General features: G+C 70.5%; 53 protein-coding genes and 1 pseudogene (1 of these 54 only partly in view). 37 read left to right on the forward strand and 17 right to left on the reverse strand.

What is annotated here, in order from left to right:
• From EIZ44_RS20795 to rimP, 4 genes are all read right to left on the reverse strand, one after another.
• The coding region (locus EIZ44_RS20795; RefSeq protein WP_205673256.1) for a translation initiation factor IF-2 N-terminal domain-containing protein at positions 1 to 349 on the reverse strand (349 nt) is incomplete at its 3' end.
• 88 nt (positions 350 to 437) lie between these two features.
• The gene (locus EIZ44_RS20800) at positions 438 to 740 is read right to left on the reverse strand and encodes a YlxR family protein (protein ID WP_037812536.1); all 303 of its coding nucleotides are present in this window, start codon (positions 738 to 740) and stop codon (positions 438 to 440) included.
• A gap of 89 nt (positions 741 to 829) precedes the next feature.
• Complete coding sequence (gene nusA, locus EIZ44_RS20805; protein WP_037812537.1) at positions 830 to 1888, reverse strand: transcription termination factor NusA; 1059 nt, start codon at positions 1886 to 1888, stop codon at positions 830 to 832.
• Positions 1885 to 2403 carry a ribosome maturation factor RimP gene (gene rimP / locus EIZ44_RS20810; protein WP_037812539.1) on the reverse strand — a complete coding sequence of 173 codons (519 nt, stop codon included), beginning with the start codon at positions 2401 to 2403 and terminating at the stop codon, positions 1885 to 1887. Before rimP ends, nusA begins: the two co-directional genes overlap by 4 nt.
• A gap of 111 nt (positions 2404 to 2514) precedes the next feature.
• Here rimP and EIZ44_RS20815 point away from each other — a divergent pair, with 111 nt between their 5' ends.
• Positions 2515 to 3435: a ferritin-like domain-containing protein gene (locus EIZ44_RS20815; protein ID WP_167754224.1), complete on the forward strand. Its 921-nt coding sequence runs from the start codon at positions 2515 to 2517 to the stop codon at positions 3433 to 3435.
• Positions 3436 to 3486: 51 nt separating this feature from the next.
• On the opposite strand, the gene EIZ44_RS20820 is transcribed toward EIZ44_RS20815, so the two are convergent.
• Genes EIZ44_RS20820 through EIZ44_RS20840 form a run of 5 tightly spaced genes read right to left on the reverse strand, consistent with a single transcriptional unit; the run spans position 3487 to position 8096 of the window.
• Complete coding sequence (locus EIZ44_RS20820) at positions 3487 to 4152, reverse strand: hypothetical protein (RefSeq protein WP_107051038.1); 666 nt, start codon at positions 4150 to 4152, stop codon at positions 3487 to 3489.
• A 32-nt stretch (positions 4153 to 4184) separates the two neighbouring features.
• Positions 4185 to 5207 (reverse strand): aminotransferase class V-fold PLP-dependent enzyme, encoded by a 1023-nt coding sequence (locus EIZ44_RS20825; RefSeq protein ID WP_134730598.1) that lies wholly within the window; start codon positions 5205 to 5207, stop codon positions 4185 to 4187.
• 10 nt (positions 5208 to 5217) lie between these two features.
• On the reverse strand, positions 5218 to 5982 hold the full coding sequence (locus EIZ44_RS20830; RefSeq protein WP_134730600.1) for an isocitrate lyase/PEP mutase family protein: 765 nt from the start codon (positions 5980 to 5982) through the stop codon (positions 5218 to 5220).
• Between the two features lie 48 nt (positions 5983 to 6030).
• A complete protein-coding gene (locus EIZ44_RS20835) occupies positions 6031 to 6660 on the reverse strand; it encodes a GPP34 family phosphoprotein (protein ID WP_134730602.1) in 630 nt (209 codons plus the stop codon).
• Positions 6657 to 8096, reverse strand: coding sequence for an ArnT family glycosyltransferase (locus tag EIZ44_RS20840; protein WP_134730604.1), 1440 nt, complete (start codon positions 8094 to 8096; stop codon positions 6657 to 6659). Before EIZ44_RS20840 ends, EIZ44_RS20835 begins: the two co-directional genes overlap by 4 nt.
• 168 nt (positions 8097 to 8264) lie before the next feature.
• Here EIZ44_RS20840 and EIZ44_RS20845 point away from each other — a divergent pair, with 168 nt between their 5' ends.
• Entirely contained in the window at positions 8265 to 9476 is a 1212-nt protein-coding gene (locus EIZ44_RS20845; RefSeq protein WP_134730606.1) for a sensor histidine kinase, read from the forward strand.
• Positions 9473 to 10123, forward strand: coding sequence for a response regulator (locus tag EIZ44_RS20850; RefSeq protein ID WP_134666707.1), 651 nt, complete (start codon positions 9473 to 9475; stop codon positions 10121 to 10123). Before EIZ44_RS20845 ends, EIZ44_RS20850 begins: the two co-directional genes overlap by 4 nt.
• A 1-nt stretch (position 10124) precedes the next feature.
• Here EIZ44_RS20850 and EIZ44_RS20855 read toward each other — a convergent pair whose 3' ends face one another.
• The gene (locus EIZ44_RS20855; RefSeq protein ID WP_037812547.1) at positions 10125 to 10802 is read right to left on the reverse strand and encodes an IclR family transcriptional regulator; all 678 of its coding nucleotides are present in this window, start codon (positions 10800 to 10802) and stop codon (positions 10125 to 10127) included.
• Between the two features lie 117 nt (positions 10803 to 10919).
• Here EIZ44_RS20855 and EIZ44_RS20860 point away from each other — a divergent pair, with 117 nt between their 5' ends.
• From EIZ44_RS20860 to fahA, 9 genes are all read left to right on the forward strand, one after another.
• On the forward strand, positions 10920 to 11339 hold the full coding sequence (locus EIZ44_RS20860) for a nuclear transport factor 2 family protein (RefSeq protein WP_134730608.1): 420 nt from the start codon (positions 10920 to 10922) through the stop codon (positions 11337 to 11339).
• A 23-nt stretch (positions 11340 to 11362) separates the two neighbouring features.
• Entirely contained in the window at positions 11363 to 12196 is an 834-nt protein-coding gene (locus EIZ44_RS20865; RefSeq protein WP_037812551.1) for an SDR family NAD(P)-dependent oxidoreductase, read from the forward strand.
• Positions 12189 to 12983 (forward strand): SDR family NAD(P)-dependent oxidoreductase, encoded by a 795-nt coding sequence (locus tag EIZ44_RS20870; protein ID WP_037812554.1) that lies wholly within the window; start codon positions 12189 to 12191, stop codon positions 12981 to 12983. The genes EIZ44_RS20865 and EIZ44_RS20870 overlap by 8 nt, the downstream gene beginning before the upstream one ends.
• Positions 12980 to 14383 (forward strand): FAD-dependent oxidoreductase, encoded by a 1404-nt coding sequence (locus EIZ44_RS20875; protein WP_134666711.1) that lies wholly within the window; start codon positions 12980 to 12982, stop codon positions 14381 to 14383. Before EIZ44_RS20870 ends, EIZ44_RS20875 begins: the two co-directional genes overlap by 4 nt.
• Positions 14384 to 14420: 37 nt before the next feature.
• On the forward strand, positions 14421 to 15755 hold the full coding sequence (locus tag EIZ44_RS20880) for an MFS transporter (protein WP_134666713.1): 1335 nt from the start codon (positions 14421 to 14423) through the stop codon (positions 15753 to 15755).
• Between the two features lie 43 nt (positions 15756 to 15798).
• Entirely contained in the window at positions 15799 to 16338 is a 540-nt protein-coding gene (locus EIZ44_RS20885) for a MarR family winged helix-turn-helix transcriptional regulator (RefSeq protein ID WP_134730610.1), read from the forward strand.
• 83 nt (positions 16339 to 16421) lie between these two features.
• Entirely contained in the window at positions 16422 to 17621 is a 1200-nt protein-coding gene (locus tag EIZ44_RS20890) for a homogentisate 1,2-dioxygenase (protein ID WP_043830279.1), read from the forward strand.
• Positions 17588 to 18445, forward strand: a complete 858-nt coding sequence (locus EIZ44_RS20895) for a hypothetical protein (protein WP_134730772.1) — start codon at positions 17588 to 17590, stop codon at positions 18443 to 18445. Before EIZ44_RS20890 ends, EIZ44_RS20895 begins: the two co-directional genes overlap by 34 nt.
• Positions 18442 to 19611, forward strand: a complete 1170-nt coding sequence (gene fahA, locus EIZ44_RS20900) for a fumarylacetoacetase (RefSeq protein WP_134730612.1) — start codon at positions 18442 to 18444, stop codon at positions 19609 to 19611. The genes EIZ44_RS20895 and fahA overlap by 4 nt, the downstream gene beginning before the upstream one ends.
• Positions 19612 to 19859: 248 nt before the next feature.
• On the opposite strand, the gene EIZ44_RS20905 is transcribed toward fahA, so the two are convergent.
• Together EIZ44_RS20905 and EIZ44_RS20910 are read right to left on the reverse strand one after the other, a co-directional pair.
• Positions 19860 to 20489, reverse strand: coding sequence for a CoA transferase subunit B (locus tag EIZ44_RS20905; RefSeq protein ID WP_134730614.1), 630 nt, complete (start codon positions 20487 to 20489; stop codon positions 19860 to 19862).
• Positions 20486 to 21196 (reverse strand): CoA transferase subunit A, encoded by a 711-nt coding sequence (locus EIZ44_RS20910; protein ID WP_037812574.1) that lies wholly within the window; start codon positions 21194 to 21196, stop codon positions 20486 to 20488. The genes EIZ44_RS20905 and EIZ44_RS20910 overlap by 4 nt, the downstream gene beginning before the upstream one ends.
• A 157-nt stretch (positions 21197 to 21353) precedes the next feature.
• Between EIZ44_RS20910 and EIZ44_RS20915 the strand changes: the two genes are divergently transcribed.
• Entirely contained in the window at positions 21354 to 22121 is a 768-nt protein-coding gene (locus EIZ44_RS20915) for an IclR family transcriptional regulator (protein WP_240691363.1), read from the forward strand.
• Positions 22122 to 22133: 12 nt separating this feature from the next.
• On the opposite strand, the gene EIZ44_RS20920 is transcribed toward EIZ44_RS20915, so the two are convergent.
• Positions 22134 to 22505, reverse strand: a complete 372-nt coding sequence (locus EIZ44_RS20920) for a winged helix-turn-helix transcriptional regulator (RefSeq protein ID WP_037812581.1) — start codon at positions 22503 to 22505, stop codon at positions 22134 to 22136.
• Positions 22506 to 22646: 141 nt separating this feature from the next.
• On the opposite strand from EIZ44_RS20920, the gene EIZ44_RS20925 reads away from it, so the two are divergent.
• From EIZ44_RS20925 to EIZ44_RS20935, 4 genes are read left to right on the forward strand one after another with little or no spacing between them, the layout of a single operon-like run.
• A complete protein-coding gene (locus EIZ44_RS20925) occupies positions 22647 to 23042 on the forward strand; it encodes a hypothetical protein (RefSeq protein WP_134730618.1) in 396 nt (131 codons plus the stop codon).
• A complete protein-coding gene (locus EIZ44_RS44790; RefSeq protein ID WP_167754226.1) occupies positions 23039 to 23212 on the forward strand; it encodes a hypothetical protein in 174 nt (57 codons plus the stop codon). Before EIZ44_RS20925 ends, EIZ44_RS44790 begins: the two co-directional genes overlap by 4 nt.
• Positions 23213 to 23262: 50 nt before the next feature.
• Positions 23263 to 23943, forward strand: a complete 681-nt coding sequence (locus EIZ44_RS20930; RefSeq protein WP_134730620.1) for a winged helix-turn-helix domain-containing protein — start codon at positions 23263 to 23265, stop codon at positions 23941 to 23943.
• Positions 23940 to 25292: a sensor histidine kinase gene (locus EIZ44_RS20935; RefSeq protein ID WP_134730622.1), complete on the forward strand. Its 1353-nt coding sequence runs from the start codon at positions 23940 to 23942 to the stop codon at positions 25290 to 25292. The genes EIZ44_RS20930 and EIZ44_RS20935 overlap by 4 nt, the downstream gene beginning before the upstream one ends.
• A gap of 133 nt (positions 25293 to 25425) precedes the next feature.
• Here the strand turns inward: EIZ44_RS20935 and EIZ44_RS20940 are convergent, their stop codons facing one another.
• Positions 25426 to 26652, reverse strand: coding sequence for an LCP family protein (locus EIZ44_RS20940; RefSeq protein ID WP_037812591.1), 1227 nt, complete (start codon positions 26650 to 26652; stop codon positions 25426 to 25428).
• A gap of 158 nt (positions 26653 to 26810) precedes the next feature.
• Positions 26811 to 27554, reverse strand: coding sequence for a decaprenylphospho-beta-D-erythro-pentofuranosid-2-ulose 2-reductase (dprE2, locus tag EIZ44_RS20945; RefSeq protein WP_037812593.1), 744 nt, complete (start codon positions 27552 to 27554; stop codon positions 26811 to 26813).
• Positions 27555 to 27654: 100 nt separating this feature from the next.
• Here dprE2 and EIZ44_RS20950 point away from each other — a divergent pair, with 100 nt between their 5' ends.
• From EIZ44_RS20950 to EIZ44_RS20960, 3 genes are all read left to right on the forward strand, one after another.
• Positions 27655 to 28263, forward strand: a complete 609-nt coding sequence (locus EIZ44_RS20950; protein WP_037812595.1) for a TetR family transcriptional regulator — start codon at positions 27655 to 27657, stop codon at positions 28261 to 28263.
• Between the two features lie 70 nt (positions 28264 to 28333).
• Positions 28334 to 29848 (forward strand): MDR family MFS transporter, encoded by a 1515-nt coding sequence (locus EIZ44_RS20955; protein ID WP_205670139.1) that lies wholly within the window; start codon positions 28334 to 28336, stop codon positions 29846 to 29848.
• Between the two features lie 15 nt (positions 29849 to 29863).
• Positions 29864 to 30850 (forward strand): RNA polymerase subunit sigma-70, encoded by a 987-nt coding sequence (locus EIZ44_RS20960; RefSeq protein ID WP_134730624.1) that lies wholly within the window; start codon positions 29864 to 29866, stop codon positions 30848 to 30850.
• A 137-nt stretch (positions 30851 to 30987) separates the two neighbouring features.
• Here the strand turns inward: EIZ44_RS20960 and EIZ44_RS20965 are convergent, their stop codons facing one another.
• Complete coding sequence (locus EIZ44_RS20965) at positions 30988 to 31257, reverse strand: WhiB family transcriptional regulator (RefSeq protein ID WP_037812602.1); 270 nt, start codon at positions 31255 to 31257, stop codon at positions 30988 to 30990.
• A gap of 704 nt (positions 31258 to 31961) precedes the next feature.
• Between EIZ44_RS20965 and EIZ44_RS45955 the strand changes: the two are divergent.
• Positions 31962 to 32117 (forward strand): annotated as a pseudogene (locus tag EIZ44_RS45955) (sigma factor-like helix-turn-helix DNA-binding protein); the annotation flags it as partial.
• Between the two features lie 51 nt (positions 32118 to 32168).
• A complete protein-coding gene (gene shbA / locus EIZ44_RS45590; protein WP_240691368.1) occupies positions 32169 to 32849 on the forward strand; it encodes an RNA polymerase sigma factor ShbA in 681 nt (226 codons plus the stop codon).
• On the opposite strand, the gene EIZ44_RS20975 is transcribed toward shbA, so the two are convergent.
• Positions 32826 to 33689, reverse strand: a complete 864-nt coding sequence (locus EIZ44_RS20975; protein WP_037812605.1) for a LysR substrate-binding domain-containing protein — start codon at positions 33687 to 33689, stop codon at positions 32826 to 32828. The two genes, shbA and EIZ44_RS20975, sit on opposite strands and share 24 nt — an antisense overlap.
• A gap of 100 nt (positions 33690 to 33789) precedes the next feature.
• On the opposite strand from EIZ44_RS20975, the gene EIZ44_RS20980 reads away from it, so the two are divergent.
• The 15 genes from EIZ44_RS20980 to EIZ44_RS21050 all read left to right on the forward strand — a co-directional run.
• Positions 33790 to 34815: a bile acid:sodium symporter family protein gene (locus EIZ44_RS20980; RefSeq protein ID WP_199817628.1), complete on the forward strand. Its 1026-nt coding sequence runs from the start codon at positions 33790 to 33792 to the stop codon at positions 34813 to 34815.
• Positions 34816 to 34855: 40 nt separating this feature from the next.
• Positions 34856 to 35536, forward strand: coding sequence for an SAVMC3_10250 family protein (locus EIZ44_RS20985; RefSeq protein ID WP_051728916.1), 681 nt, complete (start codon positions 34856 to 34858; stop codon positions 35534 to 35536).
• Positions 35537 to 35718: 182 nt separating this feature from the next.
• The gene (locus EIZ44_RS20990; RefSeq protein WP_037812607.1) at positions 35719 to 36267 is read left to right on the forward strand and encodes a DUF1062 domain-containing protein; all 549 of its coding nucleotides are present in this window, start codon (positions 35719 to 35721) and stop codon (positions 36265 to 36267) included.
• Positions 36268 to 36822: 555 nt separating this feature from the next.
• Positions 36823 to 37161, forward strand: coding sequence for a WXG100 family type VII secretion target (locus EIZ44_RS20995; protein WP_037812610.1), 339 nt, complete (start codon positions 36823 to 36825; stop codon positions 37159 to 37161).
• 30 nt (positions 37162 to 37191) lie between these two features.
• Positions 37192 to 37491 (forward strand): WXG100 family type VII secretion target, encoded by a 300-nt coding sequence (locus tag EIZ44_RS21000; RefSeq protein WP_037812613.1) that lies wholly within the window; start codon positions 37192 to 37194, stop codon positions 37489 to 37491.
• 46 nt (positions 37492 to 37537) lie between these two features.
• Positions 37538 to 38089, forward strand: coding sequence for a WXG100 family type VII secretion target (locus EIZ44_RS21005; RefSeq protein ID WP_037812616.1), 552 nt, complete (start codon positions 37538 to 37540; stop codon positions 38087 to 38089).
• 45 nt (positions 38090 to 38134) lie between these two features.
• Positions 38135 to 42199: a hypothetical protein gene (locus tag EIZ44_RS21010; RefSeq protein ID WP_134730626.1), complete on the forward strand. Its 4065-nt coding sequence runs from the start codon at positions 38135 to 38137 to the stop codon at positions 42197 to 42199.
• Positions 42196 to 46209, forward strand: coding sequence for a type VII secretion protein EccC (locus EIZ44_RS21015; RefSeq protein WP_037812621.1), 4014 nt, complete (start codon positions 42196 to 42198; stop codon positions 46207 to 46209). Before EIZ44_RS21010 ends, EIZ44_RS21015 begins: the two co-directional genes overlap by 4 nt.
• Positions 46206 to 47591 (forward strand): type VII secretion integral membrane protein EccD, encoded by a 1386-nt coding sequence (gene eccD / locus EIZ44_RS21020; protein WP_037812623.1) that lies wholly within the window; start codon positions 46206 to 46208, stop codon positions 47589 to 47591. Before EIZ44_RS21015 ends, eccD begins: the two co-directional genes overlap by 4 nt.
• Before the next feature lie 16 nt (positions 47592 to 47607).
• Entirely contained in the window at positions 47608 to 47841 is a 234-nt protein-coding gene (locus EIZ44_RS21025; RefSeq protein WP_037812626.1) for a type VII secretion protein EccB, read from the forward strand.
• Positions 47842 to 47858: 17 nt separating this feature from the next.
• Positions 47859 to 50312: a hypothetical protein gene (locus EIZ44_RS21030; protein WP_205673248.1), complete on the forward strand. Its 2454-nt coding sequence runs from the start codon at positions 47859 to 47861 to the stop codon at positions 50310 to 50312.
• A gap of 19 nt (positions 50313 to 50331) precedes the next feature.
• Positions 50332 to 53619 carry a right-handed parallel beta-helix repeat-containing protein gene (locus EIZ44_RS21035; RefSeq protein ID WP_134730628.1) on the forward strand — a complete coding sequence of 1096 codons (3288 nt, stop codon included), beginning with the start codon at positions 50332 to 50334 and terminating at the stop codon, positions 53617 to 53619.
• Positions 53620 to 53638: 19 nt separating this feature from the next.
• A complete protein-coding gene (locus tag EIZ44_RS21040) occupies positions 53639 to 54037 on the forward strand; it encodes a YbaB/EbfC family nucleoid-associated protein (RefSeq protein ID WP_043834115.1) in 399 nt (132 codons plus the stop codon).
• Entirely contained in the window at positions 54034 to 54777 is a 744-nt protein-coding gene (locus EIZ44_RS21045; protein ID WP_134730631.1) for a hypothetical protein, read from the forward strand. Before EIZ44_RS21040 ends, EIZ44_RS21045 begins: the two co-directional genes overlap by 4 nt.
• Positions 54778 to 54807: 30 nt before the next feature.
• On the forward strand, positions 54808 to 56988 hold the beginning of the coding sequence (locus tag EIZ44_RS21050) for a WXG100-like domain-containing protein (protein ID WP_134730632.1). It continues 12903 nt past the right edge of the window; only the first 2181 of its 15084 coding nucleotides appear in the window; its start codon is at positions 54808 to 54810; its stop codon lies beyond the right edge, outside the window.

Genomic DNA, 56988 nt, shown 5'->3' on the forward strand with positions numbered 1-56988 from the left:
CGGGCTTCGGGCCCGGGGACGCCGCCGGCTTGGCGGCCTGCGGTCCCGGCTTCACGGCCGGGGCCTGCTGCGGCGCGGGGGCCGGAGCGGACGGGGCCTGCGAAGCGGCGCTCTGCTGCTGCGGAGCGGGCGGCTTCGGGGCCGGAGCGGGCCGCGGTCCCGGAGTGGGGCCGGGCTTCTTCCCGCCCTTGGCGGGGTACGCGTCGCGGAGCCGGCGGGCGACGGGCGCCTCGACGGTGGACGACGCGGACTTCACGAACTCGCCCTGCTCCTTCAGCTTGGCGAGAACTTCTTTGCTGGTGATGCCGAGCTCCTTAGCGAGCTCGTGTACACGGGCCTTGCCTGGCACAGCTCTCCTCATCTAGGGGAGGCCAGGCGGGGACCCGCTGACCTCGTCCTTATCGTCGCGCGTTCATGGCTTCAGCTTCACGGCTGACTCATGACGGGTCGACCTGCTTCCTTGTTTCCCGCGACCCCGGGAGCGTCCCGGCGTCGTTGTCCTCGGCGAACGCCGCGTGGCGGTGCAGTCCCGCGGCCTCGAGCGCGCCCTGGACCCGGAGAGCCCGGGGGAACGCCCGCTTCCGCTCGGCCTTGGCCAGGCAGCCCGGTCCCGGGTGCAGCCACGCACCCCGTCCCGGCAGCCGCCGACGTTCGTCGACGACCAGCCGCCCGTCCGCCGCGACCACGCGCAGCAGTTCGCCGGTCAAGTCCCGTTTCCGGCAGCCGACACACGTGCGCACCGGCGAGTGCCGGTGACGCGGGAGGTCGGGGGTGTCCCCAGTGGCCCTTCGCGGGACTTGAACCGTTGTCGAGTCTAGCGCCTGCACCTTCAGTCGGCCGAACCGGTCGCCGCGGCGGGCCGCGCCTGGCCGGCGTGGTCTTGCTCACCCTGCGCCGGACCGGCCGGCTCGGCGGGGGCCGCGTCGCTGCGGATGTCGATCCGCCAGCCGGTGAGCCGGGCGGCGAGGCGGGCGTTCTGGCCCTCCTTGCCGATCGCCAGCGACAGCTGGAAGTCCGGCACGACGACCCTCGCCGTCTTGGCGCGCTCGTCCACGACACGTACCGAAACAACCTTCGCCGGCGACAATGCATTCCCGACGAACCTGGCCGGGTCGTCGGACCAGTCGATGATGTCGATCTTCTCGCCGGCCAGCTCGCTCATCACGTTGCGCACGCGCGCGCCCATCGGGCCGATGCAGGCGCCCTTGGCGTTGACGCCCGGGATGGTGGAGCGCACCGCGATCTTCGACCGGTGCCCCGGTTCGCGGGCGACCGCGGCGATCTCGACGGTGCCGTCGGCGATCTCCGGGACCTCCAGCGCGAACAGCTTGCGCACCAGGTTCGGGTGCGAGCGCGACAGCATGATCTGCGGACCGCGGTTGCTGCGCGACACGCCGAACACGAACGCCTTGATCCGGGTGCCGTGCTCGTAGGACTCCCCCGCGACCTGTTCGGCCTGCGGCAGCACGCCCTCGGTGTCGCCGACCTGGATCACGACCATGCCGCGGGCGTTGGCGCGCGCGTCGCGCTGCACCACCCCGGCCACGATCTCGCCCTCCTTCGCGGAGAACTCGCCGTAGGTCTTCTCGTGCTCGGCGTCGCGCAGCCGCTGCAGGATGACCTGGCGCGCGGTGGTGGCGGCGATCCGGCCGAAGCCCTCGGGCGTGTCGTCCCATTCCTCGTCGACCTCGCCCTCGGACGTGAGGGTGTGCGCGAGGACGCGGACGAGCCCGGTCTTGCGGTCGATGTCGATGCGGGCGTGCGGCTGGTGGCCCTCGGTGTGCTTGTACGCGGTGAGCAGCGCGGTCTCGATGGCCTCGATGACCGTGTCGAAGGGGATGTCCTTGTCCCGTTCGATCGCCCGCAGCGCGGCGATGTCCACGTTCACTTCGACTCCTCCTTCTTCTCGTTCTCGTCCGCGGTCAGGGTTTTCAGGTCTTCGGCGGGCGGTTGCTTGAATTCGACTTCCACCACGGCCTTCGCGACGGACTGGTAGTGCACGTCCTTGATCCGGCCGTCGGCGAGCACGCGCACGCTCTTCTCGCCGGCGTGGCCGACGCGGCCGAGGTAGGCCGAGCCCTCGACGGGCGTGATCTTGACGAGGCGGAACCGGGCGCGCCGCCAGTGCCGGCGCTGGGTGAGCGGCCGGTCGAGGCCGGGCGAGGTGACCTCGAGCGTGTAGGCGCTCGCCAGCACGTGCTCGTTCTCGTCGAGTGCGGCCGAGACGGTGCGGCTGACCTCGGCGACCTCGTCCAGGCCGACGCCGTCGTCGGAGTCGACGACCACCTTCACCAGCTGTCGCCTTCCGGCTTGCTGCACCTCGAGCGAGTCGAGGTCGAAACCCGCGGTCGTGACGGCTTCGGCCACGATCGGCTCCAGCCGGCTGGCGAGTTCGTTGGGCACGTGGAGCACTCCTGTTCGGCCTGTTGGTCGGTGAAGGTCAAGCTTATCCTGCGCCCCCGCGAAGACGCGCGAGCGGCGGCGCACCCGGGCGGCCTGGCAGGATGGGCCGACGTGACCGCAGACCTTTCCCGGCGCGCCGTGCTGCGTCTGGGCGCGCTGAGCGCCACTGTCGCCGCGGCTGTGCCGCTCGCCGCCTGCTCCGGCGGCTACGACGACGCCCCCGATCCCCTGGCCCCGCTGCTGGCGACGGCCGAGGCGGACGCCGCCGCGGCCAGGAAGCTGCCCGCCGGCGGCGACGCGGCCGGACAGGTCGCCGACGCCAGAGCCGCGCAGGCGGCCGCGCTGAAGACCGAGGTGGACCGGCTGAACCGGCCGAAGAAGGCGGCGGACGTCCCCGCCGCGCCGGCTGATCTCGCCGGGTTCAAGGACCGGCTCGCCGCCGCGCGCAAGCAGGCGGAGGACCTGGTGCCCGCGCTGCCGGCGTACCGGGCCGGGCTGGTCGCGTCGGTGGCCGCCGGGTGCGCCGGGCTGCAGCGGGTCGCGCCGGAACTCGGGCCGGGGGCCGACGCGAAGGCCGCGACCGCGCCGTCGTCGGTGCCGAAGGAAGCGGTGGATTCGCTGCAGAAGGCGCTGGCGGCCGAGCACGCGTCGCTGTGGGTGTACGGGTTGGTGACGGCGTTCCTGCCGGGTGACTTCGGGGAAGCGGTGAAGGCCGGGCGCGCGGAACACACCGCGCGGCGGGACGTGGTCACGCAGATGATCACGTCGGTGTCGGCGACGCCGGTGGCTCCTGAAGCCGCGTACGTGCCGCCTAAGCCGGTTACCGACACTGCTTCGGCGGCTGCGCTGGTGGCGAGCGCGGAGGCGGACACGGCGGCGGCTTGGCTTGCCGTGCTTACGCATACCGACGATTCGGGGCTGCGCGGGATGGCGCTGCAGGCGGTGATCGCGGCGGCTCGGCGCGGGATGCCTTGGCGGCAGGAGGCTGGTCTGAAGCCTGCTGCCGTTGCCCTCCCCGGGCAGCCCTCGTAGCACAAGCGCGCAGGCCGGGCCGGCCCCGCGCCTGCGCGCCTCACGGGAGGCTCAGCGGAGCTTCCCGGACAGCTTCAACGCGTTCTTCGCGATCCGGTTGAGCAGCTGCTTGTCGTGGTGGCCGTAGTAGAAGTCGGTCAGCACGATCGTCACCTCGGCTCCGGTGGCCTTCGACTCGTACTCCGCCTCGTTGCCGCTCAGTTTCGGGGCGTCGGTGTCGTGGAAGGTGCCGTCGCGGACCAGGTCGCTCACGTTGCCGGTGCCGTCGCGGTCGGTGAGCTGTTTCAGCTCGGTCGCCTTCGCCGCGTCCGGCATCGTCACCAGCACCACCGACACCAGCGCCTTCGCGTCCCCGGACTGCACCGTGTACAGCGCCCGCGCCAAGGACTTGCACTGGTTGTCCTGGAAGAACTTCTTCGCGCCCGAGTACGCGTTGGCGGCGCAGTCGGTCGCCTTGACCGGGCCTTCGGCCAGTTTGTAGTCGAACGCGGGCTTCGCCGTGGTCGCCGGGGGTTCGGCGACCGGCTCGTCCGGCGTGCTGTCGTGCCGGATCAGGTACCAGACGAGCCCGGCCACGACGGCGATCGCCACGAGCCCGGCGCCGCGCAGCAGGAGGGCGCGGTTGCGCGACGGCCCGGGCGGCGGACCCGGCTGCGCGGGCACGGCCGGGATCGGGGCCGTGTCCGAGGGTCCGGGGGTGAAGTGCGGATGGGACACGCGAACACCGTAGTTCACCGCCCGTACGGCCTTCAGCCAGACGCTGCGCCCAGGGCGTCCAGCACGCGTTCGACGTCGTCAGGGCCGTTGTAGAGGTGGAAACCGACCCGTACCCGCCCGTTGCGGACGCTCGCGACGATCCCGGCTTCGGCGAGCCGCGCGGGATCGGCTTCCAGTGCCACGATCGCGCTCCCCTGCGGCTCCAGCCCGGCCGCGGTGCGCAGGGAATCGGCCAGTCCGGCGTTGTGGTCGCGTACCGCGGCGAGGTCCAGTGACGCGAAGTAGTCGAACGCTTCCGCGGCGCCGACGTGCGACAGCCACACCGGCGAAAGGTCGAATCCGCGCGCGTTTCCGGCCAGGCGCAGTGGCATTCCGTATACCGAGGACCACGGATCGTCGCCGGCGTACCAGTTCGCGGCGACCGGGCGGGTCCGTTCGTGCGCCCGCGGGTGCACCGCGAGCCAGGCGCAGCCGCGCGGCGAGAACAGCCATTTGTAGCCCGCGCAGACGATCCAGTCCGCCCACGCGACGTCCAGCGGCAGCCAGCCCGCGGCTTGCGTGACGTCGATCATGACCGGCACGCCCGCGGCTTCGGAGGCGGCCCGCAGCGCGGCGGTGTCGAGGAGCGCGCCGTCGGCGGACTGCGCGAGGCTGACCGCGACGAGGTCGTGGCCTTCGACGTGCTGCGCCAGCTTCGCGAGCGGCGCTTCGGTGACGTTCGCCCGCTGCGCGAACGGGAACGTCACGCTGGTGAACTCGCCCTCGGCGACCAGGACGCGGGCGTCCGGGGCCAGTCCGCCCGCGACGTTCGCCGCCAGCTGCGACACCGACGCGCCGATCGCGACCCGGTCCGCCGGGACCCCGGCGAGCCGCGCGAATCCGGCGCGGGAGCGGGAGACCGCCTCGTCGAAGTCCGACGGGGTGTCCTTGCCGGTGCGCCACCGGCTGACCGCGGCCTCGACCGCGTCGGCGACCGGGGTCGGCGGGATTCCGATGCTGGGCGTGTTGAGGTATCCGGCGGGGACAGCGAAGTCGGTGTTTCCTCCGAAGATCATGTCCCCCAGATTACGGGAGCAATGCGGTGATTTCGCCGTACGAAGGCGGCTTCATCGGCAGTTCGGTCCCTTCCCGCGCTGCGTCTACTGTGGACAGTGCGGCGGAAAGTGCTACCCGGTAGGGAGTTGAGCCGAGACTGACCCGCGCCACGCCGAGGGAGGCCAATTCGGAGAAAGTGGCTTTCCCGGGCAGGTGCAGGAGGTTCACCGGCACCTCGACCGCTTCGACGAGCTCCGCCACGTCCGCTGGCTCGTGCAGGCCGGGGACGAAGACGCAGTCCGCACCGGCGTCGGCGTACGCGCGGACCCGGGTGACGGCGTCCGCGACCGGGCCGACGCCGAGCCAGTGCGTGTCGGTGCGAGCGTTGAGGAACATGCCCGGGACGCGTTCGCGCACCTTGGCCAGCAGCGCGGCCTGGACGACGATCGGAGCGAGGGCGTCGGCTCGGCCGTCTTCCAGGTTGATGCCGACTACTCCCGCGTCGGCGAGTTCCGCGACGAGGTCCGCTACTTCCTCGGGGTCGGCGCTGAAGCCGTCGGCGAGGTCGACGCTGACCAGGATGTCCAGCGGTGCCAGCGATTTCGCCAGCGCGACGGCCGCTGCGCGGGATTCCGGGGCCCCGTCGGCGAGCCCGGCGGCGGCCGAGACGCCGAGGCTGGTGGTGCCGACCGCCGGGTGTCCCGCGGCGGCGAGGGCGGCAGCGAAGCCGAACTCCCAGACGTTCGGCAGCAACAGCGGACGGCCCGGGACGTGCAACGCGGCGAAGGAGGTCATGTCCGCCACGGTACGACGTCCACGCTTCGGCGGCGGCCGAACTGTCGGTCAGCCGCCGGAACCGCCGGAGAACGCCGCGATCCGCGCTGCCCGTCGGCCCGCTACGGCTTTGCGCAGTGCCGGAAGCACTGGTCCCGCCAGCTTCTCCAACTCCTTCAGCCGGTCCGCGTGGCGACGCGCGTCCGAGCGGGACATCCCGGCTCCGGACGCCGCGGCGAGGGACGCCAGCGCCGCAGCGGAAGCGTCCACTTCGGACAGCAGGGCGGTCAAAGCATGGTCGAGCTGTGCGTGCGCGTCGCGTACCCGCGCCGGGTCGGCGGGCACCAAGACCTTGCGATGCAGGATCGAACTGCTGCTCTCTTCGAGCAGACCCGCCGCGGAGAGTTGCGTTTCCAGCGACTGCAACGTGTCGTTCCTGCCGCGGCGGAGCAATGCGCGCCACGACGCGGGGCTGTGCGTGCGGAGGTCGGCGAGCAGGTCGTCGAGCAGGAGGTCGCCGGTCGGGGCGGCGGCGGTCGGTTCGGCGTGGCCGCGCTGGTCGCGGAGGTTGCCGCGCAGCACCAGGTCGGTCACCGCGGCCGCGCGGACCAGCAGGGCCGCGTTGGAGCGGCGGGAGACCGGGCCGCCGTCCGGGTCGCAGGCGAGGAAATACGCTCGCGCGGGCAAGGAGTCGCTCATTGTTTCTTCACCTCTGGCCAGATCGTTTCCCAGGATTGCTTTCGCCCGGTGTACAGCCACATCAGCCCGGGCACCACTTCAGTCACCGAAGAGAAGTACGGCCGCAGCAGCGCAGGATCGAAGCCCGCGAAAAGCACGTTGCGCGCGGAATCCGGCGGCCGGTCGAAGTACCAGTAGCCTCGGTGTCCACTGTAGACATTGTTGATTCCGTATCGCGGGCCGTAGTACTCCACGGCCGCGGCGAACGGGTAGATTTCCCCGTATACGGCGGTTTCCCGGCGCACCGGCTCCGGCAGGGATCGATACGTCTGCCCGACCCCGTCCGCCAACTGCTGTTGCGCGGTCTCCCCGGCCGCGAATACGGTGCCGAGCGGAAAGGGGCCAAACGACGTGGCTTTCATCGAAGCTGGCCATACCGGCAGCCCGGCAATGGTGACCGCCGCCGAAAGCGTGAACACGATTCCGACCGGGATCTTCCACCAGCGCACCAGCTTTCGCCGCGAAAGCTCCGTCGCGGCCGCGGCGAACGGCAGCGAATACAGGCTCATCAAGTAATACGAGCGGCCGTGCGTCCCGATGATCACCGCCACGACCAGCAGCAACGCCACCGCGAGGTACCGGTACGGCACCAGGTCCGGCGAACGGAACAGCCGCCACATCCCGTACAGCAGCGCCAGCGCGCCGATTCCCATTCCGGCACCGAGCAAGCCGTCGCGCGCGAAGGTGAGGTAGCCGGGGAATTCGGCCGCGACGACCTCGCCCATCCGGGTGTAGGCCCAGCCGTGCGTGGCTTGCCAGAGGAACGTCGGCAGGGTCGCCACGACGGCGATCAGCGCGCCCAGCCACAGTTTCGGCCGGGACACCAGGTTGCGCGGCCCGAAGACGAGCGCGGACACCAGCACCGCGCCCCACAGCGCGGGGATCAGGAATTTCGTCTGCAGCGACACCGCGGTGACCACTCCGGCCCACACCAGCAAGCCGTCGCGCCGGGTCCGGGTCCAGCGCACGAGGAGGAACACCACGAGCGTCCAGAAGAACGGGTCCAAAGCGTAGGTGGCGACCCAGTGGCTGATGATGATCAGCCCCGAAGTCGCGTACGCCCCGGCCGCCATCGCCTGTGCTCCGCGACCGCCGCCGAGTTCGCGAGCAGTCAGCGCGGTCACGATCACCCCGGCGCCGGCCGCGAGCGCCATCGGCAGCCGCAGCGCGACCAGCGAACCGGGGAACCACTGGTCGAGCGTGCCGGCCAGCAGCGGGACGAGCGGCGGCTGGTCGAAATACCCCCAGGCCAGATGATCTCGACCGGCCACGAGGAAGTACAGCTCGTCGAAGCCGTGCGCGTACCGGGTGCTCGTCGCCGCCAGCAGCGCGACGGCGCCCGCCGCGACCGCCAGCACCGGCAGCCGGGCGAACCGCGGGATTCCTTCGCTCGTCATGGCGTCGAGTCCACCGCGCCGGGCGGGTGCGGCGTAAGCGTGCTCGGTAGCTGCCCGCAGCGACGAAAGTGGATCTCTTCCGATCGAGCCGCAACTTTCGGCGGTAACCCGCCACCCGGGCGATGCGGATCCGGCGCGGCCGGGCAGGCGACCGGATACCGTGGCCGGGTGACCAGCACGTGCCGTCCCTGGCCGCGGTCGACCGACTGGTTCTGGCTGGCCGGCACCGCGCTGGTGTTCGCCTGCCTCGACTTCGGCCTTTTCCTCGCCGCCGGGCCTGCCACCGGCTTTCTCGGCCCGTACGCGACGCTCGTGCTGGAACTCGTCTGCGACGCGTCCCTGCTGCTCCTGGCGCGCTTCCCGAACGGCGTCGCCGGCCTGCTGATCATGGCCTCGCTGGCGATGCTGGCGTCCGACCTCTTCTCCCCCGGCCTGCTCGTGCCCGTCCGCCAGCCGACGCTGATGACCGTCCCCACGATCACGCCGATCGTGCTGGCGCAGCTCGTCCGGCAGCTGGACCGGCGGCGGCTGCTGTGGATCGCCGGGTTCCTGGCCCTGCTGGCGACGCGACCGTGGAATCCGGCTTGGAACACCACGCCGTTCGGACTGCTGAGCACCGCGCTGCCGGTGGCGATCTCGCTGTATTTCGAGGCGCGGCGGCAGCTGCTGAGTTCCTTGCGCGACCGGGCTGAGCGTGCGGAACGCGAGCAGCACCTGCTCGCCGAACAGGCGCTGGCGGCGGAGCGGCGACGGCTGGCGAGCGAGATGCACGACGTCGTCACGCACCGGTTGAGCCTGATGGTGCTGCACGCGGGCGCGCTCGGCGTGACGTCGCCGGATCCGTCGGTGAAGTCGGCCGCCGAGGACATCCGGCGCGAGGGTGCGCACGCGCTCGACGAACTACGCGACTTGGTCGGCGTGCTGCGCAACGGCACCGGAATCGAACCGCCGGTGCCGAATCCGCCATTGCCGGGCGAGGTGGCGGACCTGGTCGCCGAATCGGTGGCGGTCGGGATCGCGACCGAGCTTTCCGTGACCGGCGACCGGACCTCGGTGTCGCCGACCGTCGCGCGCACCGCGTACCGGGTGGTGCAGGAGGCGCTGACCAACATCCGCAAGCACGCGCCGGGCTGCTCGGCGACGGTTTCGCTGCGCTATCACCCGGGCGGACTGGACGTGGCCGTCGCCAACACCCGCGCGACCCGGCCGCCGGACGCGGCGCTCGCGGGGAGCGGCTCCGGCGCGGGGCTGAGCGGGCTGCGCCAGCGCGTCGAACTCGTCGGCGGGACCTTCGAGGCGGGCCCGGTGCCCGGGGGCGGGTTCAAGATCGGTGCGATACTGCCCGCCTACGTCCCGACCACGGAAGGTGCTGCCCGGTGATCACGGTCGTGGTGGCCGACGACGAGCCGATGGTGTGCGCGCACCTGCGCACGATCCTCGGTTCGGCCGGCGACATCGAGGTAGTCGCGCAGGCGCGGGACGGCGCGGAGGCGGTCGAGGAAGTGGTCCGGCACCGGCCCGCGGTGGTGCTGATGGACCTGCGGATGCCCGGCGTGGACGGGCTCGCCGCGATCGAGCGGATCTGCGCGCTGCCGGATCCGCCCGCGGTCGTCGCGCTGACGACGTTCGACGCGGACACCTACGTCATCCGGGCCCTCCGCGCGGGCGCGGCCGGATTCCTGGTGAAGTCGACGCCGCCGGAGGACCTGATCGGCCTCGTTCGCGTCGCGGCGGACGGGCACACCGTGCTGTCGCCATCAGCCGCACGCCGACTGGTCGCGCTGTCGTCGGACGGCCACCGCCGCGATGACGAAGCCCGCCGCCGCACTGCCGGGTTGACGGAGCGGGAGCGGGATGTGTTGGCGTGCCTGGGAGAAGGACTGTCCAATGCGGACATCGCCGGGCGGCTGCATCTGGCAGAGGCGACGGTGAAGAGCTACGTGTCACGGATGCTCGTGAAACTCGGCTGCACCAACCGGACCCAGGCCGGACTGCTCGCCCACGAAGCCGGGCTCGTCGGCCGCTAGGTCATTTCAGCATCGAGCCCAGCCGCTGCGCTGAAGCCACCACCAACCGGCCTAGTTCGTCCGGGTCCGGAGCTTCGAACAGAGACAGCCCGATGCTCGTGCCCGGTGCGTCCCGGCCGGTCGGCACCACCGCCGAGATCCCGGTGATCCCCGGCGCGATCTCCCCCACCGACACCGCGTAGCCGCGCGACCGGGCGCGGGTGATCTCCTCGCGTTCGCCCTCCACCGGCGGTTCCGCCGCGAGCAGTGCGAGCCCGGCCGAGCCGCGGCCGATCGGGTCCAGCTGGCCGCTGCGGAACGACACGTGCATCCGCGCCTGCCGCGGTTCCACGATCATCAGCATCCGCACCTGCTCGGCGTTCTCGCGGACCACCAGGTGCGCCGACGCGCGGCCGGCGTCCGAAAGCTCCTCCAGCACCGGGCGCGCGAGCGTGCGCAGGTCCTGTTCCACCGGTTCGGCCAGGCGCACGAGGCCGGTGCCGAGCGAGATCCGCTTGAACCGGTCGCGCCGGCAGAGGTGGTGCGCCTCCAGCGTGCGGACCAGCCGATGCGCGACCGTGCGGTGCACGCCGATCCCGTCGGCGATCTCGGTCATCGTGAGCCCCTGCGGGTGCTCCACCAGCAGCTCCAGCACCTGAAGCCCGTGGCTCAGCGTCTTCGACGTCCCCGATTCGGACACACGACTCCCTTGACGACAGCTTGTCCGGCGACCTACTGTTCCTACATATCGCACGGTGCGTGCGAATATAGCACGTTTGCCGTTCGAGGCAACCACCCCGCGGATCGAGGTTCGGACATGAGCGAAGTCCCCGTCGAGGACGTGCTGGCGGTGCATCAGCTCTACGGCCGCCAGAGCCACGCCATCGACTCCGGGCAGGCCGCGCGCTGGGCCGCCACGTTCACCCCGGACGGGGAGTTCGTCTCGCCCAGCTACCCGGAACCCGCCGCGGGCACGGCCGCGCTGACCGCGTTCGCCGAGCGGTTCCACGCCGGGTGCGTCGAGTCCGGCGAACGGCTGCGGCACGTGGTGTCCACCGTGGAGGTCCGGTTAGGACAGTCCGAGGACGCCTTGCGAGCGCTCGCCTATCTGCAGATCGTCGGGACCCCGGAAGGCGGGTCCCCGCGACTGCACCGGCTCACCGTGCTGGACGACGAACTCGTGCGCACCGCGGAAGGCTGGCGCGTGCGCCGCCGCACCGTGCACCGCGAGCCCTGAGAAACAACGAGGAGAAAACCCAGATGACCACTCTCGAGCCCACCGGCCCCGGCCGGGTGCTGCACCAGCCCGCGACCGCGCGCTACCCGGAGATGCCGGGCAAGGTCGCCGTGGTCACCGGCGCGGCCCGCGGCATGGGCGCGCGCTTCGCCGCCGGTCTCGCCACGCGCGGGGTGCACGTGGTCGGCGGCGATCTCGACGCCGCCGCGATGACCGCCACCGCCGACGACCTCACCGTCGCGCTGGCCGCCGAGTCCATTGAGGACAAGCCGGGCCGGATCGTCGCGTCCGCTGTGGACGTCACCCGCGCCGAGGACCACGTCGCGCTCGCCCAGCGCGCGATCGACGAGTTCGGCCGCATCGACTTCTGGGTCAACAACGCCGGGATCTTCCCGTACGCCGAGGTTCCGGACATCACCCCGGAGCAGATCCGCTCGACGCTTTCGGTGAACGTCGAGGGCGTGCTCTTCGGCGCGCAGGCCGCCGCCGCGCGGATGGAACCGGGCAGCGCGATCGTCAACATGGCGTCGGTGTCCGCGGTCCGCGTGCGCAAGGGCCGCGCGGCGTACTGCAGTTCGAAGGCCGCGGTCGCGCACCTCACCGAATCGCTCGCGGTGGAACTCGGCGACCAGGGCATCCGGGTCAACGCCATCGCCCCGGGCTACATCGACACCGAAATGACCCGCTGGATCCAGGACGACGCGCCCGCGCTGGCGAAGGCGCTCGACGCGGTGCCGCTGCACCGGATCGGCTCGCCCGAAGAGGTGTGCGGCGTGCTGCTGTTCCTGCTTTCGGACAGCTCGCGGTACGTCACCGGGCACAGCCTCGCGGTCGACGGCGGCTCCCGGCATGTCTGACGCCACCGAAGCCGTGCGCTACCCGGACGTCGTGCTCGTGACGGGCGCGGCGAACGGGATGGGCGCGCAGCACGCCCGTGCGCTCGGCGAACGCGGCGTGCACGTCTGCGTCGCGGATTTCGCTGGTGCGGACGAAATCGCCGACGAGATCCGCGCGGCGGGCGGGGCGGCGACTCCGTACACCATGGACGTTGTCGAGCCGGCACAGTGGACTCGCGTGCTCGACCGGATCCGCGCCGAGCACGGTTCGCTCGGCGGGCTCGTGAACAACGCCGGGATCTCGCGGCGGCTGGAATTCCAGGACACCACCGCCGAGGTGTGGGACCGGGTGCTCGCGGTGAACCTCTCCGGGCCGTTCCACGGCATGCGCGCGGCCGCGCCGCTGATGCGCGATTCAGGCGGCGGTTCGATCGTGAACATCTCGTCGATCTCCGGCCAGATCGGCTACTTCTCCCCCGCCTACTCGGCGAGCAAATGGGGGTTGACCGGACTGTCGAAGTCCGCCGCGGGCAATTTCGCGAAGTGGCGGATCCGGGTCAACTCCGTCCACCCGGGACTGGTCGACACCGGGCTGCTGGCGGGCGCGGACGCGTTCGTCAAGTCCGCTGTGGACAGTGTGCCCGCCGGAAGGATGGCCGACCCCCGGGAAATCACCGACACGGTGCTGTTCCTGCTCTCGGACCGGTCCACCTACTTGACCGGAAGCGAGGTCACTGTGGACGGCGGTCTCGTCTCCAACGGTCTCTACCATCGCATTCTCGCCGAAACCGGAGGTGATCTCGGATGAGCGTCGACGCTGACGTCGTGGTGATCGGCGGTGGCGGCGCGGGCCTCGCCGCGGCGGTGTCCGCCGCCGAGCACGGCGCCTCGGTGATGCTGTTCGAGTCGGAGAAGGAACTCGGCGGCTCGACCCAGCTGTCCGCGGGCATGCTCACCGCGGCAGGCACGAGTGTCCAAAGTGCACTGGGCATCGAGGACACGCCGGAACGGTTCTTCCAGCACTACCTCGATCTCAACCAGTGGCAGCTGAAACCCGGACTGCTCAAGACTTTCTGCCGCGAGGCCGGTCCCGCGGTCGAGTGGCTGATCGGGCTCGGCGCGGAAATCCCGGCGAAGGTGTCGCACGACGCGCACACCCCGGGATTGACGCGCGCGGGCGTCGAGGACGTCTGGCGCGGGCATGTGCCGAAGGACCAGGGTTACGGCCTCGTCCAGGTGCTCGACCGCGCGCGTCGCAAGGCCGGCGCTGAAGCGGTGTTGAACACCCGGGTCGAACGACTGCTCGTGGAGGACGGCCGGGTCGCCGGTGTAGTCGCCGACGGCATCGAGGTCCGCGCGAACTCGGTGATCGTGACCAGCGGCGGGTTCGCCCAGGACCCCGCCCTGCGCTCGCGGTATTACCCGGACGCCGACGCGGCGGGCGAGGATCTGTTCGTCGTCGCCGCGCCCGGCTCCCGAGGCGACCACTTCGCGTTCGGCGAGCAGGTGTCCGCGTCGATCACCGGCGAGGGCTGGGGACTGCTGCTGCCGACCGCGTATTTCCAGCGCCTCCACCACTGGCAGTCCGGTTTCCCGCCGCGCTCGCGCGTGCTGGTGAACGCGCACGGCCGCCGGTTCATGGACGAGGACGCGTCGTACGCGGTGTCCAGCGGCATCATCTCGGCGCAGGACGGTCCGGTGTGGATGGTCTTCGACGACCGAGCGCGCCGCGATCTTCCGCCGGGCTACGCGCACTGGAACGCCGAGTACGTACTGTCCGAAGCGGACGCTGGCCGCACTCTGCGGGCCGACACGCTGGAAGAACTGGCAGGCAAGATGAACGTGCCCGCCGACGCTCTCCAGGCCACTGTGGACAGATGGAACACCCAGCTCCCCACCGGCGAGGACCCGGAGTTCCTGCGGCACGAAACCTTGTCCGCCAAGGGATCGGCCGAACCGCCCGCGAAAATCGCGACCGGACCGTTTTTCGCCGCGCGCACCCTGCCCGCCGAACTGGTCTGCACGCACGCCGGGCTGGAGATCGACTCCAGTGCCGCGGTGCTCGACGTCCGCGGCGACCGCGTGCCCGGGCTGTTCGCCGCGGGCGAGGCCGGGGCCGGCGTGCTCGGCTTCCGCTACGTCGGCGGCGGGAACGCGGTCGCCAACGCCGTCACCATGGGCCGCATCGCCGGCCGCTCCGCCGCCTGATCCTTCAGAGTTACTGCTCACTGTCGAGGAGAACCCCATGTCCGTCCCCGCCGCAGCCGCCACCACGGCGGACTCCCCGCTGGCCAGACGCACCGTCCGCAAGGTCGGCGTCCGCGTCATGCCGATCGTCCTGCTGCTCTACATCTTCAACTACATGGACCGGGCGAACATCGGCTACGCCCAGCTCGGCATGGCCAAAGAGCTCACCATCACGGCCGCGACCTTCGGCGTCGCGTCGGCGATCTTCTTCCTCGCCTACGTGGTGTTCGAGGTGCCCAGCAACATGATCATGAAGAAGGTCGGGGCCCGGCTGTGGCTCAGCCGGATCGCGGTCAGCTGGGGCATCGTGACCGTGCTGACCGGGTTCGTCGCGAGCGTGACGCACCTGATGATCGCGCGGATCCTGCTCGGCATCGCCGAGGCTGGCCTGTTCCCCGGGCTGCTGCTGTACTTGACCTTCTGGTTCCGCGGCAAGGAACGCGGCCGGGCCATCGCGACGCTCGCGCTCGCGCAGCCGATCGCGCTGATCCTCGGCAGCCTGTTCGGCGGCTGGATCCTCGACCACGTGCACTGGTTCGGGATGAGCAGCTGGCAGTGGGTGTTCATCCTGCAGGGCGCGCCCGCGGTGCTGATCGGCCTGCTGACCTTCTTCTATCTCCCGAACAAGCCCGCCGACGCCAAGTTCCTGACCGCCGAGGAAAGCTCCTGGCTGCAGGCCGAGATCGACCGCGAGTACGTGCCCGAGGAGAAGGAGACGTTCCTCGGCCAGCTGCGCGCGGTGCGCGACGGCAAGGTCCTGCTGCTGGCGATTTCCAACCTCTTCATCGCCTGCGGCCTGTACGGGCTCACGTTCTTCCTGCCGCTGATCGTGAAACAGCTCGACCCGAAGTACTCCTCCACCAACATCGGCCTGCTCGGCGCGATCCCGTACGTCGTCGGCGCGGTCGGCATGCTGCTGCTCGCCCGCAACTCCGACCGCACCGGCGAGCGCAAGGGCCACGTGATCGCCACCGTGCTGGTCGCGGCGATCGGGTTCTTCGGCGCGATCCAGTTCAAGACCGTGCCGGCGTTGTCGCTGATCAGCCTCTCGCTGGCGGCGATCGGCGTGCTCGGCTACCTCGCGCCGTACTGGGCGATGGCCGCGCGCGTGCTGTCGAAGGAGCACACGGCGGTCGGCCTGGCCGCGATCAACTCGATCGCCGCGCTCGGCGGGTTCTTCGGGCCGTACGCGATCGGGCTCGCGGCCACCGAGAGCGACGTGACGATCGGGCTGTACTTCCCGATCGGCTGCCTGATCGTCGCCGCGGCGATGCTGGCCTTCCTGAAAGTGCCGCGCGACGCGGGCGCCCGCCTGGCTCGTCCGGTGAAGTAGTTTCGAGTTTGATTATCCCGGCGGCGCGGTTACAGTGCTGTCCATGCAGGACCCCGCCGCGCCGCCGGACCCGGACTCGCTCGACTTCTGGTCGTTCATCGCGCTGGCCAACCGCAGGCTGGCCGACGAGTTCGGGTTCCGCCACCAGCTGGCGACCGAGGTGCTGCTGACGCTGAACCGGGCGTCCAACCTGGTCACCTACGACCTCGAATCCGCCGTGCACCGGCCGCGCGGGCGGTCGTGGTCGGCGTTCCGGGTGCTGTTCGTCGTGTGGCTGGCCGGGCCGCTCGAACCGTCCGCCGCCGCGCGGCTCACCGGCATGAGCCGGGCGGCGGTCTCTAATCTCGCGAAGACCCTGGTCAGCGAGAGTTTGCTGACCCGGACGCCGGGCGAGACGGACGGCCGATCGGTGCGGCTTTCGCTCACCGAGGCCGGGCACGCCGAGATGCTCGAGGTGTTCGAGGCGCAGAACGAACGCGAGGCCGGGTGGGTCGAGGTGCTCACCGAGGCCGAGCAGCGCGTGCTGGTGATGCTGCTCGACAAGCTCATCTCCGGCCGGGCGGGCTTCGCGACCCGCCGCTAGCCCCTTCCCCTGTCCTGACTCGGGGACTAGGCTGGTCGGAAAGTAGTACATACTTTGATTACTTCGCGCCGAGGAGGCGACCCATGGCCTACTACCGCAGCGCGGGCAGCATCCCGCCTAAGCGGCACACCCAGCACCGCACGCCCGAAGGCGGGCTCTACTCCGAGGAGCTGATGGGCGAGGAGGGCTTCTCGTCGGACTCGTCGCTGCTGTACCACCGCGGCATCCCGTCCGCGATCGTCGACGCGACGCCGTGGGAACTGCCGGACCAGACGCTCACCGAGAACCGGCCGCTCAAGCCGCTGCACCTCAAGCTGCACACGCTGTTCCCCGGCCAGGAGTGGAAGAGCGCGGACGTCGTGAACAACCGGCGGCTCGTGCTCGGCAACGGCGACGTGCGGATCTCCTACGTCGCCGCCGGCGAGGCTTCTCCGTTGTACCGCAACGCGATCGGCGACGAATGCGTGTACGTCGAGTCCGGCGAAGCGGTCGTCGAGACGGTGTTCGGCGCGCTGCCCGCCCGCACCGGCGACTACGTGATCCTCCCCCGCGCCACCACGCACCGCTGGGTGCCGAAGGGGCCGGAACCGTTGCGCGCCTATGTGATCGAGGCGAACTCGCACATCGCGCCACCGAAGCGCTACCTGTCGCGCTACGGCCAGTTGCTGGAGCACGCGCCCTACTGCGAGCGCGACCTGCACGGCCCGGCCGAACCGCTGGTCGTCGAAGGCACCGACGTCGAGGTGCTGGTGAAGCACCGCGGCTCGCGCGGCGTCGTCGGCACCCGTTACGTGTACCCGACGCACCCGTTCGACGTGGTCGGCTGGGACGGCTGCCTCTACCCGTACACGTTCAACGTCTCCGACTTCGAGCCCATCACCGGCCGCGTGCACCAGCCGCCGCCCGTGCACCAGGTGTTCGAGGGCAACAACTTCGTCATCTGCAACTTCGTCCCGCGCAAGGTCGACTACCACCCGCTCTCGATCCCGGTGCCGTACTACCACTCCAATGTGGACTCCGACGAGGTGATGTTCTACTGCGGCGGGAACTACGAGGCGCGCAAGGGATCCGGCATCGGACAGGGCTCGATCAGCCTGCACCCCGGCGGCCACAGCCACGGCCCGCAGCCGGGCGCGGTGGAACGCTCGCTCGGCGCGGAGTTCTTCGACGAACTGGCGGTCATGGTCGACACGTTCCGCCCGCTGGAGATCGGCGAGGGCGGCCACGCGAGCGACGACCCCGGCTACGCCTGGACCTGGGCAGGACGGGGACCGCAGTCGTGACTGACGCTCTTACCCGCGGCCTCCTGGACGACGCGGCGGTCTTCCCGCCCGGCCTCGCGCCGCTGCCGGACGCCGTCGCCGCCCACGACCGGCACACCGCTTCGCCGTACGCCGCGATGGTCGGCCCGCTGGTCGTCGCCGCGTCCGGCTTGGCGGAACTGGCTGAGGTCGTCGCCGGCCGCGAGACTCCGTTGCCGCTCACCGTGACGCTGCCCGCCGGGCCGGGCGGGATCGCCGACGTGCTCAAGGCGGTCGACGGGCTTCCGGTGTCGGTCGAATCGCTGGAAATCGCGGTGCCGCAAGGAATGACTGTGGACGAGTTCCTGTCCGCAGTGGACGGTTGCCCGGTGCCGGTCGCCGTGGAGATCCCGCGCGACGAACGCCGGGTTCCGTTGCTGCAAGCGCTTTCCGGCACTCCGCACAAGGCGAAGTTCCGCACCGGCGGGACGTCGGCCGAGTACTACCCGGACGAAGCCGAACTCGCCGCCGCGATCCGCGCGACCGCCGAGGCGGGCGTGCCGTTCAAGGCCACCGCGGGCCTGCACCACGCGATCCGCAACACCGACCCGAACACCGGCTTCGAACAGCACGGTTTCCTGAACCTCTTGCTCGCCGCCGAAGCGGTCGACCGCGGCGCCGAGGACGAGGAAGTCGTTGCCCTGCTTGCCGAACGCGACGGTGCCGCGGTCGCCGACCGGATCCGCGCGCTGGCCCCGGAACGCCTGGCGGCGGCGCGCGCTAAGTTCACCTCGTTCGGGACCTGCAGCATCACCGACCCACTCACCGAACTGACAGATCTAGGCCTGATCGGAGCCCCCGCATGACCGTGCTCGACATCCCCGCCGGCTCCCCCTTCGGCGTCGAAAACCTGCCGTACGGCGTCTTCTCGGCAGGCGGCGGCAGTCCCCGGGTGGGCGTGCGCGTGGGCGAGCACGTGCTGGACCTGTCGATCGCCCTCGGCGACGAGGTGTTCGCCGAGCCGACGCTGAACGCCTTCATGGCGCAGGGTTACGACCGCTGGGTCGAGGTCCGCACGCGGCTTCAGACGCTCGTGACCGGCGAGGTGCCCGCCGAAGCCGTGCACGCGGTCGCCGACGTCAAGCTGCACCTGCCCATCGACGTCGCCGATTACGTGGACTTCTACGCCTCGGAACACCACGCGTCGAACGTCGGCCGGCTGTTCCGTCCGGACGCGGAACCGTTGCTGCCCAACTGGAAACACCTCCCGGTCGGCTACCACGGCCGCTCCGGAACGGTCTACGTGTCCGGCACCGACGTGGTCCGCCCGAGCGGCCAGCGCAAGGGCGAGGACGGCCCGGTCTTCGGCCCGAGCACCCGCCTGGACATCGAAGCGGAACTGGGCTTCATCGTCGGCGCGGGCACTCCCGCCAACACCCCGATCTCGCCGGACGACTTCCCTCGCCACGTTTTCGGCGCGGTCCTGCTGAACGACTGGTCGGCCCGCGACATCCAGGCCTGGGAGTACGTGCCGCTGGGCCCGAACCTGGGCAAGAGCTTCGCGACGTCGATCTCGCCGTGGGTGGTCCCGGTGCTGGCGCTGGCCGAGGCGCGAGTGCCGCTGCCCGGCCAGACCTCGCCGGAACCCCTGCCCTACCTGCGGGAATCGTCGCCGTGGGGCTTGGACATCACGCTGGCCGTGGAGTGGAACGGCCAGGAGGTGGCGCGCCCGCCGTACCGCGAGATGTACTGGTCCCCGGCCCAGATGCTGGCCCACCTGACCGTCAACGGCGCCTCGGCCCGCACCGGCGACCTCTACGGCTCGGGCACGATCTCCGGCGCGGACCCGGCGGAACGCGGCTCGTTCCTGGAACTCTCCTGGGGCGGCCGGGATCCGCTGACCGTCAAGGGCGAATCCCGCACCTTCCTCCAGGACGGGGACGAGGTCGCGATCACCGGCGCCGCCACCACGAGCAGCGGCGCGAAACTGGGCTTCGGCGAGGTCCGGGGGCGCATCCTTCCCGCGCAGTAACCAGCGCAACGTACGTGAGGGGCCCCTGAGGGAATCAGATTCCGTCAGGGGCCCCTCACGTACGTCCCCAATGCCACATTGGGTGCATCTGACGCACCCAATGTGGCATTCGGTGCGTCTCACGCACCCAATGCCACATTGGGGCGCTAGCCCCGCCCCCCAACCGCGGCCAGTGCACCCAACCCACCAACGCACCCACCCTCCCCCGCGCCGTCGTCACAATCAAGCTTCGGGGTGCCCAACCGCAGCTACTCCGCGATCGGAGCCCCAGTCTTCTCCCGCACCTCGTCAAGAGAAACCCCCGGCGCCAGCTCCACCAGCTTCAGCCCGTCGTCGGTAACGTCCAGCACCGCCAGATTGGTGATGATCCGGTTCACCACTCCGGCCCCGGTCAACGGCAGCGTGCACTTCTCGACGATCTTCGGCGTCCCGTCCTTGGCGGTGTGATCGGTGATGATCACCACCCGGCGGGCCCCGGCGACGAGATCCATCGCCCCGCCCATCCCCTTGACCAGCGCGCCGGGCACCGTCCAGTTGGCCAGGTCGCCGTTGGCGCCGACCTGCAGCGCCCCGAGCAGCGCCAGGTCGATGTGCCCGCCGCGGATCATCGCGAACGACTCCGCGGAGTCGAACAGGCTGGCCCCGGGCTGCAATGTGACCGTCTGCTTGCCCGCGTTCACCAGGTCGGGGTCTTCCTCGCCCTCCCAGGGGAACGGCCCGAGCCCGAGAATCCCGTTCTCGCTGTGCAACGTCACCTGCACGCCGTCCGGAATGTGGTTCGCCACCTGGGTGGGAATCCCGATCCCGAGGTTCACGTAATCGCCGTCCCGCAGTTCGCGAGCCCCGATCGTGGCCATGTCGTCCCGAGTCCAGCTCACGCCGACGCCTCCTCACGCACGCGCACGGTCCGCTTTTCGATCTGCTTTTCCCGCGCAGTCGCCTGAATCAGCCGCTGCACGTAAATCCCCGGCGTCGTGATCCGCTCCGGATCCAGGTACTCGTCCGAAACCTGCTCGGCCTCGGCGACGGTCACCTTGCCGCAGGTCGCGACGAGCGGGTTGAAGTTCCGCGAGGCGTACCGGTAGATCAGGTTCCCGGCCGGGTCCGCGACGTACGCGTGCACCAGCGAAAGGTCCGCGACGATGCCGCGCTCCTGCACGTAGGTGACGCCGTCGAACTCGGCGTGCGGCTTGCCCTCGGCGATCGGCGTGCCGACGCCGGACTTGGTGTAGAACGCCGGGATCCCCGCGCCGCCCGCCCGCATCCGCTCGGCGAGCGTCCCCTGCGGGGTGAACTCGACCTCGACGGTCCCGTCGAGGTACTGCTGCGCGAACAGCTTGTTCTCGCCCACGTACGACGCGATCACCCGGCGCACCTGCCGGTTGTCGAGCAGAATGCCGAGCCCGGCCCCGTCGACTCCCATGTTGTTCGAGACGATCGTCAGATCGCGCACGCCCGAGTCCCGGACCGCCTCGATGAGGTCGTTCGGGTTCCCGGTGAGGCCGAAGCCCCCGACCGCGATCGTCAGCCCGTCCTCGAGCAGCCCGTCGAGGGCCTCCGCGGCGCTGCGGTACTTCGTCGGCACGGCATCCTCTCCACTTCGTTCGGTGAGTGGTCAGTCCCCGCATTCCACCCAGCGCAGGGGAAACGGGTCAACCGACACGCCGGGATCCCCGGCAAACCTCTCGCGCACCGAACACCCGCGCCCGATGCGTCCACTGAGCGGACGTACCCTCGTTCCCGTGCCCACCTCGCCTCCCGACCACGTCGTAGGACGGGTGTCCGCGGTCCTGCGCGCATTGTCCGCCTTCCGCGACGGAGCGTCGACCTCGCAGCTGGCGCGCCAGTGCGGCCTCGCCCGGCCGACGGTGCACCGGCTGCTCGCGTCGCTGGCCGCCGAGGGCTACGTCGACCGCGACCGGCAATCCGGCCGCTGGTACCTGGGCCCGGAGCTGTATCTGCTGGGCGAGGCCGCCGCCCCGCGCTACGACGTGACGCAGCAGGCGCGCGCGAGCGTCCACCGGCTGGCCGCAGCGACCGGGGAGAGCGCGTTCTTCTCCGCGCGCCGCGGCAACGAGACGGTCTGCCTGCTGCGCGAGGACGGCGACTTCCCGATCCGGTCGTTCGTCCTGTACGAAGGCGCCCGGTTCCCGCTGGGCGTGGTGTCGGCGGGGCTGGTGGTGCTGTCGATGCTGCCGGACCGGGAGGTCGAGGAGTATCTGTCCACAGTGGACCTGACGGCCGAATGGGGCCCGGCGCACCGGGCGGAGGACGTGCGGGCCCGGGTCGCGCGGACGCGGGAGGACGGGTATTCGACCAACCCCGGGCTGGTGGTCGAAGGGAGCTGGGGGATGGCCGCGGCGGTGTTCACGCCCACCGGGGAGCCCGCGTGGGCGTTGACGCTGACCGGCGTGGAGTCGCGGTTCCGGGCGGAGCGGCGGGGCGAACTGGGGGCGTTGCTGCTCAAGGAAGCGCATGCGTTGACGAACCTGCTTCGGCAGCCTTCGTGAGCGGCCAGCCGCTCACGAAGCAGTAGCGGCGTTCTCCGCGTCGTAAGCCGCTCGCGCGGCCGTCACCTGGTCCATGTTCTGGCGGGCCCAGCGGTCCAGCAGGTCCAGCGGTTCGGCGAGGTTGCGGCCCAGCTGGGTGAGCTCGTACTCGACCTTCGGCGGGATCACCGGGTACGCCGTGCGGATCAGGATGCCGTCACGGACCAGGCTGCGCAGGGTCTGCGTGAGGACCTTCTGCGAGATCCCGTCGACGCGCTTGCCGATCTCGGTGAACCGCAGCGGGCCGTCGGTCAGGGCGCCGACGATCAGCACCGTCCACTGGTCGCCGATGCGGTCGAGCAGCTGGCGCGTCGGGCAGTCGCGGTCGTACGGGTTTCCGAGCACGGCGGCCTCCTCACTCTCCGCAAGAGAGTAACACTCCCCTGAGTCGGCAGGCTTTACCGAACCCGAACATTCGTCCCACACCCCTCGTACACCCGCGCGCGACGGTGGTCTCCAGAACACCGACGCAGGAGGACGAGAACGATGCGAGGAACGAAGCGGCTGGCACTGGCGGGCTGCGGGATCGCGGCCGGACTGCTCGTGGCCGCGCCGATCGCCAGCGCCGACACGCAGGCGCCGGCCCCGGCTCCGGTCACGCTGAGCCCGCAGGAGGTGCAGCAGATGTGCACGGCCTGGGTGCCGAAACTGCACAAACAGGCCCAGAACCTGACCAACCGGATCAACGGCGGGCCGGAGGTTTCCGGGTCGGTCGCGAATCTCAAGGCACGCGCGAACGACGCCCGCGCGAAGGGGCACACCGCGCAGGCCGACCGGCTGCAGAAGCGGGCGGACAAGCGGCAGAGCCGGATCGGGGAGCTGGCGAACGCGACGAAGCAGCTCGACGCGTTCACCGCGGCGCACTGCCAGGCGCCGAAGTGAAACGGCTGATCGCGATCGCCGCCGCGGCCGCTGTCGTCGGGCTCGGCTGCGTTGCGTGCGACGACAGTTCGGCGCCGTCGTCGGGAGCGGCGCCGGACGGCGACCTGAGCAGCATCCAGTCCACGCTGGACTCGATCCAGTCCGACATGGCGGGCGACGGGCAGCGGTGACGCGCGTACCGTTTCCCCCGACGTAGCCGGCCGGAGGAACGGGAGCCCGCATGGGGTCAGCTGGCCGCGGTCTCGTCCTCGTCGTGGAGGACGAGACCGCGATCGCCGAGCTCGCCGCGCTGTACCTGCGGCGCGACGGGTTCGGGGTGGAGGTCGAGCCGGACGGCGCGAAGGCGCTCGACGCGATCCGCCGGTTGCGGCCGGTCGCGGTGGTGCTCGACATTGGACTGTCCGGAATGGACGGCATCGAGATCTGCCGGGCGCTGCGCGCGGCGGGCGACTGGACGCCGGTGCTGTTCGTGACCGCCCGCGACGACGAGCTGGATCGCTTGCTGGGCCTCGAAATCGGCGCGGACGACTATCTCACCAAACCGTTCAGCCCTCGCGAACTCGCCGCCCGCGTGCGGACTGTGCTGCGCCGCGCGTCCGGAGGTCCGGCCACGACACTGGCTTGCGGCGGCGTGCGCATCGACGTTCCCGGCCGTCGCGCTTGGGCAGGCGAGGCGGAGGTCACGCTCACCTCCACGGAGTTCGATCTGCTCGCTTACCTGCTGCGCCATCCCGGCCAGGTGTTGTCGCGCGATCAGCTGCTCAGCGCGGTCTGGGGCTACGCCGCGGCGGCCGGGACCCGCACGGTCGACGTGCATGTCGCGCAGCTGCGGGCAAAACTCGGCGAGGACAGTCCGATTCGGACAGTCCGGGGCATCGGCTACGCGGCGGACGCCGGATGAAAACCACGCTCGCGCTCCGGATCACCGTGGTATGCTTGGCGGCCGCCGGGATCGCGGTGCTCGTGGCCGGGCTGGTCGCGTCCCGGCTGGTCCGCAGCACCGCCGATTCGGTGCTGCAGCAGTCGTTGCGGGATCAGGCCGACGTCGTCGCCGGGCAGCTCGACGGCACCAGCATCGGCAACCGGCTCGCGATCGGCAAAGTGGCCGCGGTCGTGCGGGGGCAGGGCATCGAGGTCGTCGTGCACCGGGTCAGCGGCCAGAATTCCGGGCAGGCGACGGCGGTGCGCGCGGCGGAACGGGCCGGGCTCACGTCCGGAAAGGACCGTTCGACGCGGGTCACGATCGGCAGTGTCGACTACCTCGTGGAGGTGCGCCCGGTCGGCCCGGAAGTCGCGTTCGCGCTTGTGCAGCCGGTGCGCAGTGCCGAATCCACGCAACATGCGTTGCTGCGCAACATCCTTCTGGCATTGGGCATCGGGCTTTTGGTCGCCGCCATCGCCGGATACGTCTCCGGTCGCTTGCTCGGCCGCCCCCTGCGCCGCGCGGCCGCCGCCGCGGGCAGCCTCAGCGCGGGCCGGCGCGACGTCCGGGTTCCGGTCGAAGGCCCAGCGGAGGTCGCGCAGGTCGCGGGCTCGCTGAACGAACTCGCCGACGCGCTGGCCCGCAGCGAATCCCGGCAACGGGAGTTCCTATTGTCGGTGTCGCACGAACTTCGCACCCCGTTGACCGCGGTGACCGGTTTCGCCGAGGCGATCGCCGACGGAGTCGCGGAAGGCCCGGACGCCCGCCGCGCCGGCGAGACGATCCACCGCGAGGCCCAACGCCTGGAACGGCTCGTGTCCGACCTGCTGGAACTCGCCCGCCTCGGGGCCGACGAATTCCAGCTCGACCTGGACGTTTTCGACTTCGCCGCGCTGGTCCGGGACTGCGCGGAGGTGTGGCGGCTGCGGTGCGCGCGCTCGGACGTCCCGCTGACCGTGCAGACGCCCCCGGGAGCCGCGATGGTCACCGCCGACGCCCGGCGGCTGCACCAGGTCGTGGACGGGCTGGCGGAGAACGCCCTGCGCGTCACGCCCGCGGGTGCGCCGATGGTGTTCGCCCTGGCGGTCGCGGACGGCCACGCCCACCTGTCGGTCCGCGACGGCGGGCCGGGGCTGGCGCCGGAGGACTACCCGGTGGCTTTCGAGCGCGGCGTGCTCAATGCGCGGTACCGCGACAGCCGCCCGGTCGGATCCGGCATCGGGCTCGCGCTGGCGCACGGGCTGGTGACGCGGATGGGCGGGACGCTCACGGCCGGACCGGCGCCCGAAGGCGGGGCCGCATTTACGATCACGCTGCCATTGGCCTAGTTCACGCACGCGCTGGCAGGGTCATCTTCGGCTGCGCAGCCGTTCACCATCACACTGCCGCTGGCCTAATTCACGCACCAGCAGGCCGTCGTCACCCCCGGGACCCGGCGTTCACCATCACCCTGCCGTTGGCCTAATTCACACACCCGCTGGCCGCCGTCATCTTCGGCTGCGCCGGGGTGCCCGCCGGAGGGGTCGGCGTCGTGGTCTCCGCGATCGGCCGCACCACCCCGCCGCTCGACGACGGGTGGACGGTGCCCGGGTCGGACGTGCCTCCGGATGCCGCGGCGTCGGGCGAGCTGATCTGCGTCTGCACGAATTGCCGCACCTGCGCCGGATCCACCTTCACCGCGTCGCCGTCGGACGGGGTGGCCAGCGACAGGCTCTGCACCGGGATCGTGCCGAAGGAGATCGCGCCCGAGCTGAGGCCGTGCAGTTGCTGGGCGAAGCTCAGCAGGTTCCAGCCGTGGTCGAGCGTGACCGAACCTTCCAAAGCGTCCACCAGGGACGAAAGCCGCGCCGGATCGGCGAAGGTGCCGGAGCCGAGGACGGTTTTCGCCATCGCCGACATGAACGCCTGCTGCCGCGCGATCCGGTCCAGGTCGCCGTTGGGCAGTCCGTGCCGCTGCCGGACGAAGGCGAGCGCTTGCGTACCGGAAATGGTCTGCGTCCCGGCGGGGAAATCCGCGCCGGAGAAGGAATCGTGCACCGGGGCCTTCAGGCACACCTGCACCCCGCCGACCGCCTGGCTCAGCGCGGCGAACCCGGAGAGGTTGACCGCCGCGTAATGATTGATGGTGAGCCCGGTGAGTTTCTGCACCGCGGCGATCGCCGATTTCGCCCCGGCGGCGTCCGCGGCGACTTCCAGTTCCGGGCCGCTCATTCCTTGCTGCGCAAGCTTTCCCCGCTGATCGGCCCGCGCGCGGCTGTACGCCGAATTGATCTTGTGCTTGCCGTACCCTGGAATGTCCACATAGGAATCACGGGGGATCGAGATCGCGGTGGCCGCCGCGCCGCCGACCGGGACGTGCACCACGATCATCGTGTCGGTGGTGTTGCCGCCGTCGTCTCCCCCGCCCGCGTGCAGCGCGTCGAGCACGTTCTGCGGCAGCGGCGTCCCGTCCGGTTTGGTGCGGGAATCGAGACCTACCAACAGAATGTTCTGCGCGACGGTGAGCGGTTCCCCGGCCGGGGTGTCCGGGACCTGCGCGGACGGGGCGATGACGTCCGCGGTGACGAGGCTGGTGTCCAGCCGGTGCAGTTGCGACCACGCGAATCCGGTGGCGCCCAGCACCAGGGTGGACACCACCCCCAGCACCGCACGGCCGCCGATCCGGCGGCCCCGGGACGTGATCAGCACGGCCGGTTCCTCGCTTCCCGGGGGACGGATTTCGACCCCCGCGTTCGAGGATCACCGCGTTAGCTGGGAATAGCCTGAGAAACCTGTCGCGAACATGTGATGCTGCCCGTTCGGCGGAGCGCGCGGCGACAGCCGGTATCCCTTCGGGCACCGGGAGTTCAGCGCGGCATGCGCCGCCACACCGCACGCGGCACGAACCGCATCGCGGCGAACACCAAGCGCAACATGCCGGGCACCCACACGACTTCCCGGCGGCGGCGCAAGGCGGCGACAGTCGCGTCGGCCACCTGATCGGCGGTGCTGGAGAACGGCGCGGGAGACATTCCTTCGGTCATCCGGCCGATCACGAAGCCCGGGCGCACGAGGAGCAGGTGGACGCCGGTGCCGTGCAGCGCGTCGGACAGTCCCGAGGCGAACCCGTCGAGGCCCGCTTTCGCCGAGCCGTACACGTAGTTCGCCCGCCGCACGCGAATCCCGGCGACCGACGAGAAGACGACCAGATTTCCGGAACCCTGAGTGCGCAACAGTTCCGCCGTGTGAGTGAGTACGGACACCTGTGCGACGTAATCGGTGTGCACGATCGCGGTGGCGTGCGCGGCGTCGGTCTCGGCGCGGGCTTGGTCGCCGAGGATGCCGAACGCCAGCACGACCGTCTCGAGCGGTCCGTGCTCCTTGATGACGCGCTCGAGCAGCGGACGGTGCGCGGAGAGGTCGTCGGCGTCGAAGTCCTCGGTCGCGACAGTCTCCGCGCCCGCTTCGCGCAGGGCGGCGGTCTGCTCGCTGAGGTCCGCGCCCGGTCGCGCGGCCAGCACGAACCGCTTCGCTCCCCCGCGCGCCAGCCGGACGGCCACCGCCGTCCCGATCTCGCTGCGTCCGCCTAGTACCAGCACCGTTCCGCTCACGGTGGGTGAGTCTGCCAGCCCGCTCCCCGGGCAGCACGAGGTGCCCTGATTCACAAACTGCAACTTTGCAGACTCTGCAAGATCTGGCTACGCTGATCAAGTGCCCTCCCCCGGACTTCGCGAGCGCAAGAAGCTCGAAACCCATCGCACGATCGCTCTCGCGGCGCTTCGGCTGATCGACGAGCGTGGTCTGGACCAGGTCACCGTCGACGACATCGCCGCCGAGGCGGGCGTGTCCGCGCGCACGTTCTTCAACTACTTCCCGGTCAAGGAAGACGCCGTGCTGCTCGCGTACGCCGACCACGCGGAGCGGGCAGAGCAGACGATCGCCCGGTTCCTCGCGCAGCCGGACGGGATCGACGCGTTTCCCGCGTTCGTCGCGACCGTCCGGGAAGACCTCGCCGACATCGAGCGGGACCGCGACGAGTGGCTGACCCGGCTGCGGATCATCCACTGCGACCCGTCGCTGCTCATCCGCGCGACGACGCTCAACTCCGGCTCGCGCGATCCGATGATCGCGGCCATCGCCCAGCGCTCCGGCACCGACGCGGAGAAGGACCTGTTCCCGTCGCTGCTGCTGGCCGTGGCGGGCGGAGTGCTCAACACCTCGCTCAGCCGGTGGGCCGCCCGCGACGGCGCCCAGCCGCTGCTCGAGATCTTCGACGAGGCCGCCGCCGCCGCTGCCGCCGGCCTGCCCGACCCGCGCTGACCCCTCCCGAGTCCGGAAAGGACTGTCCATGTCCCTGTCCACCGCGGAATCTCCCGCGCCTTCCCCGGCGATGAGCCACCGGCAAGTGCTGCAGGCGATGTCCGGCCTGATGATGGGCATTTTCGTCGCCATCCTCGCGTCCACTGTGGTCGCGAACGCGCTGCCGCGGATCGTGTCCGAGCTGGGCGGCAGCCAGTCGTCCTACACCTGGGTCGTCACCACCGAACTGCTCGCGATGACCGCGACCGTCCCGCTGTGGGGCAAGCTTTCCGACCTGTACAACAAGAAACTGCTGATCCAGCTCTCGCTCGGGCTGTTCGTGGTCGGCTCGCTGGTGGCCGGGTTCGCGCAGAACATCGACGTGCTGATCCTCAGCCGGATCGCCCAGGGCATCGGCGGCGGCGGGCTCACCGCGCTCGCCCAGGTGATCATGGCGGCCATCGTTTCGCCGCGCGAGCTGGGCAAGTTCTCCGGCGTCTTCGGCGCGGTCTTCGCGGTCGGCACGGTCGCCGGACCGCTGATCGGCGGCGTGCTCGTGGACACCTCGTGGCTCGGCTGGCGCTGGTGCTTCTTCCTCGGCGTGCCGTTCGCGCTCGCCGCGATCCTGTTGCTGCAGCGCACCCTGGACCTGCCGACCCTGCGCCGCGAGGTGCACGTCGACTACCTCGGCGCGTTCCTGATCATGCTCGGCGTTTCGACGCTGCTGGTGTGGTCGTCGCTGGCCGGCTCGACCTTCGCATGGGGCTCCTGGCAGACCGCGGTGCTCGTGCCCGCCGGCGTGCTCGTGCTGGTGCTCGCGGTGTGGGTCGAGTCGAAGGTGCGCGAACCGGTCGTGCCGCTGAAGCTGTTCCGCAACCGCACGGTCACCCTCGCCACCGTCGCGAGCTTCCTGGTCGGCGTCGCGATGTTCGGCGGCACCGTGTTCCTGTCGCAGTATTTCCAGCTGGCGCTCGGCAAATCGCCGACGGTGGCCGGGCTGATGAGCCTGCCGATGATCTTCGGCCTGCTGGTTTCGTCCACGGTGTCCGGCCAGCTGATCAGCCGCACCGGCAAGTGGAAGCCGTTCCTGCTGCTCGGCTCGGTGCTGATGGCGGCCGGGCTGGGCCTGCTCGGGCTGATCGACGCGCACACCTCGCTGGTGGAGCTGAGCCTGTTCATGCTGGTGCTCGGCGTCGGCGTGGGCATGCTCAACCAGAACCTGGTGCTGGTGACGCAGAACGACGTGCCCGCCGCCGACCTCGGCGCGGCGACCTCGACGCTGTCGTTCTTCCGCAGCCTCGGCGGGTCGATCGGCGTGAGCGCGCTCGGCGCGGTGCTGGCCAGCCGGGTCGGCACGCTCATCGCCGACGGGCTCGGGCCCGCCGCGTCCGCCGGGTCCGGCAGCGGCGGGAAGGTGCCCGACCTGGCGCAGCTGCCCGCCCCGGTCGTGACCGTGATCCGGGAGGCCTACGGGGTCGCGACCAGCGACCTGTTCCTGATCAGCGCGCCGATCGCGCTGCTCGTGGTGGTCGCGGTCGCGTTCCTGAAGCACCTGCCGCTCAAGACGAAGAGCGGGCTGGAACGGCTGGCGGACGAGGCCGCCTGAGCTACCGTTGCCCGGGTGACCAGCGACGAGGAGTTCGGCGCCCTGATCGAACGGCACCGGCGCGAGATCCGCGTGCACTGCTACCGGATGAGCGGTTCGTTCGAGGAGGCCGAGGACCTCACGCAGGAGGCGTTTCTCCGGGCCTGGAAAGGCCGCTCCGGCTTCGCCGGGCGGGCGAGCGTGCGGACGTGGCTGTACCGGATCGCCACGAACGTCTGCCTCGACGCGCTCGCCCGGCGGCCGCGGCGGGTGCTGCCGGACGAACTGGGCCCGGCGGCCGACCCGGCGGGCGAGATCTCCGCGCTGGACGTGCCGTGGCTGAGCCCGTTCCCCGATCTGCTGCTCGACCCCGCGGCGCCGGACGACACCGGCGCCGCGGTCGTCGAACGCGAAACCATCGAACTGGCGTTCCTCGCCACCATCCAGTTGCTCCCGCCGCGGCAGCGGGCCGCGCTGATCCTGCGCGACGTGCTCGATTGGTCCGCAAAGGACACTGCCGACCTGCTGGGCACTTCGGTGGCCTCGGCGAACAGCGCGCTGCAACGGGGCCGGGAGACGTTGCGCGCCAAGCTCCCCGCCCGGCGCGCCGAGTGGTCCGCTCCGGACAGCACGACCGCCGAGGAAACGGCGCTGCTGCGGAAGTTCATCGCCGCCTACGAATCGGCGGACGTGCAGGCGGTGGCCGCGGTGCTGAGCGAGGACGCGCGTGCGGCGATGCCGCCGTACTCGTTGTGGTTCGACAGTCGCGATCGGATTCTCGGCGCGCTCGGACCGAGTTTCGATCCGCGCTCGCCGTACTACCGGGGCAGTTTCCGGATGGCGCCGGTGCGCGCGAACCGGCAGCCCGCGGTCGCGACTTATCTGCGCCGGCCCGGCGAATCGGTTTATCGCGCTTTCGGCGTCAGCGTCCTCACCGTGCGAAACGGACTGGTCACGGCGGTGGCCGCGTTCGAAACGGCGGCATTGGCACCTTACGGACTCGCCGAAACGTTCGACGAATAAAAAAAACGCCCGGGCGGCGACCGCAAGTGCTGCGATCGCCGCCCGGGCGCAACCACCGAGTTCCGGGCTTTGCGGCCGGTCGTGGTGGGGGAAACTGCTGGCGCCCTCGCCGCCGGGAAATGGTCACCGGCTCGCGGTCAGGCGACTCGATGCCGTGCGGCGGCGGAGCCGGTTCGCACCAGCTTCCGGCGCTCCAGCTCGGTAGTTCCCCCGAAGATCCCGTTGCCGAGACCGTTGTCGAGAGCATAGGAAAGGCATTCCGCGCGGACCGGGCATCGCGCGCAGACCGCCTTGGCCTTCGCGACCTGCTGCGCCCCCGGACCCATGTCGGAAATCGGGAAGAACAGTTCCGGGTCCTCGTCCTGGCACGCCGCGCGGGCGAGCCAGCTGGTGGCCGTGAGTTCCATTGTTGCTTTTCACCTCCTGTCCTCATTGTCGAACCGTGGTCAACCGACTTCTCCGCGCGCACGGGCACGCCATGCCTTCGGAGGGTGTTCGGTGGGCTTTTCGGCCGAACCGCCCCGGGCCGCGAAGGACCCGGCGGACGACCGGCTTTCCAAGTTACCACCGATCACCGCCCGCGCGCGAAATTTCGATTCAGCTCACATCGCGGACGCGGTTGGCGGCGGACGTGCTACGGCCCCCGCGCCGGGCGCTCTCCGGGTCCGGAGAGTCCGGGTTTTCCTTTTCCGCGCACCGTTTCCCCCTTCCGCCGCGTCCGAGGCCGGCCTGCCCGTCCGACCCAGGTACCCGCCCGTCCCGGGGTTAACCACATTTCCGTGACCGGATCGTTACATCCCACGGGCGCGCCACCGCACCTGTTCGACAAGTGCGGGATCGGGAGGGGGTGCGCGTGGCGGGGTTCGACGGCTTCTTCCGGGGCGAATTCCCTCGCCTCGTGGCGTTCCTGTGCGCGGGCGGGCTCGGCCCGGCCACCGCGCGCGAGGTGGCGGTGGAGGCGTTCGTCCAGGAAACCGGGACGTGGCCGCCGCCGCCGGGCGACCCGCGCGTCGCGGTGCGGCTGACCGCCGTCCGGCTCGCCGCCGAGCAGACGTGGTTCGACGGCGGCGCGCCGTCCGCCGACCCGCCGGGCGACCGGCTGACCTCGGTCGTGGAGCGGAACGCGCGCGGGGTCGAACTGCTTTCGACGCTGCCGGAAACCCAGCGCACGGTGCTGACCTGGTCGCTCAACGGGTTTTCGCCCGCCGCGATCGCCTCCGCGCTCGGCATGGCGGGCACCACAGTCCGCTCGAATCTGCGGCACGCGCGAGAACGGCTGAAGCACCGGCTCGGCCTGGCCGGGCGCGAGGAGGCGCTGATGACCGAGCTGCGCGAAGCCGAAGCCGCACTGGTCAACGCGCTGCGCTCGGCGCTCGACGTCGAAGAAGCGTTGACCCGGGTGAAAACCGAGGCGACCGCCTTGGCCGCGCCGCGCGTCCCGGCCGGCCGGTTCGGCTTCGACGGCCCGGTGCGCGCGGCGGTCGAGGGCGATCCGGACGCGGCGCAGGACCTGCTCGCCGCGGTGCAGCCGCTGATCGTGCGCTACTGCCGGGCCCGGCTCGGCGGCGCCGACGCATATTCCTCCGCGGACGACGTGGCGCAGGAAGTCTGTCTCGCGTTGCTGACCGCGCTGCCCGGCTACCGGCATCAGGGGCGGCCGTTTCTCGCTTTCGTTTACGGGATCGCGCAGCACAAAGTGGCGGACGCGCACCGGGCGCACGCGCGCAACCGGACCGACACGGTGGCCGAGATGCCGGAGGCGGTCGATCTGGCCGACGGACCGGAGGAACGGGCGCTGCGCGCGGAGCTGAACCGGCAGCTGGCTCGGCTGCTGCAGCTGCTGCCGGAGCGACAGCGGGAGATTGTGTTGCTGCGCATAGTAGTCGGGCTCTCTGCCGACGAAGCGGCCGAAGCGGTCGACTCCACCCCGGGCGCGGTACGGGTGGCGCAACACCGCGCGCTGCTGCGGCTCCGCTCAGCTCTCGAACGACGCCGCTGACCCGATCCGCGCCACCACGAACTCCGCCAGCGCCGCCACCGGGCCCTCGCTGCCGTCGCGCGACAGCAGGATGAAATCGACGTCGCCCGGATCCGGCAGGCCGAGTTCGGCGGGCAATTCGACCAGGTCGGACGGCACCAGGCTCCGCGCGTGCACGGTGATCCCGAGCCCGGCGGCCGCCGCCGCGCGCAAGCCGGTCAGGCTCGAGGTCTGGCAGGCCGCCCGCCATTCCAGTCCGGCGCGCTCCAGCGTTTCCACCGCCAGCTGCCGGGTGACCGACGGCATCGGGTACTGCACGAGCGGCACCGGATGGCCGGGCGTGAGGTCCGTCGCCGCCGAGCCGATCCACACCAGGGGTTCGCGGCGCAGCAGCCGTCCCGGGCCGGGCGCGCCTGGGCGGCGTTTGCCGAGCACCAGGTCGAGGCGGCCGTCGGCGATCCGGCGGGCGAGCACATCGGACAGTTCCACGTGCAGTTCCACGTCCACCAGCGGATGGCTTTCCCGCAGCCGCCGCAGGATGTCCGGCAGCTCGCCGAGCGCGAAGTCCTCCGACACCCCGAACCGGACCCGGCCGCGCACCTGCGCGCCGCGGAAATGCCGGGCCGCGCGGTCCTCGGTGTCCACAATGGTCTGCGCGAAGCCGAGCATCGCCTGCCCGCGCGCGGTCAGGTCGACCGCGTGCGTGTCCCGGGCGAACAGCAATCCGCCCGCCTCGGACTCGAGCCGCCGGATGTGCTGGCTGATTGTGGGCTGCCCCACACCGAGCCGCCTCGCCGCCGCCGTGAAGCTGCGAGTTTCCGCCACGGCAAGGAAAGAACGGCACAACCGCGGATCCAGCATGCGTCACATCTTATCGGATTTCACAATGACAGTCAGTACGGTCATCGGGGTTCCGAATGACCGTCGGCGACGGGAGAATGACCGGGAAAGGAGATCCACCGTGCTCGCTTCGTTCGCCCGCCCCGTCTCGGCTTTGCTCGCCAAGCTGCGGATCGACCCGTTCATCGCCCTGATCCTCGTCACCGTGGGCATCGCCTCGCTGCTGCCCGCCTCCGGCGCGGTCGCGACCGGATTCGGCGTGGTGACGAAAATCGCGGTCGGTCTGCTCTTCTTCCTTTACGGCGCAAGGCTTTCCAGTCAGGAAGCGGTCGAGGGGATGCGACACTGGCGGTTGCACGTCACGGTACTCTGCGCCACTTTCGTGCTGTTTCCGTTGCTGGGGCTCGCCGCGTCGTTCCTCTCCCCCGGCCTGCTGACCTCGCCGCTGTACACCGGCGTGCTGTTCCTCTGCCTGCTGCCCTCGACCGTCCAGTCGTCGATCGCGTTCACCTCGATCGCGAAGGGCAACGTCGCGGCGGCGATCTGCAGCGCGTCGCTGTCCAATCTGCTCGGCATCGTGCTGACGCCGCTGCTCGTCGCGCTGCTGCTGGCCACCGACGGCCCGGGCGTGAGCGGTTCGGCGGTGCTGGACATCGTGCTGCAGCTCCTGGTGCCGTTCGTCGCCGGGCAGCTGGCGCGCCGCTGGATCGGCGGGTGGGTGCAGCGGCATTCCGCGCCGCTCAAGATCGTCGACCGCGGTTCGATCCTGCTGGTGGTCTACACCGCGTTCAGCGAGGGGATGACCGAGGGCATCTGGCACCAGCTGGACGTCGGCCCGCTGCTGGCGCTGGTCGCGGTCTGCTGCGTGCTGCTGGCGGCGGTGCTCGCCGCGACGAGCGGCGGCGCGCGGCTGCTCGGGTTCGCCCGCGCGGACCGGATCACGATCATGTTCTGCGGTTCGAAGAAGAGCCTGGCGAGCGGCCTGCCGATGGCGACGGTGCTGTTCGGGCACGCCGAGGTCGGGCTGATCGTGCTGCCGCTGATGCTGTTCCACCAGATTCAGCTGATCGTGTGCGCGGCGATGGCGCGCCGGTACGCCCGGCAGGAGGCCGCGCAGGAGCCGGGGGAACTGGCGGCGGTCGGCTGACGTTGACCGGGCGCCTCCGGGCCCGCCAGGATCGGTTCCCATGCGGGAACTGGTGTACGTCTCCGAGGCCAAGCTCAGCCAGTTCGAGAGCCAGGGGCTGGACAAGCACCTGGCCCGGGCGTCGGAGGTCGCCGGGAAGGTCCCGGGCGTCGAGCTTCGCGTGAACCTGTCCGGCCGGGCCGCCCATCCGGGGCTCGACCGGGCGGTCCGGAAGATCAGGACCTCCGCGCGGTGGTACACCGACGACGAGCTGGTCCCCGGGCAATGGGTGCAGTTCGAGGCGCGGCTGAACTACCGCGTCGTGCACGGAGGAAGCCACGCCGGACAGTCCGCCGCACTGCTCTTCTGGGAGCCCGCGAACGGCGACGAGCCCCGGCTGCTCCTGCACGGTTCGCCGGAGCATCTGGTCGGCACGCGCACGCCCCCGCCCGCCGAAACGATCGGGCTGCCGATCTCGCACAGCGGCGGGATGGCGGATTTCCTCGACGAGCTGACCGGGAAGTCCTTCTCGCAGGCGCTGCACTTCCTGCTCGGGGACCTGGACCGCCGTACGCCGCCCGAGCTGGCGGGCTGGATGGCGGGGTACGCGCGCCTGACGGCCGATCTGGCCGTCACGAACACCCCGGCCCATTTCACCCGAGAGGAACGCACTCAGCCGACCCGCGTGGTGCTGGCCAGTCCGCTGTATGTCGAGTACACGAGCGCGCCGGAGCCGGGCTGACGGGAAATCCGGTGGAGCCGCGCCCGCGTCCGCGGCTACTGTCGCCCGACCAGTGTCGGCTAGGCGAGGACGTGCCGTTGTACATCGCGTGAGGCATCCCAAGCTCTGATCCCGTCGCGCGCCGCGTTCGAGCGTCGCGCTTCTTCGTGCTGCGGAATTCTCACTGGAATCGGTGTACTCCTGTGCTCTATCACTGGACAGTCCTGCCCACTTGCCTGCCGCTCGTCCGGCGGCGCTGCCATACGTGCTCGTCCGGGCTTTTCCGGGCGGACGGCAAGTTCCGGGTCAACGCCAACCACAAACTCGTCGACGCCTGGCTCCTCGTGCTCTGCACCGGTTGTGGGGAAACGGCGAAACTCACCGTGTTCGAACGGGCGAAGGTGCGCTCGGTCCGGCCGGATCTGCTGGACCGCTTGCACCACAACGATCCCGGCCTCGCCGCCGAACTCCTCCAGGACCCGGTCCTGCGACGGCGCAACCGCGTCGCGCTCGACTGGGAGGGTGCCTGGCGGCTCGACACCGGTGGTCCGGACCACTTGGACCAGGACGCGATCGACGTCTCGGTCGGCTTCGCGGCCCGGATCCCGGTCCGCCCGGTACGGCTCATCGCCGAGGGCTGCCGTCTGCCCCGGGCTGAGGTCGAGCGGTTGCTCGCCGAGGGGAAGGTCGTGTCGGGAGTCCGGCTGAGCGGCAAGCTCTCCGGCGACTTCGCCTTCACGCTCAAGTACTGACCGCCGTGCGGGGAACCCTGATTCTCGCGGGTTCCCCGCCCGGAAGGTCGGCGACGTCCGTCCACAACGGACACCGCAAGTCCACCCGCGATTTCCGCTCGCATGAGCGCGAACCGCGAACGCGGGCACCAGCCAGTGCCTGAACGGGCAATCCGCAGCGGTCCCACACCTCCAGGTGCCCTTCGCGGCTGATCGCCGAGGCGATGTCTGTTCACAGAGGACCGCGCAAGTCCACTCGCGATTCCCGCTCGCATGAGCGCGAACGGCGAACCAGGGCAACGGCGGTGCCTGAACGGGCAATCGCGCGTAACCAGGTCCCGCGGAAGACGTTGCCGCTGCCCGCGCCCCCCGGGTGGAGGAGCCCCTTGCCCCGCCGTCCGCGCACTGGTGTTCAGAAGGGAACAACGCGGCGACAACCCGTAGACCGGCGCTTACCGTAAGTCCGCAGTCTCCCCGTGCTCTGTCGTATCGGCCGAACGAAGGGCATCCGCGGCGACATCGGCGGTCTGGCATGCCAGCCCGTCATATCCGGAGAACCCGACCAGAGGAGAAAGCATGGCTTCGCAGGACGGCGCCCGCGTCGACACCAGCGTCATGCGCAAGGGCGCGCAGACGATCAGCGACACCGGGCAGAACATCACCGGGGTGAACCAGAAGGTCGACGGCACCATGCAGACGCTGTTCGGCACCTGGCGGTCGGACTCGGCGAACGTGTTCAACCAGGCGATGGGCCAGTTCGACCAGACGGTCCGCAAGATCGTGCAGAAGCTGGACGAGCTCGCGCAGAACGTGCAGACCTCGGCGAGCGAGTACGACAGCCGGGACTCGGACAACACCTCCACCGCCCACAACGCCGCGACGGTCATCGGCGGCGGCGGTCTGCAGGGCTTCTGATCCCCTTCCCTCCCACGAAAGGACATTCCCATGGCTTTGGGCCAGTTCCAGATCAGTTTCGCCACCATGCAGGACACCGTCGGGCAGGCGAAGCAGCAGTCCAACCAGATCACCGAGCTGCTGGACCAGATGAAGGCCGTCATCGAGGGCCAGCGCGAAAACTGGACCGGTGTCGCGGCGGACATGTTCCACGAGACCTACAACTACTGCCACCAGGCGGCGCTCACGCTGCCGCAGGCGCTCGACGCCGCCGCGCAGACCCTCGGCCAGATCAACGAGGGCACCTCCAACACCGAGGGCAACAACGCCAAGCGGTTCGCCGCCAACTGACGCCGCCCGCCTCGCCGCAACCGACCAGAAAGGAGGGTGAACGGCCATGGTCGCGCCAGGTGACACGAACTACGGGATGAACAACGATTCGCACACCCATCAGAAGACCTCGGACGACGGGAAGTTCCACAGTCCGGGCGACCAGACCCCGCCGGACGTGAAGAACGAGTGGATCCCGCCGGGCGACGTCGGCAAGCCGCCGCCGGTGCCGGGCGGTTCCGAGCATCCGGGCAGGGGCGTCACCGCGGTCAACACCGAGGCGATGCGCACGTTCGCGAAGAACATGCAGGCGCTCGCGGACGGGCCGCTGAAGGACCTGCCGGCGAAACTCGACGGCATCCAGCTCAAGCCCGGCGTGTTCCTGACGGCGCAGAGCAAGATCTTCACGCCGATCCAGGGCACGAACGCGCTGCGGGACACCACCCGCACGGCGATCCACGACCTCTGCAAGGCGCTCGACGAGGTCGCGGACGCGGTGAACAAGGCCTCGAAGGCGTACGACAACGCCGACGAGGTCAACAAGATGTCCGCCGACGACTACAACCAGTACTTCAACACCGTCAGCGGGCACATCACCGGCGCCGGTCAGAAACCCTGACCGGACGGGCGGCGGTCTCTCCGGGTTCGAAGCGATCGAGGGAAGATGGCGGACGACAACAACACCCACGGGTTCACCTCGGACGACAACGGGGTCTGGCCCGACACCACGCAGACCGGCAACCAGAACACCACTGGTGACCCGTCGAAGGATTTCGACGGCCTGACGTGGAAGCAGATCGAAGCGGCGATCCTCGGCGGCGGTTCGCTGTCGGGCGGCCAGGACAACCGGGACAAGGCCTACGGCAACGTCAACTGGCAGTCGCTTCAGGACGCGGCCGGGGTGTTTCAGGAGACGCAGCAGAACCTCGCGATGGTCGCTCAGTCCATTCAGGACCAGACCGCCGCCCTCGCCGGACCCGACGGTCCGTGGAAGGGCGACGCCGCGACGAAGTTCAAGGACATGATGACCGCGCTGGGCAACAAGTTCTCCGATCTGGCCGACCGGATCGGCGACGGCGGCGGGTCGAACAACGTGCCGACGAACCTCGTCAATTCCGCGGCCTATCTCAAGTGGGCGCAGGACACGATCCGCTACATCGACAGCTATTACGCCAGCCAGGTCCTCGCCCAGGGCAGCAAGTACCACCTCAGCGACGGGCGCGCGTACATCTCGCAGTTCCCCGAGGCCGTCGAGATGATGACCAACGACATGCGCAAGGTGGGCGGGCAGCTCGCGCAGAAGTACAACACCGTGCACGTCAACGCGGGCAAGACGACCCCGCCGCCGACCCCCGGCGGCGGTGACGTCAACACGCCCAAGCCTCCCCCGCCACCGCCTGCTCCGCCGCCACCGCCCACACCGCCGCCGCCTCCGCCGCCGGTGACCGCTCCTCCCCCGCCGCCGGCTTCTCCGCCGCCGCCTCCGGTGACGCAGCCGCCGCCTACCCCGAAACCGCCGCCGGTGTCCCCGCCTCCGGGCGGTGGCAACGGCACTCCGCCGCCGGTGAACAAGGCCGCGATTCCGCCGCCGCCGAACGGCGTGAACGGTCCGGGCGGGAGCGATGTGCCGCCGCCGATCAAGAACGCCATGGTGCCGCCTCCGCCCGGGGACGTGAACGGTCCCGGCGGGAACAACGTGCCGCCGCCGATCAAGAACGCTGTAGTGCCGCCTCCGCCCGGCGACCTCAACGGTCCCGGGGGCAACGGCACGCCGCCGCCGGTGAACGCTGCCTCCATTCCGCCGCCGCCCAACGGGGCCGGCGGGAACAACGTGAAGCAGCCGTCGGTCAAGCCGCCGGCCATTCCCGCGCCGCCGGGCGATTCGACGGGAGGGAACAACCTCAAGTCGCCGTCGATCCCGCCGCCGCCCGGGGCCTCGGGCAACAACCTGGGCGGGAACGTCAACCCGCCTTCGATCCCGGCACCGCCGGGCAGCTCGGGCGGGTCGGGGCACGTGAACCCGCCTTCGATCCCCGCTCCGCCCGGCAGCTCGGGCGGATCCGGGCACGTCAACCCGCCTTCGATCCCCGCCCCGCCCGGCGATGCCGGCGGCAACCTGGCGAACAACGCGCTCAACCCGGCGCATCTGCCGCCGGGCCTCAACACCCCGCCGGGTAACCAGACGCCGGGCGGCAGCGGCATCCCGATGATGCCGCCGGGCGGCATGGGCGGCGGCGGTGGGCTGAACACGCCGTCCGCGGAACGTCCGGACTCGTCCGGGCTGCTCGGCAACATCAAGAAGCCGTGGGTCAGCCCTCCGCCGGACGGCATCGGCAACCCCGACGCACACGGCGACACCCCGCCGCTCAGCTCGGCCAAGTGGGCTCCGCCTCCTGGCGCGAGCGGAGGCGTCGGCGGACCCAGCACCAACGGCCTCGGCGGCCCCGGCGATGGCGTCGGCGGCCCCGGCGACTCCGGTCCGGGCGCGATCAAGGGCCTCGGCGAGAGCGATCTGCCGAAGATGCCGGACCCGGTCGGCAACCACGAGCAGGTCCCCGGCGGCGGAACCCCGCCGATGATCCCGCCGGGCGGCATGGGCGGCGGCAGCGGCCTCAACACGCCCTCGGCCGAACGCCCGGACTCGTCTGGATTGCTCGGCAACATCAAGAAGCCGTGGGTAAGCGCTCCGCCAGAGGGCATCGGCAACCCCGACTCGCACGGCGACACACCCCCACTCAGCTCGGCCGAGTGGGCTCCGCCGCCTGCTGGCGTCGGGGGTCCTGGCGTCAACGGTCTGGGCGGCGAGGAACCAGCCGGGCCCGGAGTGAAGGGGCTCGGCGAGAGCGATCTGCCGAAGATCCCGGATCCGGTCGGCAACCACGAGCAGCAACAGCTTCCGGCTTCGGGAACGCCGCCGATGGTCCCGCCAGGCGGAATGGGCGGCGGCAGCGGCTTGAACACGCCCTCCGCCGAACGCCCGGACTCCTCCGGACTGCTCGGCAACATCAAGAAACCGTGGGTAAGCGCTCCGCCAGAGGGCATCGGCAACCCCGACGCACACGGCGACACACCCCCGCTCAGCTCGGCCGAATGGGCCCCGCCGCCAGCTGCCATCGGCGGTCCCGGCGGCGAGGAACCGGCCGAGCCGGGAGTGAAAGGCCTCGGCGAAAGCAACCTGCCGAAACTGCCCGACTCCGTCAGCAACCACGAGCAGGCCTCCGGCGGCGGAACCCCGCCGATGGTGCCGCCGGGCGGCGGCAGCGGGCTGAACACCCCTGCCGCGGAACGTCCGGATTCGGCTGGACTGCTCGGCAACGTGCAGGAGCCGTGGACGGCCGACCTACCCGGCGGCGTCGGCGACCCGAGCGCGTTCGGGGATACCCCGCCGAGCGCAGCGGCGGACTGGGCGAAGAACCAGCAGCCTCAAGGGCCTGGCATGCCGATGGTCCCGCCGGGCGGTGCCGGTGGCGGAGCGAACACGCCCGCCGCCGAACGACCCGACTCCGCCGGGATGCTCGGTGACGTCCAAGAACCGTGGGCAGCAAGCACGCCGGTGGGCATCGGAAATCCGAGTGCGCAAGGCGAAACCCTGCCCAGCGCCTCAACCAGCTGGGCAAACGACCGGCAACCCGGCGGCGTCGGGAACCCCAGCGCCCCGAGCACCACAGCCGGTTGGGCAAACGACCAGCAACCCGCCACACCCGTCGACATCGCGAACCCCAGCGCCCCGAACACCACAGCCGGTTGGGCAAACGACCAGCAACCCGGCGGCGTCGGCAATCCCAGCGCCCCGAGCACGGCCGACTGGGCGAAGCAAGCCCAAGGACCGGGCATGCCGATGGTCCCGCCCGGCAATGCGGGCAGCGGAGCGAACACGCCCGCCGCCGAACGACCCGACTCCGCCGGACTCCTCGGCGACGTCCGGCAACCCTGGACGCCAGCCACACCGGTCGGCATCGGAAACCCCAGCGCACAAGGCGAAACCCCGCCCAGCACCGCAACCAGCTGGGCAAACGACCAGCAACCCGCCACACCCGTCGGCATCGCGAACCCCAGCGCCCCCAGCACCTCCGCCGACTGGGCAAACAACTGGCAACCCGGCGGCGTCGGGAACCCCAGCGCCCCGAGCACCACAGCCGACGGGGCGAACCAAACCCCGGGAGCCGCCATCCCGATAGTCCCGCTGAACGCCCCAGGCAACAGCACAAAGCCCCCAGCCGAACGTCCCGACACGGCCGAAATGCTGAGCGAGGCCCCGCAATCCTGGCTGCCGCAGTCCACTGTGGACACTCCGGCGAACACCGGCTGGGGAACCGCAGCAACCCCCGAAGACGAGAGCGTGCGGATTGCCGTGGTCCAACCCCTCGACCACGAGGACATCTCCGCCTGGGACGTAGGCACCGCCGACTTCCTCCCCGCTCTCCTGCCGGTCACCACGCCAGCGGAAGACCGGGCCGAGGAGATCACCACCGACCACGTCCAGCGCACCGACGAACCGTGGCGGCCCGACGAAGCGCTCGGGACCTACCAGCGGGTCCGCGGCGGACCGGCCGAAATCCTGCCTGACGAGCTGCCCACCTGCGGCGACGCACCAGAACCCCTGGAGCCCGAAGCCGACGAGGCGGACGAAGAGACCGAGGAAGAAGAGGAACGCACCATGGCCGACCTGCTCCGGCAGGACGATTCAGCCTGGGGCAGGCACCGCAGCTCTCCGGGGGTGCTCGAATGAGTACGGAAACCGTCAAGCGGGGCCCGCGCGCGGCGGGTCCGGAAATGCCCGAGGGGCAAGAAGAACTGCAGGAACCGCCCGTCATGGCGGAACCGGCGGCGCGCGATTTCAACTCGCTGCTGATGATGCTGCCGATGGCCATCGGGTCGCTGGTGATGGTGCTGGCGTTCTCCGGAGTCGCGGGCAGTTCGCCGTTCACCTACGTGATCGGCGGCGGCATGGGCGTGTCCATGATCGCGATGAGCCTCGGGCAGCTGTCCCGCGCGGCCGCCGAGCGCAAGCGCAAGATGCAGGCCGAGCGGCGGGACTACCTGCGCTACATCGGGCAAGTCCGCGAGCGGGCCCGTTCGACCGCGGAGGACCAGCGGCACGCGGTGGCCTGGAACAACCCGTCCCCGGACTCGCTGTGGTCGCTCGCGATGGGGCCGCGGCTGTGGGAGCGCCGGATCAGCCACGAGGACTTCGCGCGGGTGCGGATCGGGCTCGGCACGCAGCAGTCGGCGCTCGAACTGGTGCCGCCGGTGACCAAGCCGATCGAGGACCTCGAACCGCTGTCGGCGATTTCGCTGCGCCGGTTCACCGAGACCTACCGCACGCTGTCGGGCATCCCGACCGCGGTGGGGCTGCGCAGCTTCACCAGCGTCGAGTTCGACGGCGATCCGGACGCGGCCGTCGGGCTGGTCCGGGCGATGCTCGCACAGCTGGTCGCCTTCCACTCGCCGGATGAACTGCGGCTCGCGGTGCTCACCACGGAGGCCGCGCAGGCGCAGTGGGACTGGGTGAAGTGGTTGCCGCACAACAACCATCCGACTCTGCGCGACGCGGCGGGCCCGCTCCGGCTGCTGGCCGCCGACCACGACGAGCTGATGGACCTCCTCGGCCCGGACGTCGCCGACCGCGACGACCACGACAAGACCGTCGGGCCGACGACGACCGAACCGTTCGTGGTGGTCGTCGCGCACCTGGCGACGATCCCGGAGTCCTCGCGGCTGGTCGGCGCGGGACTGCGCAACGTGGTGCTGCTCGACGTCACCGGCACGCTCCCGGGCGGCCCCAAGGTCCTGCGGCTGACCACCAAGGACGATCTGGTGGAGTTCCCGGCGGGAAGCGGCGTCGGATCGGCGACCCGCGACGAGCTGTCGGTGACCCAGGTCGAAGGGCTCGCCCGGCTGCTCGCTCCGAAAAGGACCAGCGGCACCCTCGAGATCGCCGACCAGCCGCTGGAAAGCGATTTCGGGCTGACCGCACTCCTCGGCATCAAGGACGTGCACACCTTCGACATCCCGGGCCAGTGGCGGCCGAGGTCGGCGCAGCGGGCCCGGATGTCGGTGCCGATCGGCGTGACCGAGGACGGCGAGATCGTCGAGCTGGACCTGAAGGAATCCGCACAGGGCGGGATGGGCCCGCACGGGATGCTGATCGGCGCGACCGGTTCGGGGAAGTCGGAGCTGCTGCGCACGCTCGTGCTCGGGCTGGCCGCGACGCATTCGTCGGAGATCCTCAACTTCGTGCTCGTCGACTTCAAGGGCGGCGCGACGTTCCTCGGCATGGACCGGCTGCCGCACACCTCGGCGACGATCACCAACCTCGCCGACGAACTGCCGCTGGTCGACCGCATGCAGGACTCGCTCAACGGCGAAATGGTGCGGCGGCAGGAACAACTGCGCGCGAGCGGCTACCCGTCGCTCTACGAATACGAAAAGGCGCGCGCGGCCGGCGAACAGCTGGCTCCGATGCCGACGCTGTTCCTGGTGGTCGACGAGTTCTCCGAACTGCTGAGCGCCAAGCCGGAGTTCATGGAGCTGTTCGTCTCGGTCGGACGGCTGGGGCGCAGCCTCGGCGTGCACCTGCTGCTCGCCTCGCAGCGGCTGGACGAGGGTCGCATCCACCGCGTCGAAGGCCACCTGTCGTACCGGATCGCGCTGCGCACCTTCTCCTCGATGGAGTCCCGCAGCGTGATCGGCGCGGGCAGCGCCTACGAGCTGCCGCCGGAACCGGGCAACGGCTACCTGAAGATCGACACCACGAACCTGGTGCGGTTCAAGGCCGCTTACGTCTCCGGTCCGGTCCCCGCGGGCAACGGCGAAACGCACGTGGACGCCGCGCGCGTGAGCCGCGAGGTCGTCCCGTTCCGCACCGAGGCCCGGCCCGCCAAGCTGATCATCCGCGACGACGAACCGGAACCCGCCGAGAAACAGTCCGATGTGGACGCTCTCGAAGCCGCCGTGCCGGGCGGGCCGACACTCGCCGACGCGTTCATCGACCGGCTGACCGGCGCGGGCCCGGCGGCACGCCAGGTGTGGCTGCCGCCGCTGGCCGAATCGCCGAGCCTGGACTCGCTGCTGCCGAGCGTCACGCCGGACCCGGTGCGCGGCATGGCGGTGGCCGACCCGGCGCACTGGGGCAGGCTCCGGGTACCGATGGGGATGATCGACCGGCCGTTCGAGCAGGTCCGCGAACTGCTGACGGCGGACCTGTCGTCGGCGGCCGGGCACGTCGCGGTGGTCGGCGGGCCGAAGACCGGCAAGTCGACGCTGCTGCGCACGCTCGTGCTGGCGCTGGCGATGACGCACACCCCGCAGGAGGTCCAGTTCTACGGGCTGGACTTCGGCGGCGGCGGGATCATGTCGCTGTCCGGGCTGCCGCACGTCGGTTCGGTCGCCACCCGCCTCGAACGCGACCGCGTCGTCCGGACCATCGAGGAAATCTCGCAGGTCATGGAAGGCCGCGAGACGCTGTTCTCCGAGCACGGCATCGAATCCATGGACGCTTACCGCGCGTTGCGCCGCAAGGGCCAGATCGAGGATCCGTTCGGCGACGTGTTCCTGGTGGTCGACGGCTGGTACAGCCTCAAGAACGACTACAGCGACCTGGAGCAGAAGATCGGCGAGCTGGCCTCGCGCGGCCTGTCCTTCGGCGTGCACGTGGTGATCGGCGCGACCCGCTGGTCGGAGATCCGGCCATACCTGCGCGACCTGCTGCAGACGCGGTTCGAGCTGAGGCTCGGCGATCCGATGGAGTCGGAAATCGGCTCGCGCAAGGCGAAAACGGTGCCGAACCAGCCCGGTCGCGGCCTGACCCCGGACGGACTCCATTTCCTGGCCGGGCTGCCGCGGATGGACGGCAGCGGGAACACCGACGACCTCGCCGCGGCGGCCAAGGCGGTCGCCGAGGAGGTGCACCTGTTCTGGCCGGGCGCACCGGCCCCGGCGGTGCGGCTGCTGCCCGCGAAACTGCCGATGGCCCAGCTGCCCGCGCCGGACGGCGACCTGCGGATCGCGCTCGGCCAGGACGAGCAGCGGCTGCTGCCGGTGTGGCACGATTTCGCGGCCACTCCGCACCTGCTTGCCTTCGGTGACAACGAAACCGGCAAGACCAACCTGCTGCGGGTCGTCCTGCGGTCGGTCCTGACGCGCTACTCGCCGAGCGAGGCGAAGATCGTGCTGGCCGACCCGAGCCGTCAGCTGGACGCCGAAGTGCCCGAGGCCTACCGCGTCGGGTACGCGACCACCACCGAGGCCCTGCAGGAATTGGCGCAGCAGGCCAGCGTTTCGCTCACGCCGCGGGTGCCGGACCAGACCATCACCGCGGACCGGCTCAAGCGCCGCGACTGGTGGACCGGCCCGCGGCTGTTCTTCGTGGTCGACGACTACCAGCTGCTGACCAGCGGCATGGGCTCGCCGCTGGAACCGCTGTTGTCCTTGCTGTCGCAGGGTTCCTACATCGGGTTCCACCTGATCCTCAGCCGCAGCACCTCGGGCGCGATGCGGGCGCTGAGCGATTCGGTGGTCCGCCGGATCTGGGAGCTCGGCAGCCCGGGCGTGGTGTTCTCCTACCCCAAGGAGGAGGGCAAATTCCTCGGCGAGGCGGCGCCGCGCCCGTTGCCCGCCGGACGCGCGCAGCTGGTCACCCGCCGCGGCGTGAAGCTCGTGCAGACCGCGATCGCGGAAGAAGAACGGACCGGCGAGGGCTGGTCCCCGCTCGCGACGACCGAAGGAGGCGTGCGATGACCGCGTCGACCGGCGAACTGTGCCGGATCACCGTGTACGGGCCGCAGGGCAGGGCGGATCTGGCGGTGCCGATGTCCGTCCCGCTGACCAGCCTGCTGCCGGTGCTGCTGGAGCACACCGGCGGCCGCGAGGACCTCGGCGAGGCCTGGGTGCTGCAGCGGCTCGGCGAGGAACCGCTCGACGCGTCGGGCACGCCGGAGTCGCTGGACTGGAAGGAGGGCGAGGAATTCCACCTGCGCCCTCGCGCGGATCCGTTGCCGGAACTCGACTTCGACGACATCGCGGACGGCATGGCCACCGCGGTGAGCCGCCACCCCGGCCGCTGGCGCCCCGAGTTCAACCGCGGCCTGTTCCTCGGGTTCGCGATCTTCTCCCTCGTCGTGCTGGCCAAGGTGCTGCTTTACCCGGGTTCGTCCGGGCTGAGCGCGATCGGCGGCGGCGTCGTGTCGCTCGGGCTGCTCGTCGCGGCCGTGGCGACCGGGGTGCGTTCGGACGACAAGGCCCTGCTGACCCTGCTCGGGCTCGGCGGCTGCGGGTTCGCGTTCCTCGCGGGCGCGGTCGCGGTGGCCGGGCTCGAGCCCGCGTTCGACCTCCAAGGCACGCCGATCCTGACCGGCTGCCTGGCCTTCGCGCTGGCCGGCGGTCTGGTGCTCGGCGGACGGGCCGCCTGGTCGCACGCCATCCCGTTCGTGCCGTTCGGCGCGGTGGTCGCGACCGGGCTGGCCGGGGCGATCTCGCTGTGGCTGCACCTCGGCGCCGGGTTCACCACCGAGCAGGCGGCCGGCCTGGTGTCGTTCGTGCTGGTCGGGCTCATGGTGTTCGCGCCGCGGATCGGCATCCGGTTCGCCCGCATCCGCGGTCCGCAGCTGCCGCGTTCGGCCGGCGAACTGCAGTACGACATCGAGCCGATGCCGGCCGCGCAGATGGTGCACCAGACCGGGTACGCCGACGGCTACCTCACCATCGCCTGCCTCGCCGCCACGGCCGTTTTCGTCGGCTGCTTCCCGTTCCTGGTCGGCCACGGACTGTTCCCCGCCCTTCTCGGCGGGCTGGTGTCCGCGGCGGTGCTGATGCGGTCGCGGGCGCTGCTCGGCGTGTGGCAGCGGGTTCCGCTCGCCGTCGCCGGCGCGATCGGCCTGGTGCTGCTCGGGCTGGCGCTGATCCAGCCGCTGCCCGCGCAGTGGCGGGGCGCCTGCCTCGCCGGGCTGTGCCTGGTGTTCTTCCTGCTCCTGCTGGCGATGCTGCGCCCGCCGCCGCGGCGGCTGCTGCCGATCTGGGGGCATCTGGCGAACTGGCTGGAAACGCTGAGCGCGGTGGCGATGATCCCGATCCTGCTGCAGCTGTTCGGCGTCTACGCGTGGGCTGTCGGGCTCACCGAATAAGCGAAGGAGAGGTGCCATGGTGCAGACGCAGAAGGACCACGTCGAGGCGTATTCGTTCCTGATCGGGCGGATGACGTCGGCGCTGGTGCTCGGCGACGCGAGCCACCTCGACGTGCCCGCCCGGCGGGCCTGGGTGGGCCTGCTGGTCGGGCTCGTCCTCGGGCTGCTGATCGCGGTCGGGTTCTTCGTGTACGGGCTGATCGCGCACCACACCGGCGGGGCGGCGCCCGCCGTCGGCCGCCGAGCCTGAGCGGAAGGAGGACAGCCATGGAACTCTCGCTGATCCGGCGCGACGACGGCGCTTTGGAGAAGAAGACCGTGGGCAACGCCCTGGTCGTGCACCTCGCCGAGGGGATGACCGGCGAGGCGCAGTCGCTCGCGCTCGGCGTCGCCGCCGATCCGGACCACGACCTGGTGGTCGTCGACCTGCCGGTGGATTCGCCGATCACGATGTGGGAATCGGTCGCCAAGGCGCTCCCCCGGCGCCGTCGCGGCGTGCGGCTGGTGATCGGCGGCCGTTCGCGCGAGACCACCGCGCTGGCCGGGCAGTGGCTGGCCGAGCGGATCAACCGCCCGGTGCTCGCGCCGGACGGGTCGGTGATCCCGAGCGCGGGCGGTGCCTTGTTCGTCCACGCCGGGCGCGGCGGCGGCTGGGTGCGGTTCCGGCCGGGCCGTCCGCCGACGTGGGAGGCGAAGCGGTTCCCGCGCCCGGCCTGGGATTCCGGGATCGCCGCCGAGCTGACCCCGACGAGTTCGCGCGGCGTCGCCGAACCGCTGCCGGGCGGCTTGTGGGTCCGTCCGGTCGGCTTCGACGCACCCCAGCGGCACCACCGCCGCGCGCTGATCTCCCGGATGCCCGCCCAGCACGACACCATGACGATCGTGCTGGGCTGCCCCGGCTGCCCGCCGCTGGCACTGGACGACGCGGCCCGGCTGTGGGTGCAGCTGCCGGAGAAGGTGCGGGCCAAGGCGCGGTTCGTCCAGTACGGCCCGATGCAGGTGCCCGGCGAGGCCGCGATCGGGCAGGCGCTGGCCGATCTGCTGGGCAAGCCGGTCGCGTTCTACGCGGGCGTGCCGGTCGGTTCGCCACAGCTGCCGACCCTGCGGACGGTGCTGTACGACGGACGGCTCGGCTGGCGTCCGTTCACCACCGAACTCGGCTACGAACCGGGCTCGGATTCCGTCTTGCCTGAGCTGCTGTCGCACCGTCCGCCGATCCACGGACTCGACCAGGTCTCTCCGGCGGTGTACTGGTACTCGCCGGACGCGGTGGTCGAGGTCGTGCAGTCCGGGCTGTTGGTGCGTCCGCCGCAGGACGGTCCTTCGTCGGCCGCGATCCGCGAGATCGGCCTCGATGCCGCGGTGCACAATCTGACCTTTGACGCGGCGGACGAGGGCTCGGCGTCGCGGATGCGGTTGCTGGCGGAGGATTTGCTGGCGCGGCTGGACGAGCAGACTCGCCGGATGAGCCGGGTGCTGCCTGCTGCCGCGCTGCTTGCGGAGCGTGCGCGGCCGCGGGTGGTGGCGCGGGCGTTGGACGCGATCGAGTCTGGGCATCCGGTGCCGGTGGTGGCTGCGCCTGCTCCGGCGGCTTATCTGCCGGCGGCTCCGGCGGCGTTGGGTATTGCCGCGCCGACGGAGGTTCCCGGGGCGATCGCTGCGCCGGTTGCTCCCGTTGCTGCTCCGGTCGCTGCTCCGGCGGAAACTCCCGCCGAGCCCCCGGTCAAGGTCTCCGCCGCTCCTCCGGCCGCGAAGCCGCTCACGCACCTCGCCCCGGCCGACGTCGCACCGGCCAAGCCCGTCGAACCACCGGTCGCCAAGCCCGCGATTCCGGCGTCCACTTCGGACCAGTCGGAACCTCCGGCCAAAGCGGAGCCCGCGCCGAAACCGGCGAAAGCCCCGGCAGAGCTGCGTTTCCAGGAAACCCCCGGCGCGGAATCGACCGCGCTGCTGCCCAAACGCGGGGCCGACAAGGAACGCCAGTGGCTCCGTAAATCGCTCGGCGCGGAATACGGCCTGATGTCGAACACCGTCGCGCGGATCCTGTCCGAGCACCCGGGATTCCAAGGCGTGCTGTCGACGTCGTCCTCGGCAGAGGTGCTGACCGACGCGGTGGCGGTGCAGCTTTACCTGTCCCCCAAGGGATCGACGATCGACGCGGGACTGCGGCGCGGCGCGAACGGCCCGCACGTCCCGGTCGCCCGGTGCGTCGTGGCGGGGCTGAGCAGGCTGCCCTCGCACCGCGGCCCGGCGACCTTCGCCACCGAGCTGCCGCCGTCCGCGTGGCCGCTGCTGGACGGCCGGAAAGTGCTGACCGAATGGGGTTTCCTCAACGCGCTGACGCAACCGTCGTCCACAGTGGACGGGGAGACGGACGTGCTGGTGTGGTCGATCACCGGACGCCGCACCAAATTGCTGGAACCGAGCGAGGGCGGCGTCGAAAACCGCGTCCTGTTCGTGCCGGGGACCAGCTTCAAGGTGCTGGAAACGCGCAAACCGGCTGCCGGTGCGCGCGGCGCGGTGCTGCTGCGGGAGCTGACCGCGAGCGAGATCGACGAGACCGGCCGGGTGGCGAACGACCGGGCTTCGCTGGACGAGCTGGCCATGAATTCGCTCCGGCAGACGGTGCAGACGTGGGCGGAAGCGGGCGAGGACCTGGTCCGGACCGTGATGGACGAGCAGGCCGCGGAGCGGTTCGGGGCGCTCCCGGGCCTGGCGTGAGTGCGGAGAGGCGGAGACGATGAACCGACAGCTGCTCGTGGTCGGCAGCGACCGGCCGGGTGCCTTCGGAACCATCGGCGCGGCGCTGGCGCAGGCGCAGCCGGGGGCGACGATCAGCGTGCACCCCGGCCGGTACGAGGAAAACCTCGTGGTGGACCGGATGGTGTCGCTGGTGGCCGAACAGGGCGCGGGCACCGTGGAAATCGTGGCGAACACCGGGAGCGTGCTCGTCGCGAACGCCGAGGCGGTGCAGCTCAGCGGGTTCGTCCTCACCGGCGTCGACGACCAGCTGGTCACGGTGGACGTCGTGCGCGGCGAGGCGGCGCTCGACGGCTGCCGGTTGTCCGGGACCTCGTGGGCGACGCTGCTGGCCCGGTTGGAGGGCTCGCTCGCACTGCGGGGCTGCACGGTGACGAGCACCGGCGGTGCCGGGGTCGTGGTCGCGTCGCCGGTGCAATCGGCCATTGAGGACACTGAGATCGTCGACGCCGCGTCGTCCGGCGTTGTGGTGGCCGAGACCGGTTCGGTGCTGCTGCGCCGCTGCGTGGTGCAGGGCGCGGCGGGCAACGGGGTGTGCGTCAATGGCGAAGCGGTCGCGATTGTCGAGCAGTGCGAGATCGTCGGCGCGCAGAAACCGGCGATGGTCGTGGAGCAGCAAGGACGCGCGACGATCACCGGGCTCACCGTGCGGGACAGCGCGAATGTCGACCTGTACGTGACCAGTAAGGGCCGGGTTTCCGTTGCGTCGTCGCAGTTCCGTTCGGCGCCGATGCAGGCCGCGCACATCGCCGCGTCCGCCGAGCCGTTACTGCGCGAATGCGTGTTCGCCGGGGCGGGCGCGAACGCGGTGCAGGCCACCGGAGCCGCCGCGCCGCAGTTCGTGGACTGCACTTTTGAAGGCTCACCGGTCACGATCCTGGTCGACGACCAGGCGCGGCCGCGGTTCGAGCGCGCGACCGTGCGTGGCTCGACGCACACTGCGATGTCGGTCAGCGCCGACGCCGCGGTGACCGTCGGCGGGCTGCGGATGACGCCGGACAGCGGCGTCGGGATCGTCCTTTCCGGACAGTCCACCTTGGACCTCGCGGACGCCTCCATCGACACCGGCCGGGAAACCGGGGTGCAGGTCACCGAGGACGCCCGGCTGACCGTGGCCGACCTTCGAGTCGATTCGACCTCCGACAAGGCAGTCTCGTTCGCTAGCGGCGCGCCGTCCTCGGCGAAGTCGGTGCAGGTGCGCGGCGGCGGTCTGCACCTTGGCGGTACTGCGGAAATTTCCTTGCAGGACTGCGAGATCATTGATTCCACTGGGGACGGAATCACCGTCGGTACGACGCTGACCGCTTCCCGCTGCCGGGTGCGCAATGCGCGCGGCAACGGCGTGTACGTCGCTGCTCAGGCGTCGTTCACCGAATGCGAGATCCTCGGCGCGGGCGAGGACGGCTTCCACGTGGAAACCACCGAGCCGGTCAGCATCCGCGATTGCGTGGTCAACGACGCGTCGGGCGAACTCGTGAGCGGCGAGCACGCGGACGTGGACAACCTGAGCACCGATTCCGCCCGGACCGCGGAGCCGGTGCCCGCCAGTCCGCCGAGCGACTTCGCGACCGCCGACCAGACCGTGAGCGAGGCGGCGGGCGAGGTGCTCGAAGGCCCGCTGGGCGATCTGGAGGCGCTGGTCGGGCTCGCCGGGGTGAAGAAGGAAGTCACCGGCCTGATCAACCTGATCAAGATGTCGCAGATGCGCGAGCGGATGGGCCTGCCGATGCCGCCGATGTCGCGGCATCTGGTGTTCGCGGGCCCGCCCGGCACCGGCAAGACGACCGTCGCCCGGCTGTACGGCACGGTGCTCGCCGAACTCGGGATCCTGTCGAAGGGGCACATGATCGAGGTGGCCCGCCAGGACCTGGTCGGCCAGTACATCGGGTCCACCGCGATCAAGACGACCGAGGTCGTCGAGAAGGCCGTCGGCGGGGTGCTGTTCATCGACGAGGCGTACACGCTGAGCGCGCCGACCGGCGGTTCCGGTCCGGACTTCGGGCAGGAAGCCATCGACGCGCTGATGAAGATCATGGAGGACCAGCGCGATTCGCTGGTGGTGATCGTCGCGGGCTATTCCGAGCAGATGGAACAGTTCCTGCAGTCGAACCCCGGTCTCGCTTCGCGGTTCACGCGCACCATCGAATTCCCGAACTACAGCGTCGACGAACTGGTCACCATCACGACCGGCCTGACCCGCAAGCACTACTACGAAATGACCGACGACGCGCTCGCCGCGCTGCGCGAGTATTTCGAACGGGTGCCGAAGAACTCGACATTCGGCAACGGTCGCGTCGCGCGCAAGCTGTTCGAGGCGATGGTGAACAACCAGGCGTCGCGGCTGGCGCTTTATCCGCCGTCCAAAGACATCGAGCTGAACCGCCTCACCGCCGACGATCTTCAGGCCGAGCTGGCGCAACTTCCTTCCGCCGCGAAGTCAACGGTTTCGGTCACCGCCGATCCCGCTGCCGCAGTTTCGACCAGCGCGGGCTGGAAACGCCTCAGCGGCTTGGTCGGTCAGAAATCGGTGCGAGAGAACGCCGAACGGCTGCTGCTCAAACTCGGCCGGCTCACCCACGAACGGCAACCGCTCGGCCACCAGGCCAACCTGGTGATCAGCGGCAAACGCGGCACCGGACGGTCGGAGTACGCGAAACTGTACGCGCAAATCCTCTCCGAATTCGGCATGGCTCCGATGGGCCAGCTGGTGCACCGCAACCTCGCCGAAGAGCTTTCCCCGCAATGGCCCGGCCAAGCCGAACACCTCGTCCGGGCCGCCGTGGAGGACGCTTCCGGCGGCACCCTGGTCGTCGACCTGGACGGCGACTGGGACACCTCGCCGCACACCCCCGGCATCGAAGCCCTGGAAGCGCTGTCCGAAATGATCGCCCGCCGCCCCGCCGATCCGGTCGTGGTATTCACCGGCGAAAGCGACCGCGTCGGCGAACTGCTCGCGCAACTGCCCACCCTGCGCGACGCGTTGCCGTACGGCTGGCAACTCGGCGAGTACACAGTGGACGAACTCGCCGAGATCGCCGTGCGGTTGCTGGTCCGCCGCGGCCACGAGGTCCCCGACGACGTCCGCGACGCCCTCGCCCACGAGTTGTCCGCCGCGTCCGACCACACCGCCTTCGCCGCGCACGAACTGGCCCGCACGCTGTCGGCCGCCGCCGCGTCCCGCACGCTCGCCGCCGCCGACCTGCGCGGCATCCGCCCGCCCGACACCGGTGCCATGGCCCTCGGGCCCGGCCTCGCCTCGGTCGGCTGAACCCTCGGGAGGAGACCCGATGAGCACGCACTACGAAAAAATGCTCGAGGACGCGATGGCCGCTTACCAGCACCAGCGCGACCATTTCGACCAAGCCCGCCAGGACGTCGAAACCGCCACCAGCACCGTTACTTCCGCTCGCCGTGAGGTGACCGCGACTGTCGGCCGTACCGGCGAATTGACCGAACTTTCCTTCCCCACCAGCGCGTACAAACGCATGGCTCCCGCCGAACTGGCCTCGGTGATCGTGCAGACCGTCTCCGCCGCCCGGCAGAAATCCGTCGCCGCGGCCGCGGAAATGATGGCCCCCATGCTGCCGCCGGGCATTTCCGCGGAGGATTTGATGAGCGGAAAAGTGGACGTCAACGCCCTGTTCTCGGCGCGGGTGCCGGGATTCGACGAAGGGAACCTGCCGTGACCGACCAATTTTTCGTCGACGCCGACGGCCTGGACGGAGGCCGCGACGGCTTCGACGGCAAGAGCGCCGAACTGCGCACGCTGGCCCAGCGGGTGCAAAGCCTGGCAAACCCCAGCCGGATCCAGGACGCGGCCGGGAATGACAAGAACGGCAACGAATTCTCGAAAACGCACATCCAGTCGGCGGCCGAGATCTACAACGGCATCAACGCGTGGGCGCTGGCCGTGGAAGCGACCCGCGACGCGATCGGCGACATGGCGACGTCGTTCCGCGAGGCCGACCAGGGTGCTTTCGACGGGTCCAATGCCCTGTTCAAGAACTTCACCGACCTGCACGAGAAGGTCACCAAGTCCGACCCCGGAGGCGGGTCGGACGCCCCTCCGACCGAGTACCGGCGCGGCGTACGAATCCAAAACAGAGTGCTGGGCAAATCCCCGGAAGCCGAAGACGACGGCTGGACCGCGGCGAAGAGCGTCCGGGCCCGGATTCCGGATCGCGGCCAGGAACCGTTGCCTGACGAGGAACCGCGTTTGAAGCACCTGTCGATCGGACGCCCGGTTCAGCACAAGGTCGTGACCCCGCTGCAGCCGACAGAATCGACCGTCTTCGTCCGCTCGCAAAAGCCGGTGCACGCGGTCGAGGGCGAAGTCACGCACCCTCTGGAGCCCGCCGAACTCTGGGAACCCGCGAAGTCGATCCCCGCCCAGCCGCCGGTCACCCCGGAAGAACCCGTTTCCTGATTTTCCTCGCGCCAAGGAGGTGCCCCCGCGATGAGTCTCATGGTGGACCCCAGCCTGAACTGGGTGTTCTACATCATCGCGGGCGACGCCTGGCCGCAGGGCGACGAGGACAAAGCCCGCGAACTGGCCGCCGAGTGGGATCAGGTCGCGCAGGAGATTTCCGCTGCTGGCACTGGTTTCAGCCAGCTGGCGGAGCAGGTAGTGTCCAATGTGGGCGGTGAGGTGGCGACCAACTTCGCCGACTACGCCAACAAACTCAGCACCATGGGCGCCGGTTTCTCCTACCGCGCCCAGCAGCAAGCCGCCGCCCTGCGCGAATACGCGTTGAATGTGGAAAACGCAAAATACGGCATCCTCATCTCCATCGCCGTCACCGCAGCGGACCTGATCTGGGCGATGACGAACCCGTTCACCGCCCCGCTGATCCCGGGAATCTGGGCCGCCGGGCGGACCGCGGTGATGCAGATCGAACGCTCGCTGATGTCGCGCCTGATGAGCCTGCTGTCGAGGGTCGCGCGAGAGGCCGCGCAGGAAGCCGCGGAAGAGGCGGCAGAGGAGATGCTCGCCGAGTTCATCCAAATCGCGCAGGGCAACCGGGACGGCTTCGACTGGAAACAAATCGGCCAGAACGCCGCGCTGGGCGCGATCGGCGGCGCGTTCGCCGCGGGCGCGCACAGCGGCCTGGGCAAGTGGGGCCACAACGTCTTCGGCGCGGCCGGCGTCGAAGCGGCGACCGAGGTAGTAGTCGGCCTGGCCGGCGCGGGTCTGTTCGGCGGAGACCTGGACAGCCTGGGCTGGGGCGCCCTGAACGGCGGCCTCAGCGGCGCCGCTACGCACGGCGCCCATCACGCGGGCCAAAACCTGCACGACAAACTCACCGGCGGCGGTGGCGGCGGTGAGGGGAAGGGCCCGAACGACCCCGGCGGGGAGAACGGGACCGGGAACATCAAGGTGGACCCGGTCAACGGCCCTAACGGCCTTGGCGGTTCCGGCGATCCGAGGGGTCTCGGCCCTGGCGATTCGGGCGGCTCCGGTCCTGGTGGCTCTGGCCCTGGCGGCTCCAACGGCTCTGGCCCCCATGGCTCCGGCGGCACCGGCCCTGGCGGCGCTGGCCCTGGCGGCTCCAACAGCTCCGGTTCCCATGGCTCCGATGGCACCGGCCCTGGTGGCACCGGCTCCGGCGGCACCGGCCTGGGCGGCACCAACAGCTCCGATCCACACGGCTCCGGCGGCTCCGGTTCCCGTGGCTCTGGCCCTGGTGACGCCAACGCCCCCGGCAATTCCGGCCCGGGCGGCGCTAATAGTTCCAGCAACTCCGGCAACAACGCCCCGCACAGCGACGGCCAGAACAACTCCACCTCCCCAGACACCAACTCCGCCAGCAACTCGCCTGGCAGCCAGAACTCCCCCAACGGCTCGACGACCGGCGGTGCCTCGAACTCCGCGCCCGGCACGCCCAACCCCACACCCGACGCACACTCGACGAACGGCAACCCGTCGACCGGAGACCCCGCCACCAACTCAAGCTCAGCGAACGCCTCCCACACCCCAACCTCACCCGGTGCCAACTCCCCTTCAACGGGCGACCCCAACTCCGCGAACAACGCCCCCCACTCCGACCCCACCACCAGCAACGCTCCCGCGAACGGCTCGGCCAGCAATCCCGCGCCGCAGTCACCCGGCAGCAACCCCGCTGGTTCGTCCGGCAGCACGAACGACAACACCCCCGCCACTGGCTCGACCCCTCCCAGCAGCGGCCCCAGCACCGGAAACCAGGGCGGGAGCAACACCACCAGCCCCACCCCCGACCAGAACCCCGGCACGAATGGCGGCCACAACACTGGCCCTGGCACGAGCGCTGGAAACCCGAGCACCAGTCCCGACGCAAATGCCGGAAACCCCAGCACCAGTTCCAACACAGGCGCCGGGAACCCCAACACCAATCCCGACGCAAATGCCGGGAACCCCAACACCAATCCCGACGCAAATGCCGGAAACCCCAGCACCGGTCCCAACGCAGGCACCGGGAACCCGAGCATCAATCCAGGCACGAACTCCGCCCCGAATCCGGGCGCGAACACCGGTCCCGGCACCAACCCGTCGCCCAGCACGATCACCAACCCAGGCACCAGCACCAGCCCGTCCCCCGGCACCAACCCCGGAGCCAGCACCAACCCACCCTCCGGGGCAAACACCAACCCCAGCACTAGT

The sequence above is a fragment of the Amycolatopsis nivea genome (genome assembly GCF_004522235.1).
GTDB classification, from domain to species: Bacteria; Actinomycetota; Actinomycetes; order Mycobacteriales; family Pseudonocardiaceae; genus Amycolatopsis; species Amycolatopsis nivea.

Bases quoted from the DNA above. Each gene is read 5' to 3' on its own strand.
- EIZ44_RS20825 (WP_134730598.1), bottom strand. From the start codon at position 5,207: ATGATCTTCGGAGGAAACACCGACTTCGCTGTCCCCGCCGGATACCTC.
- EIZ44_RS20830 (WP_134730600.1), bottom strand. From the start codon at position 5,982: ATGACCTCCTTCGCCGCGTTGCACGTCCCGGGCCGTCCGCTGTTGCTG.
- EIZ44_RS20835 (WP_134730602.1), bottom strand. From the start codon at position 6,660: ATGAGCGACTCCTTGCCCGCGCGAGCGTATTTCCTCGCCTGCGACCCG.
- EIZ44_RS20840 (WP_134730604.1), bottom strand. From the start codon at position 8,096: ATGACGAGCGAAGGAATCCCGCGGTTCGCCCGGCTGCCGGTGCTGGCG.
- EIZ44_RS20860 (WP_134730608.1), top strand. From the start codon at position 10,920: ATGAGCGAAGTCCCCGTCGAGGACGTGCTGGCGGTGCATCAGCTCTAC.
- EIZ44_RS20865 (WP_037812551.1), top strand. From the start codon at position 11,363: ATGACCACTCTCGAGCCCACCGGCCCCGGCCGGGTGCTGCACCAGCCC.
- EIZ44_RS20870 (WP_037812554.1), top strand. From the start codon at position 12,189: ATGTCTGACGCCACCGAAGCCGTGCGCTACCCGGACGTCGTGCTCGTG.
- EIZ44_RS20875 (WP_134666711.1), top strand. From the start codon at position 12,980: ATGAGCGTCGACGCTGACGTCGTGGTGATCGGCGGTGGCGGCGCGGGC.
- EIZ44_RS20880 (WP_134666713.1), top strand. From the start codon at position 14,421: ATGTCCGTCCCCGCCGCAGCCGCCACCACGGCGGACTCCCCGCTGGCC.
- EIZ44_RS20885 (WP_134730610.1), top strand. From the start codon at position 15,799: ATGCAGGACCCCGCCGCGCCGCCGGACCCGGACTCGCTCGACTTCTGG.
- EIZ44_RS20890 (WP_043830279.1), top strand. From the start codon at position 16,422: ATGGCCTACTACCGCAGCGCGGGCAGCATCCCGCCTAAGCGGCACACC.
- fahA (WP_134730612.1), top strand. From the start codon at position 18,442: ATGACCGTGCTCGACATCCCCGCCGGCTCCCCCTTCGGCGTCGAAAAC.
- EIZ44_RS20925 (WP_134730618.1), top strand. From the start codon at position 22,647: ATGCGAGGAACGAAGCGGCTGGCACTGGCGGGCTGCGGGATCGCGGCC.
- EIZ44_RS20930 (WP_134730620.1), top strand. From the start codon at position 23,263: ATGGGGTCAGCTGGCCGCGGTCTCGTCCTCGTCGTGGAGGACGAGACC.
- EIZ44_RS20935 (WP_134730622.1), top strand. From the start codon at position 23,940: ATGAAAACCACGCTCGCGCTCCGGATCACCGTGGTATGCTTGGCGGCC.
- EIZ44_RS20955 (WP_205670139.1), top strand. From the start codon at position 28,334: ATGAGCCACCGGCAAGTGCTGCAGGCGATGTCCGGCCTGATGATGGGC.
- EIZ44_RS20965 (WP_037812602.1), bottom strand. From the start codon at position 31,257: ATGGAACTCACGGCCACCAGCTGGCTCGCCCGCGCGGCGTGCCAGGAC.
- shbA (WP_240691368.1), top strand. From the start codon at position 32,169: ATGACCGAGCTGCGCGAAGCCGAAGCCGCACTGGTCAACGCGCTGCGC.
- EIZ44_RS20975 (WP_037812605.1), bottom strand. From the start codon at position 33,689: ATGCTGGATCCGCGGTTGTGCCGTTCTTTCCTTGCCGTGGCGGAAACT.
- EIZ44_RS20985 (WP_051728916.1), top strand. From the start codon at position 34,856: ATGCGGGAACTGGTGTACGTCTCCGAGGCCAAGCTCAGCCAGTTCGAG.
- EIZ44_RS20995 (WP_037812610.1), top strand. From the start codon at position 36,823: ATGGCTTCGCAGGACGGCGCCCGCGTCGACACCAGCGTCATGCGCAAG.
- EIZ44_RS21000 (WP_037812613.1), top strand. From the start codon at position 37,192: ATGGCTTTGGGCCAGTTCCAGATCAGTTTCGCCACCATGCAGGACACC.
- EIZ44_RS21005 (WP_037812616.1), top strand. From the start codon at position 37,538: ATGGTCGCGCCAGGTGACACGAACTACGGGATGAACAACGATTCGCAC.
- EIZ44_RS21010 (WP_134730626.1), top strand. From the start codon at position 38,135: ATGGCGGACGACAACAACACCCACGGGTTCACCTCGGACGACAACGGG.
- EIZ44_RS21015 (WP_037812621.1), top strand. From the start codon at position 42,196: ATGAGTACGGAAACCGTCAAGCGGGGCCCGCGCGCGGCGGGTCCGGAA.
- eccD (WP_037812623.1), top strand. From the start codon at position 46,206: ATGACCGCGTCGACCGGCGAACTGTGCCGGATCACCGTGTACGGGCCG.
- EIZ44_RS21025 (WP_037812626.1), top strand. From the start codon at position 47,608: ATGGTGCAGACGCAGAAGGACCACGTCGAGGCGTATTCGTTCCTGATC.
- EIZ44_RS21030 (WP_205673248.1), top strand. From the start codon at position 47,859: ATGGAACTCTCGCTGATCCGGCGCGACGACGGCGCTTTGGAGAAGAAG.
- EIZ44_RS21035 (WP_134730628.1), top strand. From the start codon at position 50,332: ATGAACCGACAGCTGCTCGTGGTCGGCAGCGACCGGCCGGGTGCCTTC.
- EIZ44_RS21040 (WP_043834115.1), top strand. From the start codon at position 53,639: ATGAGCACGCACTACGAAAAAATGCTCGAGGACGCGATGGCCGCTTAC.